The sequence below is a fragment of the Oceaniferula marina genome (assembly GCF_013391475.1).
In the GTDB taxonomy this organism is placed as follows: Bacteria; Verrucomicrobiota; Verrucomicrobiia; order Verrucomicrobiales; family Akkermansiaceae; genus Oceaniferula; species Oceaniferula marina.
Map to the genome: position 1 here is coordinate 576,716 of NZ_JACBAZ010000002.1, position 57,671 is coordinate 634,386.

Here is a 57,671-nt window from a genome sequence, read left to right on the forward strand (position 1 = left end):
GTGGACTCCCGCACGGGGGAGGTGTTGCAGACGGCATACCGGAGGACGGATCTCATTGAGAGCCTGCATGATGGGAGCTTTTTCCACGACAAGGCAAAGTTGGGGCTGTTTTTGCCATCGGCCTTGGTTTTGCTTGGCTTGTGGTTGACCGGAATCTATCTGTTTTTGTTGCCTTCGCTGAATCGGCGGCGGAGGCAAAACAAGCAAAAAGGGTGATGTGCCCATTTATGGTTTGGCTGCGGGAGCTTCGCTTTGCTCGGGCAGCATGATGGCCATTTCGCCTGAACTCCGAGTTTGTGGGGTGCTTGATTCGTTGGTGGCAAGGAGGATGGTTCCCGGCCGAATAATCTGCTGGACGCTAGTGCGGAAGGCGTGTGGGATTCGGATGCGACCACGCATGCGGGCTACGGCATCGGTCTGAGCGTCACCTCCGGTCAGTGAGAGCACGGACCATGGGTGGATTTTTACCCCTGGCAGGTAAGGTTCGGGCGCGGACTCTCCTTCGAGCATGAGGAAAACTCCCTCGGGAGGGGCCTCGTTGGTGTCAAAGAAGAGGCCTACCGGTGACTGGCCGATGATCACGCCGTTGCGGCTGACGTAGAGGGTTTTGTCGGTATAGCTGAGTAGGCAGTTGACTGGGCCGCTCGGGCTTTTGTGGGGTTCCCAGACTATCGTGCCTGTGGGTTCCGGTTTTTCACCGGTTTTTGGCTGGGTGGCAAGCAAGATGGATGCGGGTTTCTCCGATTTGGATGGCTCGGATTTTTTCTGGGTGATCACGACGGTCGACCCGTTGGTGGTGGTGCTGTAGAGTTTTTGTGAAAATGCATATGGCAGCCGGATGCAGCCGGCGGATGCGGGATAGCCTGGGAGTTGGCCCGCGTGCATGGCAATGCCTGTCCAAGTCAGCCGCTGCATGTACGGCATCTTGGCACCTTTGTAGATATTGGATTCGTGTTTTTTCTTCCGCTGAAGAATCGTGAACACACCCGTGGGCGTTTCTTTTCCTTCGCGGCCGGTGCTGACGGTTGAACGGGCGATTTGCACCCCGTTGCGATAGACGTAGGCCATTTGGTCATCGATACTGACCACGACCAGCAGCGGGCCTTTGGCCGAGCGTTCAGGGTGCCATTCAAATTCCCCCGGCTTCAGAGGTGTGGGCGCTGCTGACAGGGTTGGGATCAGGCAGGCGAGGACGAAGATGCTGCCAATGCGGGTAAGGAAGGAGCGATTCACGATCCAAGGATACCTGAAAGTGGTATCAAACAGCAAGAATGAAGGAGCTTACTGACTTAGATTGCCCGGCGTTTTCTGAAGAGCAGGCAGGCTGAGGTCAGCGCCAGAAGGTATGAGGTGCTCGGTTCCGGGATATTGACGACCTCAAAATACACGGCGTCCAAGGTAGCCAGAGCCGTTTTATTGGCGTTGTTGAAATCCTGGTAGGGGATGTCAGCTGAGAGGGTCAGGGTATAGGTGCCGGGTTCATCAAGAACCTCGCTAAGTATCCCGGTGTCCACTGTTTCGACGCCTTCCACGCTGCGAGCATCCCGGTTTGAAATGCCCAGAGTTTGAAACTCGTTAGAGAGGCTCCATTCCACTGCGGCTGTGTTTTGATTGCCATTGGCGATCTCGATGGTGTAATTGAGCCAAAGGTTGGCTTGTTTGACTTCTCCGATGCCGAGCTCAAAGGTGACGGTGAAGGTGGTCAGGGATCCGGCGCGAATTTTGTCTTCGGTTTCTGGGTTTTCGAAGATTTCCGAATCAACAATATTGGTGTCGGCTCCCCCAAACGGCCCATTGGAGCTGTCGGTTGCTGGCCAACCTGGTGGACGCGTGGGTGCGCTGCTTACGTTTCCTGCTTCATAGGAAAACTGTCCATCACCGAGATCGCTGAATTGCATGGCGGATGCAGCTCCTCGGGTCAGCCCTTCATGGTTTCCATTGTACTGTATCGTTTGCTGTGAAAAAATGGGATCGGTGGATGATGTGAAGGTTTCTTCTGTGCCGTCGACATTGGTCCAAACGCTGAAGTCATCCGATATGACGGTCGCTGCATGAATGGGCATGGTTCCGAGAACCATGGCTCCCAAGGTGATGGAAGCTAGGTCTATGGATTGGGGAAACATGATGATCTTTAAGAGTTGGCCTGTAAGATAGGGTGAAATGAAAAGAGCCGCAAGTTGTTACTTGTGGCTCTGGGAAAGGACGGTTTGTAGGATCGAAGGTTAATATCCCCGCTCTTCGATGTAATCGGCGACCCATTCGATGCCGTATTCGCCATTGATGAAGTCTGGGTGGTCGATGATCTCCTGCTGGAAGGGAATCGTGGTTTTGATGCCTTCGATGGTGAACTCGGAGAGTGCCCGTTTCATGCGTTTGATGGCAATGTCCCGGGTGGCAGCCGTAACGATCAGCTTGGCAATCATGGAGTCGTAGTATGGCGGGACCGTGTAGCCTGAGTAGACATGGGTGTCGACTCGCACGCCTTTGCCTCCCGGAGTATACCAGAGTTTGATGGTGCCCGGGCTTGGGCAGAAGTTGTTGTAGGGGTCTTCTGCGTTGATCCGGCATTCGATGGAGTGGCCGCGCGGGTTTTGTTTGAGAACGTGATCGGAGATCGATTCACCGGCTGCAATCCGGACTTGCTCTTTGATGAGTTCACAACCCATGACTTCCTCGGTCACCGGGTGTTCCACCTGGATCCGGGTGTTCATTTCCATGAAATAGAAGTTTTCTGCCTTTTCATCGACGAGGTATTCGATGGTTCCTGCATTTTCGTAGCCGATGGCAGAGATCAAGCTGACTGATGCCTCTGCCATTTGTTGGCGGAGTTCGTCGGAGATCAGAGGTGACGGGCATTCCTCGATGATTTTCTGGTTGCGGCGCTGCATCGAGCAGTCGCGCTCGCCGAGTTGGACGAAGTGACCGTGGGTGTCACCGAGGACCTGAATTTCGATATGGTGTGGGCGCAGGACCAGCTTTTCGAGGTAGCAGTCACCGTTGTTGAAGCATTGGATGGCTTCCTGGCTTGCTTGATTGTAGAGGTCGACGAAACTTTCTTCATCCATGCAGGGGCGCATTCCGCGGCCACCACCGCCGGCGGTGGCTTTGATCATAACGGGGAAGCCGATTTCACGTGCGAGTTCCAGCCCGTGTTCGGCGGACTCGACGATGCCTTCGGATCCTGGGGTGACTGGCACGCCATTTGCGAGGGCCGTTTCGCGGGCGGTATTTTTATCGCCCATTTTCCGAATCACTTCGGCGGATGGTCCGATGAATTTGATATTGCAGCTTTCGCAGATTTCGACAAAGCGGGCATTTTCCGAGAGGAAACCGTATCCAGGGTGAATGGCATCGGCTCCGGTTACTTCGGCAGCGGCAATGATGCGGTCCGGTTTGAGGTAGCTGTCTTTACTCGGCCCGGGGCCGATGCAGACCGCCTCGTCGGCGAGCTGGACATGCATGGAGTCGACATCTGCTTCAGAGTAGACGGCGACGGAGGCAACTCCGAGTTCGCGGCAGGCGCGGATGATGCGCAGGGCGATTTCCCCGCGGTTGGCAACCAAAACTTTGTTGAACATGTGACTGGATGGATTCAAATCTCAAAAGGCGCCACCCTTATGTCGGGTGCGGGTCTTTTGAAGGAAAAGAGGGGTGGTTTTATTGGATTTGGAAAAGAGGGTCACCGAATTGAACCGGGTCGCCGTCTTTGGCCACGATGGCCGTGATGGTTCCAGAGGTTTCCGCTTCGATCTCGTTCATGACCTTCATGGCTTCAATGATGCAGAGTGTTTGTCCGACACTGACGGTGTCGCCCACTTTGACATAAGGGGCGGCATCCGGAGAGGATGAGGAGTAGAAGGTTCCAACCATGGGCGCGGTGATGGCATTGCCGGCTGGTTCCGGGGCACTGTCGGCGGCCGGGCTTGCCGATGGAGTGGCGGCCGGGGCGGCGGGAGCCGGGGCTGCTGCAGGAATGGCAAGCACTTCACCACCTTTTTTGAGTTTGAGGTTAACCCCTTCCTCTTCGAGGTGGAAATAAGAGAGTTCATGCTCGTTCATGAGCTCGACGATTTTGCGAATTTCTTTTAGGTCCACGGTAATGGTCTGGGTTTGAATGAGTAAGGTGGCTTCGGGCGGTTTTTGAAGCCCTTGTTGAGCCCTGATGATGTTGTTATTTCGTTTGTCAGGTTTTGCCACAGTTTTGACGACAATTTCTTGGCGACAACTGTAGATGGGTTCCCAACATTCAGCTCACTGCATGAGCCATGCAGTGGTGCTGGTGATGCGAGGGAGCATAATGCCTGGCGATGGAGGAAGTCAAGAAGGATGGTGGTATGGCTGAGCTTGCTGTCACGATTTGTTTTGTCGTTCAGTGACATTCATCGTTTGTCAGTTTGCAGTTGGCTGTGTTTTTTGCCAGATTGGCCATCTGATGATCTCGCGTAAGAAAATCCACTATGAAATCACGCCGTCGATGTGGCAGTATCTTTACCACTTCGGGCGTTATTCCGAGATTCCCATGGTGTATGAGGATTTATTGCGGTTCACCGAGGCGATGCCCTACGAGGATCCGGACGGGAATGAAACCTTATGGCTGACCGTGATGTATCCTCCGGAAGTGATGATGGAGCTTCGTCCCCAGTTGACCCAGATCTATGCCGCTTTGAAGGTGGGTGGAGAAGTGGCGCACCACGAGCATTTGCTGGTCGATCGGATTGACTACGGTGAGTTTGGCAACTCCCGTCCGTTCCGCATCCGGATTACCAACCAGTATAATGACAACTCCGATTATTTTTATGTTAAAACTGCGGATGCTTCGCGGATTTTTGGCCTTGAGCTTGAGTATTGTCTGTCGCCGAACCGAATCAATTATCTGGTTCGAGGAAACACCCTGATTGAAGAGCATATCGTGGGGGTTCCGGGTGATGTGTTTCTTCAGGATTATTTACCGAAACCGGACCTCGACCGGGTGCGGGTGGCCAAAGAGTATGTGAAATTTATCGAGCGTTGTTTCATCCGCTTGTTGGGCGATATGCGCTCGGTCAACTATGTGGTTCAGGTGACTCCGGATTTTGAAAAAGTGCAGTACCGGGTGAGGCCGATTGATTTCGATCAGCAAAGCTACCAAGGGAATGGGAATGTGTATTTGGCTTATCGTTTTGGCAGCAACCATGCGGTGACCCAGATGAGTTTCCGTCAGGTGAACCGGACAACCATTGCCCAGTATGCCGAGGAAGAGCGCCAGCAGATGGTTCAACGGGCGGTGCTCTCGAAACGTCGCCTGCGTGCCGTGCTCAAGGTGATGGCTCAGGAAGATATTTCACCAGAGAAAAATGTGGCGAGGTTGCGGCAGGACCTGGGAGAAATCCACCAAACGTCGACCTTTGATCCATGCAAAACCATGGGGCAGCTGACCCAGGCGCATATCCAGTACATGCTGGAAAACCCAAATTTCTCTTACCAGAAACGGCAGCGGTTCAAACCCTGAAACCGCGAGCTGGTTGAGCTTCTAATACCATTCTCCCAGTTAAATTGGCAGAATGGTTTGAGTTTAGGATGATGAGTCAGTCAGCAAGCTGAATGGCAAAGGGACACTGAATCTTTTAGATTTTACCGTTGTTGCGCGTCGGTTGCATAGCCCGCTATGCGCCTTCCTTGCGCCTAGTTAAAATCGAAAACCTTCAGTGCCATTCAGCCAATTTAACTGATCAAATGGTATGAGCCAGGGCTGCAAAAAGGAGGCAAAGAAAAACCCTCCCGTGGGTGACACGGAAGGGTTGGGAAAAGTCGATTGAAGCTCGTGCGGGAGTTTGTGATTCCTGACGAGCTTGTTTGCCTGATTAGGCTTTGAGCTTGGGCTTGCCAGCACGGCGAACAGCACCAAAGCGCTTCTGGAACTTGTCAATACGCCCGGCGGTGTCAACAAACTGCTTCTGCCCTGTGAAGAACGGGTGGGTGTCCGAAGTGACACCTGCAGAGATGATGTAGTGATCCACACCGTCGATTTGTTCGATCTTGTCGGACTTGGTGGTGGAGCGGGTGATGAAGCGGTGACCTGTGGTCATATCTTGGAAGACGACAGGATGGTATTCTGGATGAATATCTGATTTCATGATCTTTATTGGTTACTGCCACCACGTTTCCGACGCGGCGGGACGGGGAAAATGCATGATCTTGGCGATGTGTCAAGCGACAACCTACAGATGTCGGAGAAATTGTACCATTTGAGTGGTTAAATTGGCTGAATGGCACTGAAGGTTTTCGATTTTAACTAGGCGCAAGGAAGGCGCATAGCGGGCTATGCAACCGACGCGCAACAACGGTAAAATCTAAAAGACTCAGTGCCCCCTTGGCATTCAGCTTGCTGACTGACTCATCATCCTAAACGCAAACCATTCTGCCAATTTAACTGGGAGAATAGTATTATCCTTGATTGCAGGGCTATTCGACATCGATTTCCCGGATGGTTAGTGCGATTCCCTCCTCTTTAAACGGCTGGTCGAAGTCGAGTCGCAGGTAGCGGGCCATCTGGGGCTCAGCAAGCGAGATGGTTTGCTGTGCAGAAAAGGTATCCCAATGGACATCGGCCACGGTGCGTGGCGCTGCGGTCAGTGAGTTAGACACCTTGACGGTAGCATGTTTTGGCGAGCTGGCATCGCGGGCGAAGGTGAGTAGCACGCTGGAGAGTTTGGTCTCCTGTCCGAGGTCGATGACGATGAAATGCGGGTATCCTGAGGCATCCTGACCGACATCGGTCAGCCAGCTTTGCCCCGGATCGTGGTCGATGGCGTAGTAGGCACGGCGCAGGGCTTCCTCTGGCTGTTGGTGGCCGGAGGCTGCGAGGACTTTCCATCCGGCTTTTGCGGGGCCGAATTGGAATTCACTGATCTCCCCCGGTTTGATGCTGCCGGTTGAGTAGGATCTGGCCTTGACGGTTCCTCCGTTTGGTAGATCGAGGGCTTGTTCGTAGAGTGAGGATTCCTTGCTCGGAGGGGATCCGTCCAGGGTGTAGCGGATCGATGGGCCGGGGACTTTACACGATAGCTGCACCTTGCCATCGCGAGCGCGGCGGGCGATCACCGGGCTTGGAGGCGTGGGCAGATCGGAAACGTTGAGCCAGTTGCGTTGATTACCTCCGGTAATGAAGAGGGACTTCTCAGGGGCGGCTAATACCAGCGCGTAGGTGGCGGAGATCAAGTCATCGGTTCCCATGTAGGGAGCGCCCATATGCGGCGTGGTAAAGCGCAGTCCGTAGCCTGGTTGCCAGGCGAGGGCGAACCACCAGCCATATGCATTCATCACCTCGTTGTAGGCTTCGGGGTTGCAGAGGTTCAGTCCGAGCAAGCCGAGCGACCCGCCGGGTTCGCCGTATGCGTGGGAGTTTCTGATCCATGGGTAACTTTGGCGCATGAAGCCGGTCATTGCTTGTTCCATGTCCTTGCGTTCTCCACGGAGATGGGCCGCCATGGCAAACAGGCCGGTGCGCGACCAGAACTCGCCTTTGTCTTTGTAGGAGGCATTGTACCCCAGTGATCCGTGCCCACCTTGCGAGGGATCGGACCACGAGTGTTCCATGTAGGGAAGCAGGGTTTCCCAGAGGCCGGAGCGGATGCCGCATTTTTCTGCCAGGGCATCGAATACCAGGGCGTGGCAGGCCGGGGCGACCAAAGCTTTTTGACCATAGGGCAAGCCGCCGATCCCGTGACCGAGGCAGGCCATTCCCCATTTACTGGTGTGGGTGCCGCTGAGCACCCAGTTGAGGATGGCTGAGCAGTATGGAAGCACGCGTGAGTCGCCAGTGGCGAGGTAGTATTCGCAGAACAGAATGCCGGCATAGGATGAGTGCCAAAAGCCGAGCCCCCCATAGTTTTCAGGTTCGGGGTATTTATTCAGAAACCAGTCGACCGCTTGTTTGACGCGTGGGGCGTGGGCAGGGTCTTTTGTCGCTAGCAGAGCGAGGGCCGCAAAGGAGGTTCGGATCGGACCTCGCCAGCTGCCGTCTTTTTGTTGGTTGGTGCAGAGATACTGGACCAGTTCCTGGTGTAGGTTCGCTTTGTCCTTGCTGTTGGTGATGGATGAAAAGTCCATCGATTGTGTGAGTCTGCAATTTAAGGTTACCGGGCGCCCTTTGCGTAGGACCACCAGATTGACCTGTCCACGCCCGACCGGTGGTTTGCTTGACCAGGCTGCGGCAACCGCCCGGCCGAGAACTGCCTCGTGGCTGTGGTAAAACCATGCCCATCCCGGGCGGAGGTCGTTCATGGGTAAGGGCTGGCGGTTGACCCCGACGATCATGTCACCGGCTTTCAACCCGGCTTTGGCTGCGGGGCTGTTTTCCCTGACATTCATGATGGTGAGAACCCGCTGGCGGTGCTCGGTCATGGCATCGAATCCGAGGGACCCGGCACCGAGTTGGTCTGGGCCGTTGCCGCCGTTGGAGCGGCCGAAGAGTTTGCCGGACGGGGCACTGAACAGTCGGCTCCATGAAATGCCGGAGACGACGAGTGGGGCGTTACCGGTGACTTTCAGGCTGATCTGAACTTTTTTGCCAATGAGCTGGGTCATTGTACTGGGGGACAGCACGACCCAGTTGCGGTGAGTTTGCAGTGCGTCAGGGCGGAGTGTTGATTTGGCGCTTCCCTTCAGGCTGGCGATCGCCCGTTTATTTCCAGGTTCATGGACGTTGAGTTCCCATGAGCTTCTGCCGTTTTTAGTGAGTCCCAGATGATCCAGGCTGAGGACACCGGTCCAGTGGCCTTTCTTTTTGGGTTCGGCTTTTTGTTCTTTTTCGGTGAGCTCTGGGATGGTGAGTTCACAGCTCAGAGTTGTTCCCGGGGTGATGGCGGTGTGGGCCAGTTTCTGTTGATACTGGTCCTGACCATGCCAAGTCAGGCAGGCCTCCTTATCCCCGTCGCTGACTTTCCATTTTTGTGGAACGGCCGGGGTGTCGGCCTTGGCATTTTTTGGTGGTGCCAGTGTGGGGTTGGGTAAGTCGAGCTCCAAGGCCTGAGCCGTTGGGGCCCACGCTGCGGCGATGGCCACAGATACGGACAAAGTCTTTTTGATCAATTCATGTGTGTGCACGGTGAAAGGAACGTAAGCAGACTGGGCTGACTTTCACGATCTTTTCTTTCATTGCGGTTGGCTGTGCGTGCCCCGGTATGTTTCGTATCAGTTCGGGGAGAATGGGATCAGTGGTAGAAAGCAAAAACCCCTGAACTTGTCAGGGGGTGCTATGAGGCCCTCGCGGTGGGCGAAAAAAGTGGGCAATGAAGTGTGAGCCCGCTAAAAATAGCGGATGATCTCGTCTTTGCTGGTGGTTTCTTTTTTGGCAAAGAGCAGGTAGGTGTTTTCGCGGTCCCGCCAACACGTCATGTTCCATCCGGTTTTCGGGCAATGTTTGCAGTCTCCTTTGCGGATCTCATCCATCCCAGGTAAGTGCGCATCGTTGATGTGGTCGTTATTGATGACGACCAAATGCACTTTATGGCCTGAGTTTTTAACGAAACAGACCAAAGAGGCCGGCATGCTGCCTGCGATCTGAATTTTTTTACAGCCCGCGACCTTCATACCCTTCAATCCGCTGGGGAGGCGTTGGGGGGCTGGTAATTGGTGATCGGTGAGCCAGTTGTTGACGTGATGGATTTGCGGGTTGGTCACATCGAGTGAGAGCTGTGTGCTCAGAAGCATCTGGGCTGCTTCGCGTTGGACATCATAGGATGAGAGCTTGCGTGCGTCCGTAGCCGTGTTGGCCTGGGAACCAGTCGATGGTTTGCCGAGGTCGATTTGCAGGGCGAGGAACACGCCGAAAGCCACGGCTGCAGCGAGAGGGGCGATCCGCCACCATTGGCGTCTTGTTCTTTGGTGGGGGGCTCCTTGATGGGTGAGGGGCTCCTGAGCCTCAGGCATGGGTTCGATATTCGCAACAGGGAGTTCCGGGGTTTCGGTCTGAGCGACGAGGCTGGAATGATCCTGTTTTTCCTGCATGTGCATGGCGGCCAGAATTTGGTCGCGTAGTCCGGCGGGAGGTTCGACATGGGAGAGGGCGTCACTGAGTGCGGCGTCCATCTCGGCCTCCATTGCAGGATCGTTTGGTTTTTCACCGTGCATGACCGCGAGAATGTGCATTCGGAGTTCATCAGGAATCTCGAGCTCGCAGAGAGCGGAGGCGAATGCGGAGTCGGTCGCACGTTCGTCGGCGAGCCATTCGCCGAGTTCGCGGTCTTCGACAGCCATCTGCAGAGCTTCAGCAAAATCGGCATCTGCAGCATCCGCTCCGTCCGGGCGAAAACTGTGCAAAATAAATTGTGCTTGTTGTTTATCCATGGCGTTCAAGGGTGTCTGGATTCATCTTAATGACTTTTTGGGGAGCGCTCGACGGTTCGGTTTGCATCTTTTCGCGCAGTTGTTGTTTGCCTCTGGCGATCCGTGACATCACGGTTCCGATGGGGACATCGAGAATTTCAGCAATCTGTTTGTAGGAATGCTGTTGGAGGTAAAAGAGCGTCAGGGGAGCTCGGAAATTTTCTTCCAACTGGCTGAGCAAATGAATGGCGCGTTTGCCATCGAGGGTTCTTCCCTTGTCTTCTTCGTGGCTCGGCAGTTGGTATTCGATCTCGTCGATATCACTGTCGGTGAAGCGGGAGTTGCGGCGGCTCTGGGCAAGGTGTTCCCGGTACAAGGTTGTAAACAGCCAGGTCTTTGCCTTGCTCCGGTCCTTGAGTTGGTGGCCTTTTTGGGCCCAGATACAGAACGTTTGCTGAACGAGGTCCGCCGCACCATCCGGATTCTTTGCCAGAGAGTAGGCAAAGCGGTAGAGCGCTTGGTAATGCGTATCAACTAATTGTTCAAATTCGGCCATGTTGTGGACATAGGATTCATCAACCCGGTGGTTTATTCCCAATAAATTATTCTCGCGTCATGCGTGGTGGTCACGACGGGTCTTTAATCAGGGCGCGAATCGATTGAACGGGCACGCAACTGCGGATCACCATTTGCATTGGCCCCTTGGTGTCTTCTTTCTTTTTTGGTGGGTAATAAATGGTTCGGGTGCTGGCAACCATGCCCACGACATTACCTGTGGAGTCGAGGACCGGGCCACCGCTGGAGCCTTTGGCAAATTCGGCAGTCACGGCCATGCGCAGGGGTTTGTTTTTTTTCCGGCTCGGCATCAGGTAGTAGCGGGAAACCTGCCCCGCGGTGTAGGTGTAAAAATTGGAATCGGGGTGGGCGATGATGTGGATATCATTCCCCACCTCGGCATCCGGGCCCACAGGCAAGGGTTTGAAGTCTTTGCCTTCCACTCTGAAGATGGCGACATCGCTGGCTTTGTCAGCTGCGACGATCTCGGTGATGGGGGCGAAGCGGCCGTCCCGGGTGCGAATGCCGAAGCCGGCAACCGACTTCCCTTCGAAAACGTGGTAGTTGGTAACCATCAGGCCGTCCTCGCTGAGGACCCAACCGGTGGCGGCTCCGGATCCATGCCATTTGGTGCACTTCGAACATTTATAAACAGAGGCAACGGCAACCACGCTGTCGGCGCAATGGGTGTAGAGATTGTGCGGCTTGGTATTGGCGGGTTTGGGCAGTTTGAAGCTGCAGCTCTTACGGTCCAGTTGTTTGGCCAGTTCTTCCCCACTGGTGGTTTTTTTTGCATCGACGAGTTCACCTACTTTTTTGGCAAGTTCTTGTCGGATTTGCATATCGTCCACTGCCGGGACTGCCAGGCAGATGCCTATGGAGGATGCCAGGGCGCAGGTGAGGGCGCCTGCCCGGCTCATGCGTGTAAAAAATCGAGGTGTATCATTCATGCTGTGCTATCCCATGCCGTCTCGTCGTTGGGATGTAAATCATATTGTGATGCTGTTAGTGGATTCCTTGATGGATACGTCGTTCTGATGATGTTCGAAGGGGGGGTTGCCAAGTTCCGATGGATGCAGTACACAGTTGGTGGAGTCCATCGTCTATCCTTCTATGCCCGCTAAAAAGAAAGCATCCAAACATCCGCTTACAGGAAAAGCACTGGTGAAGGAAGTGTGCCGCAGAATACGTGTGGCTCGCAGCTATTGGGATGCTCACAACAACCGAGCATGCCGTGGGGAGCGAGAAAAAGCCCTCGCCTTGTATGAATCCTTGAGCCAAGAGCAGCGGGAGCAAGTTCCTCAGACGCTGCGGGTCTGGTTGCGCTATCGCAGCGAAAAATATTTTGGTGAACACCGGACCAAGCCGGGAACCCAGCGGAGGCGGAAAAAGAAAAACGGGGGAGGTTCACCACCGGGGGGGCGGGCCGGCGAGTGAACGGCCTCGGGTGGCGTTTTTTGATTGTTATTGCCGACTGCTGCGTTTGGATAGCGGACATGAAACGGTGGAAGTTGGCAAGCGTAGTGATGTTCGGACTGATGAGCTTGGGCGTGTCCGAATGGACTCGGGCAAAAGAACAAGAAGTGCGAACATGGACGTCGACCAAAGGCTCGACGCTTGACGGCACCTTTGTCCGCTTGGTGAAGGATCAGGTCGAGATCCAACCCGAGATCGGCAAACGCTTGAAGGTGGATCTGAAACGCTTATCTCCCAAAGACAGGCAGCACGCATTGGAGGCTCATTTTCAAACGGTGCACAGTGTGTTGGCGTACCGTGGTGCCAGAGTGGGAGGGGGACACTGGCAGGATGCACGGGTAACCGGTGATCGGCCGATGGCGATGTTTTCACTCGTCTCCGGATTCTCACTGGAGAGCAAACAGGCGCGGGCCCCACGTGGAGAAGCCGGCTTTTCCGCCGCTGATTGGCATGAAGAACTGGAGAAACTGGTGGATGCCGAACGTGACAAACCGGCTCAATGTTATCTCATGTTCGATCCGGTAGGCTTGTATAAGGCGGATGCCAAAGCGATGGCAGAGATTAATCATCAGATCAACAAGCACGAAATGTGGGCGAGAAAAGAAGGGGTGGACTTGATCATGATCGATCCGATTCGCCCCAATAAAGAGGTCAAGTATTACGAGAAAGGGATAAAAAAATCACGGGTTGGCGGCTTTACCGTGGAGGTGCCGGAAACCATTGAACATGTTCGGACGGTTGAAGATTGTCAGAAGTTGATGGACGAGTGGATCAAGAAGCATGAACGGCGGTGGAAGATGGTGCCCCTTCAGGCAATTCACCAAAAAGCGAGTCAACGAGCAGAGCTGCTCCCTTGTTTTGCTGGGCGCAATCAAGAGCTTCCCGACCAACTCTTGGATGCTGTTTTGTTTGCGAAGGTATTCAAGTTGCCGCCGCCGCTACAAGAATACAAAGCCTTCCAATCAAAAGGGAAACAGACGACCTCTGCAGACCCATTGCTTCAGCTGAGCGATGACCAGTTGTCCGCATTGAGCCGTATCATTGACGATGAGGTCAACGGCCCATGATCAGGGGAGAGGTTCGTGAAGGTAGGATGGAGAGGTCAAGCGCTGGCGAATCGGGCTGCCCCCCGCAGGCTCCGGGAGCCTGCGGGACCAGATGATGCTTTTTAAACAAACTCCGCCGGAGGCTTGAAGCCATCGCGGTATTCACGTTTGAGTAAGCGCTTGTTCGGTGCGTCGTCTTTGAAACGGCACGCCTTGGAGTCCCAGACGAGTTCCCGGTTCGGGTAGCGGGTTGCCTTGGTGGCAAGCAGTCCGGCTTCGGTGACGCCGGTTCCGATTTCAAGACGTCCGAGGAGTTCATTTTTGGCGCCGAAGCAGTTGTCGACCCACTCGTTCCAGTGCTTGCGTGGTGCAACCTTTGGCATCGGGAAGTCTTTGACGCGTTTGCCATTCTGGAAGATTTGGAGGTCGCCATTGGCTCCGAGAACCAAGGTGCCGTTTTCGCAGACAAAGATGGTGCGGTTGGTTCCAAATCGTGACCCTAACGGGATGCCGGTTTCGGCATTCGACGGGTGGATGTCGTTGTCGTTGTAATGGATGATGAAGTGGTCACCCTTGGTGAAGGCCGTTTTGTTATAGGTGATCCTGGACTGGTTGTATGCCGAGTGGCCGATAGCCGTCGCTGGTTTGGGGGTGTCGGTTTGGACCGCAATCGGGCCTTCCAGGTCGAGTGCCAGATAGATGACATCGAGGAGGTGACAGCACCAGTCGGTCAATTGGCCTCCGCCAAACTCCCAGTAGGTCCGCCATTTTTTGTCGGCCAGGATGTTGTTGAATGGGACGTCGCCGGTGTAGCAGTGTTTCCAGAGATCCCATTTGATGTGAGACGGCACGGGCTGTCCGTCAGGGTATTTCTCCAGCCATGGTCCGTTGAAGTAGGTGTTTTTAGCAACTTTTCCAGTCCATGCCCATGCGGAAGTAACTTTGCCGAGAGCTCCTGAGCGGATGATGGCGATGGCTTGGTTACGCCCTGCTTTTTCAGACCGCTGGTTACCCATCTGGGTTGCCAGTCCGGGTTTGGCCGCGATGGCTTTTCTGAGCATGCGGACTTCGTCGAGCTGGTGAACGACGGGTTTTTGCAGGTAGAGGTGTTTATCCTGGGCGAGGGCGTGCAGTGCCATCACCGCGTGGGTGTGATCCGGAGTACAGACGAGGACGGCGTCGTAATCATCCATGTCTTTTTCGTAGGCTACCCGGCAATCGTTGTAGGTTTTAGCCTTGGGGAAGCCTTTGGCAACTTTGTCGAGGGTGCGTTGATTGACATCGCAGAGTCCGGCAATTTCCACCTTCGGGTGTTTGACCAAGGCATTGCGGTCCATGCCGCCGATGCCTCCGACACCGACCTGTAGGATGCGCAGTTTGCTGTTTTTGTTTGCCGAGGCTCCGAGTGAAGGAGTTAAACCACTGGCTGCTGCCAGTCCCATTGTGGCGAGAAATTTCCGCCTGTGTACATTGCGATCCATAGTAGTAAGGATACGTCACCCGGAGTGGTATTTTTCTTTCACTTTTACGCCAGAACTTATCATTTTTCGTCTTTAGGTGCTTTGTCTTCCTTTGCGTTGGTCCGACCTCTGCCAGTTGGTGCTGACGACCATTCTTTTTCTGACAGCATGCCGTCGTTGTTTTGATCGATGAGATCGAAGCGTCGCGGAGGGCCGGTAAATTCTTTGCGTGAAACTGAACCATCGTTGTTGCTGTCCATGCTGGCGATACGATGGCCGGGGCCTTGAGGGCTTGAGTTTCCTTGTCTGCGGCCGGGGCGTTTTCTTACAGGTTCGGCTTTGGGGTCATAATCCGGGTTTATTTGTGGAAGCTGTGCTTTGATGCGACTGAGGTATTGTTGCATACGTTGCTGTAACTCCCGGGCTTTGTCAGGGTGGCTTGTAGAGAGGTCGGATTGTTCGCCGATGTCTTTGCCCAAATGGTAAATGCTGATTTGTCCCGATTCGGTCGATTTGCCTGTTGCGTCCGCTTCGTAGTATTTGATGATTTTGAAATCGCCCAGGATCATGGCGGATTGAGGTGATTGGGACGGGCCTCGACCGTAGTGCGGGAAGTGAAAGATCAATTCCTGATGCTTTCGCTGAAAGCTGGAGCGATCTGCCTGGCCAAAGAGCAAGGGGGTCAGGCTGGTGCCTTCGATTCCTTCGGGCAGAGTGGAAGTCAGTCCTGCCAGTTGGCAAATGGTTGGGAACAAGTCGTAGCCGATCACATTGGCGTTGCAAAAGCTATTGGCTTTGATGTTGGGTCCTTGGATGATCATGGGTGAGCGGATGCCTCCTTCCAGCAGGGAGCCTTTGCCTCCGGCCAATGGAGTGGGGGTTCCCCGGTGCTGACCTTTGCCGCTGCCTCCATTGTCCGACATAAAAATGACATAGGTGTGCTGGCGGATGCCGAGTTTATTTAAGGCATCGAGGATCATGCCGACCCCGGTATCGAAATCTTTGGTCATCGCAGCGAACAAGGGGTCCGAGTGATATTGTCCTTTTTCTTTTTTTTCGAATTCGGCGATGCTTGAGGGTAGCGCCTTGCTTTCGGAATGCACGGCGTAGTGGGCCAGATGAAGATAGAAGGGGCGTTTGGCTGCCGCCTGTTTTTCCATAAATTGGGTCGCCCGCTCCGTGATGCCAAAAATGTCCTTTGGGTTGGGGGCCTCGTTGTTAGCGGGGCCCTGATTGCCGGTTGCTCCATCGTGAACGGTAAAGCCATGTTGCCCCGGCCCTCCTCCGTTCAGGTGCCATTTGCCAAAATGGGCGGACACATAACCTCTGGTTTGGAGAACTTCAGCGATGGTCTGCTCCTGTTCGCTGAACTCGCTGACATGGTTGGGTTGGATGAGCTTCTGCCATGGTTGAGCAGCCCTGTTGCCCCGTCCCGGCGTTGTCATATGCAGTTGTGCGGGTGATTTACCGGTGATCAAAGATGCCCGGCTGGGAGTGCACATGGGGGCTGGTGCATAGGCGTGTGAGAAACGCATGCCCTCGGCTGCCAGTTTTTCCAAGTGGGGTGTCTGGTAGTAGTCGCTTTTGGATGCCTGGATGGCCGGGTGAGCCATGAAGGATGTGCCATTCCAGGCCATGTCGTCTGCCAGGATAAAAACAAAGTTGGGTTTTTCCGTTTGCTGATCACTCGCTTGAGTGACCGGCAGCCAACTCATCGCCATGAGTAAGCAGCTTGTAAGTGTCAGGGTGTGAAATGGGTTCATTGTGAGGATCTCCTTCCGGTAGGTGGGCCTGTTGGGGCTTCGCTCGGGCTGATGAAACCATCCCCGTCGAGGTCAAAATGACCGAAGCGGTTGCGGGGACCGTCAAATTCATCCGGTGAGACCTTGCCGTCGCTATTCTTATCCAGGCGGCGAATAAAGTCGGCACCTGAGCGAGCCGGTGCTTGTTTCGGGCGGCTCGTTCTTTTTTCGAGTGCGGGGCCGCTTGTCTCCACTTCAGCTGCGCCGCCGCGGACACACAGGACGTGATTGTTGATGCGGATGACGTCACCCTGGGGGCCTCGACCTTTGGGGAATTCTGCGGGGTCGCCAGATTTGGGGTCGCTTCGCTGACTGCCTGCACCGTGGACATCCATGAGCTCGTATGCGCCTTGCCGGTTTTTCATCCAGCCAAGCGATTCGCCAAAGGCAATGTAGTCGGCGGTATTCGCTCTGCGTGGACTGATGTGACTTGAACCGGACCAGAGAAAGGGATAATTCGCTTTGCCTCCTTCGTCTTTGATCACACTGAGTTGGAATAGTGGATGAATCGCTGGTGATTTACTGGTTTTTGGGGATCGGGTGTAATCCACGATGCTTTGAAGTTCCTTGATGTTAGGAAGTCGCCAATCCGTTTTTCCTGCATAGGTTAGATTTTCAGACCATGCCAGTGCTTCTTGCCAATTCAGTTTACCGTCCTTGTTTCTTCCTGCTTTCAGTGCTCCGCTGTCGACGGCCATCCAGGTCAAGCCGCTTGCCTTGTCGGTGATCGTGCCGTCTTTATTATCGATGAATTTATTTTGGCCATAGGCTGGGTTGCCGCGCACCAGGAGAAAGCTGTAGCGGGCGACGCCTCGTCTTGATCGGTCGGCGGGGTATCCTTTGATGCGGCCATCGGCAAAGTTCACTCCGAACATAGTTCGTGCACCACGCATGGTGGTGCTGACATACAAGGTTTGGGTTCCGTATTGGGAGTCGATGATCCGTTCGCCCTTGGCGGGGGTTCCATATTGGAAATCGAATACCTCGGCATTGATAAAGGGTTTCAAGTGTTGGGTGTCACGGCCCATCGGGTCCGGGTCGGTTCCGGAAAATAAAATCAGTGAATACAGCTCCTTGATGGTGGGGATTCTCCAGTCGCTGTGGCCACCGGTGCGGCATTGCCTGGCGGCGTCGGCCGCTTCTTTGAGGCTTAACTTTTTTCCGGGGGATTGGATCCACATCAAACCGGTGACAAGATCGGAAACCGTTCCGTCCCCGTTGTCGCGATAGCTTGGCTGATTGCCCCGGTAACTGGCATCCTGGCCGAAATAATCATCGCCTGACTGAGGGGCACGGATTTCTTTTTGATCATCATAAAACCGGATTTGTCCGGTATCCACGATGGGGTAACTGAGTTTTTCTGCAGTTGCCGCCCCTGAAAGCAAGGCTGTGAGACAGGCCATGATGGTTCGTGTTCTCATTCTTACCATACAGGAACTAACGAGATCTCGATCAAAAAGTTGCGCTTAAAATGATTCAGAGGCTGGGTTGTATTCTACGGTGGAAATGACAGCAGGCGGTAAAAACTGCGTCCGCCGGGCGGCACGGCAGCGTCCGTCCATGTGGAGGTGGTGGATTCTGCGGTGAATGTGTGGATGTCTTGCCAGGAATCGTTTGGGGTCAGGGTGCTGGAGCGCTGCAGGGTGTAGCTGACTTCCGGGATGAGGCGGGTGAAATTCAGCTTGGCTTCACTTGGTGAAGAGGTTGAGTGGCTGACCTCGACGGTGCTTTGGGGGTCGCCTCGTAGCTGCCAGGCAAGTGAGAAATTGGAGCTGCCGGAACTGCTGGAGACCCGCAGGCTGTAGTTTGTGTTCGGCGCTAGCTGTGTGTTCCAGAGGTGTTCAACGTTGTCTAGGGAGCTGTCGCTGGTCTGGATGACGGTGTCAGACTCATCGAGTAATTCGAGCCGGAGGTTGTCGAGGGTCTGGTGGCTATAGCTTTGGAATAGCGGACTGTAGCTGACATCGCATTGCCAGATGAGGGCGGCCGAAAGGGAAAACTGTCTGGCATACCCAGGCGTGGTGAAGCGGTAGGTTCGCGACCGGGTGGTGCGCACGCTGCTGCGGGACCAGCCCCGGGATGAGACGCTCCCCGGAGAGGACTCCTGCATTTCAAGGATCCGGTAGCTATGGAAGATATTGAGCTCTCCGGCTCCAAAGGTGGAATCAAGCGGTTGGCTGCTTGTCTGGCTCCACCCGGGAAATGGGTGTTTGCACGCTCCGGCCAGCAGGCAGGCTTTGATGGTATCCTGGTGGCTGGCATCGGTATTGCCGGACGAGGATCCGAGGGCGTGTAAGATGGTCGCTGCGGATGCCACAGATCCGGTGGCCCAGCTTGTAGCCGTTTCAGGGGAGACGATATCCGGCTTTTGTCTTCCAGCTCCCGGATAATTGGCGGCTGTCAATCCATGCGAGTGGCCGCCATCGCTGCGTCCAACGGCTATCGCATGATACGCGCTGCCAAAGATCGGGGGGATGGCGGCGTTGCTGCCATTGTTCAGTCCGACGACATGCACACCACCGGATGATTGGGAGTAGAAATCGAAGCGGGCGATGATTTCGTTGAACAGCGCTTCCTGCTCAGGGTCGGCCGTTCCGATGTAGGCGTGACAGGTGACCGCGGCGGTGCTGCTTCCCACCGTGCCGTTGAGATTGAGGAACTGGTTGATGAAGTCATCCGTGCTGCGGATACCGACGGGATGGGTGCTGCCGGCATTGCTCAACAGGCTGGTGCCGCGACCAAAAAAATTGCGGGCCACGGTGGTGGCGTGACTGGAAACTCCGTTGTCTGTATCGCTGATATTGGTGATGTTGATGTCGCTGAGAGCCGCGTTGTTGAGGTCCGGCATGTAACGGGTGCTGCCCGAGGCGTAAGCTTCCACCATTTCAAGTTGGACACTGCTGCCATCGGGCACCTTGGAGCCCGCGTAGATACCGAGTAGGTCCCAGCCGATCTCGCTCCGCCAATCGGCGCGGGTCGTCATCAGCTGCAAAAGACTGCAACCAGTGATCAGAGTAAAAATGCGGAGCCAAGCAGGCATGCCGGAGTATAATCGAAATCCTGTCAGGCGTCGAATAATTCGCGAATCGATAAAAATGGCTGTAAAAACATGGCAAATTATGCTCAAACCCCCGCGCGGTGCAGTCCTAAGTGGCTGGAAACCGGTAACTTTCAACTGACCAATCCCAAAAATCATGAACGTTTCTCTCAACTGGCTTAAAGATCACCTGGACCTTGCGGATTTTTCTCTCCAGCAAATTGACGATTTGTTGACCTTTGCCGGGGTTGAGGTCGAGGGAATCGAACAAAAGGGAGTGCCGTCCGACCGTATTGTGGTGGCCCAAGTCAAATCAGCCGAACAGCACCCGAATGCCGACCGATTGAAAGTCTGTATGGTGGATGCCGGTGAAGGCGAATTGCGTCAGATCGTTTGTGGTGCCCAGAATTACAAGGTCGGTGACAAGGTGCCATGTGCCTTGCCTGGATCGGATCTTGGTGGTGGCTTTGTGATTAAAGAGGGTAAGTTGCGCGGAGTGGAATCCAAGGGCATGCTTTGCGCCGCGGGTGAAATCGGCCTGACGGACGTAGAGGACGGCTTGATGATTTTGCCCGAGGATGCCGAGATCGGCGTTCCGCTGCAGCAGATGTTTGATACCGACACCATCATCGAGGTGGAAGTCACCCCGAATCGCCCGGACTTGTTGTCCCACACCGGGATGGCACGCGAACTGGCTGCCCTCGCTGGGATTGAGCGGACCTTGCCGGATAGGGGCGAGTTGGCCGAAACGGTAAGCTGTGAGGAAGTGGTTCGCATTTCGGCTCCTGATGCCTGTCCGTATTACACCGCCGTCAAGATTTCCGGAGTCAGCGTGAAAGAGTCCCCGGCGTGGTTGAAGACCAAGCTGGAAGCGATTGGTTTGCGCCCGATCAATAATGTGGTGGATGTCACCAACTACGTGTTGCATGAGCTTGGGCACCCATTGCACGCATTTGATGGTTCCAAGGTGAGTGTGCCACTCGATATCCGGATGGCTGGGGAGGGGGAGACATTCAAGGCGCTCGATGAGGAGACCTACACCTTGAAAAATGAGGATGTGGTGATTTCCGACGGATCCGGAACGGTGCTTGCCTTGGGCGGCATCATGGGCGGCTACGACAGCGGCGTGACCGAATCCACGACGGACGTGATTCTGGAATCCGCTTATTTCACACCGTCAGGGATTCGTAGAACGTCGCGTCGTCTGGCCCTTAGCTCAGATTCTTCTTATCGCTTTGAGCGGGGAAGCGATCCTCAGGCAGCTCTGAAGGCTTCAGCGTTCGCCGCGAAACTGATTACCGAGATTGCCGGTGGAACCATTGAACATGAAACCTGTGTCGCCGGTGAGGCTCCGGTGTTGACCTCCAAGGTGGAGCTCGATGCCGCTAAGCTCGATCAGCTCATGGGGGGCTCCATCTCTCTTGAGGGGGCCGAAGACATCCTCGTTCGTCTTGGACTGAGCAAGGCGGATTGTGGTGCTTGGCAAATCCCCAGCTTCCGTCTGGATTTGAGCCGTCACATTGATTTGGTTGAGGAAATTGCCAGGGTGCATGGACTTGACCGGGTGCCTTCACGTTTTACCGGGACTTACGTGCATGCCAGCGAAGTGGATGCCGCATATGATTACCAGATGGAGTTACGCCGTAAGTTGGCTGCGCTCGGGTTCCATGAAACTCAGACGATCAAGCTGATTGCCGACCATTCCACGGATTCGACGGTAGCCCAGATGGATAGCGCCTTGCCGCTGCGTCCGCTTCAGGATGGAGATGTGATTCGGGTGGCTTTGCCATTGAGCGAGGATCACGCCGTGATGCGCCCATCGCTGACACCAGGTTTGGTGGCAACGGCCGCGCGGAACATCCGCCAAGGAGTGAAATCGTTGCTCTATTTTGAAATTGGCCGCCAGTTCCGGAACGCGGGAGGCGGGAAAGCAAAGGATTTGGAGGCTGACTCGCTTGCTTTGTTGCTCGGAGGTGATGCCCGCCCTGCTTCCTGGTCACATCAACCGGATACCTTGGACGCATTCGATCTGAAGGCCGTTGTCTGCGCTTTGTTGCCGGGTCACGAAATCCAACTTAACCCGCGTAAGCGCGAAGGTTTTATTCTTGCTGCCGATATCCTTTGCGAGGGCAAGCCGATTGGCGCTTTTGCCCAGTTGACGCCTGCGAAGTGCCGTGATCTGGGGAGTGGCAAGCCGATCTACCTTGCCGAGCTCGATGTTAAAAAATGTCAGCAACTGAGCTGCGGAACCGCACAGGTGGATGATTTGCCCCAGTTCCCTGGTTCGAGTCGCGATGCCGCGATGGAGGCTCCGGTGACGCTGGCCAATGCCGAGATTGAAAAAGCGATCAAGAAGCATAATGAAATGCTGCTCGCATCGTATGCCTGTTTCGATGTTTTCACCGATCCGAGTGGTGAGAAGCTCGCAGCAGATAAAAAATCCATTGCCTACAGCTTCCATTATCGCTCACCTGAGCGCACGATGAAGTCCAAAGAGGTGGATACCGCACACCAGAAATTGCTCGACCATTTGGCAAAAGCCCTGCCCGTTAGCTTCCGATAGGTGAGTTCGGATTGCGAATAAAGTATATTTTTTATAAAAAATGGCCAATAGTGCCAGAATATACGCGTTGAATTGTGTCGTAAATGCGTTGTTTTTCGTGCTTTGAGGCCAAAATGGGCCGCGAAAGGCTATTTTTTACAGAAAAAGTCTTGCCATTATAAAAAAGGTGTCTAATCTGAATTTCAACGAGAGGGACATCCCCAAAGGTTCCAATCGTTTGCGAGGGTTTCCTCATCATCCCTTCCCAACCCATGATGAGTGAGGTCTCGCAAATCCCCTTTTGACAGACACCCACCCACTCCCCAACTATTCCCCCAAACACCCCCCCCTAAAAACGCTCCGCTCTTCTATCCCCTCCGAAGAAGCGGAGCTTTTTTTGTCTCTTTCTTCAGGAAATCAGGAAGCGGGATGGCTTATACCATTCTCCCGGCAGCCCCACCACTCAAATGGTATTATACCATTCTCCCAGTTAAATTGGCAGAATGGTTTGCGTTTAGGATGATGAGTCAGTCAGCAAGCTGAATGACAAGGGGGGCACTGAATCTTTTAGATTTTACCGTTGTTGCGCGTCGGTTGCATAGCCCGCTATGCGCCTTCCTTGCGCCTAGTTAAAATCGAAAACCTTCAGTGCCATTCAGCCAATTTAACCACTCAAATGGTATTACTTCTGCTCTGAGCATGTTGGGCAGGTGCCGAAGAACTCAAGTTCGTGGTAGAGGTTTTTGTAGCCGGTGGTGAACTGGATTTCTTTTTCGAGTTCGTGAACAGGACAGGGGGCGTTGATGGGTTCGATCGAACCGCACTCGGTGCAAATCAGGTAGTCGCGGTGCTGATTGGGTAGAAGCAGGGCGAAATAAGCGGCTCGTTCATGGAGTCCGAGTCGACGGAGGATGCCCTTGTCGGCCAGCCGTTGGAGGAGGCGGAATACGGTGGCCTTATCACATTGGTTGGCGAGGCGGGGTGACTCGGTGAGTTCGGCGAGGGTCATCGGCCGATCACTTTCGAGCAAGGTGCGGAGAAGTTCTTCGAGGGCCTTGGTTCTGCGCAGCCCTTCGGAACGGCAGTGGTCGATGAGTTGATTGAGATTGTTGGGCATATCGGGGCAGAAAAAAATGTGGAGGATCAGAGCAGGCCGGGTTGGTCGGTTTCCGGAATGGCTCCTAGCTTTTGGTAAGCGGCGGGTAGGGCGACGCGACCGCGGGGTGTGCGCTTCAAGAACCCTTGCATGATGAGGAAGGGTTCGTGAACCTCTTCGAGTGTGGATGCGTCCTCTCCGAGGGCGACAGCCAGATTGGATAGCCCGACCGGGCCACCACGGAATTTGTAAATCACGGACTCGAGAATGCGTTTGTCCATCTCATCGAGCCCATCGTTATCGATCTCGATCATGGTCAGGGCGGCGTGGGCGGTTTGGGCCGTGATGACGCCATCGGCTTTGACCTGGGCGTAGTCGCGGGTCCAGCGAAGCAGGTTGTTGGCGATACGGGGAGTGCCGCGCGAGCGGTCGGCAATTTCATCGGCCCCGTCGTCCTGGATGTCCACTTTGAGGAGTTGGGCGGAGCGTTTGATGATGGTGGCCAGCTCTTTTTGGCTGTAGTAGTCGAGTCGGTTGACCAAGCCGAAGCGTGAGCGGAGTGGTGAGGTTAGCATACCCGCCCGGGTGGTGGCGCCTACGAGGGTGAATTTGGGTAAATTGAGCTGAATGGTTCGGGCGGCGGGTCCGGAATCGATGATGATATCGAGCCGGTAGTCCTCCATAGCGGGGTAGAGGTATTCCTCGATCGCCGGGTGGAGGCGGTGGATTTCATCGATGAAGAGAATATCACCTTTTTGGATATTGGTCAGGATGCCTGCCAGGTCGCCGGCTTTTTCGATTTGCGGGCCGGAGGTGGTGTGTAGATTGGTTCCGGTCGCGTTGGAAATAATGTTGGCCAGGGTGGTTTTTCCGAGCCCGGGAGGGCCGGAAAGTAGGATGTGTTCGAGCACATCGTCCCGCATGGCGGCGGCCTTGACCATGAGCATCAAGCGATCGGTGACCTTTTCCTGACCGTGGAATTCCTCAAAACCTGGCGGGCGCAAGGAGAGTTCAAAGCTTTTGTCCGGTTCGTTGTTTGTTTGCTGGTAAAAGGATTCGGACATGCGTGTTGGCAGGAGCGTGGTTGTAAAAAGGTGGGAGTGTCTGGTGTGGTAATGCGCGGCTAGCGGATCAAATCCTCCTCGTAATAGACCTTGAACCCGGCCCTTGCCAGAACAGAGGCTCCAAATTGGGTGTCTTCCAGGTGCATGGCCATCAGTGAGGCTCCCTTGGGATGAGGCATCAAGGAGTAGGCGAAATCAAGGTTTGTTTCTGCCGATCGCAGAACGTCGAGCACCTGGGCCAGATCCCGGCCGGCTTCCTTGAGCTCGATCACGACCAGCTCGGAGGTGGTGTGCGGGATGCCTTTTTCGCGGAAAATCGTGATTGTGGCATCGGAATCGGACACCACGATCCGCGCCATAGCTGCATCACGGGAGTCCTGGACACTCAGCCCGATGACTTCGATGTTGGCCGATCTCAACAAGCGAACCAAGCTGCTCAGCGCTCCGGCGCGATTTTTGAGCATGACTGAGAACTGGATGGGATGTGTTCCTTCGGGTTTGATCTCGATGTTGGGCATATGACTCGGGGGATTGAATCATGGATTCCGGTTGATGGTAACCCGAAAATCGAAAATTTAGGCCGGGGTGGAACGGTAATCCGGGGTCGGGGCAGGGCGAATACATTAGAGCTAACAGCCTGCGGCGCTGACATGATTTACAGGGTTGAAGAGGATATACAGGATTTTTTTAGAAGGTAGCGATAGGGTTTGGGCAACCTTGATCTTTGAGAATTAAAAGTCCTGGCCTTCCTGTCAGCGCCGCAGGCATCACTGAGAGCATCTCCCTCATGTAGGAGCCCTGGGGGTCGGGGGGCATTGGTGAGCAGATAAAATTAGGGTTGCGGGGAGAAGGGATTAGGTTAGTTTGACGGCACCCTACGATGATGAAAAATGCTATTGTTTATGCCGCTTGGCGCAGCGTGCTTGTGGCGCTGTGTGCGTTGATCTTTACCTGTGTGCCTGTTACCGCGGAGTTTCGAACCTTGGTGAACAAGGAAGGAAAAAAGATACGGACCGAATTGATTTCGAAACAGGATGGCAAGGTGACCTTTCGTTTGCGCTCCGGAGCGAGAAAGACCTATACGGTGGATATTTCCAGCTTGAGTAAGGCGGACCAGGAGTTTTTGCAAGATTGGCAGCCTGATGGAGGAGGTGAAGTCGGGGGAGATGATGCAGGAGATGACGACTCCGGAGCGGATGATGTGGATGATGGTGTGAGCGATGGCCCCAAATCGCTGTATCCGAAAACCAAGCAGGAGATTCGTTCGACGGTTCGTGAAATTCTTAAGACCAAAGATCGTAGTGGCGAGTTCAGGGAGGAGCAAAAGGCGACCAATATGCTGAATGTTTACCGCTATTTGTGTGGTGTTCCTCACAAGGTGAAGATGGACTCCAAGTTAAATGGTCATTGTGAAGAGGCCGCGATGGCCTGTTTGAAAAAAGGAGGCTTGTCTCACGATCTCGGGCATTACACGAACAAGTGTAATTTATCGTCGATGGGTGATGTTGAAGCCTCGGTGGCGCAATACATCAATGATGCGGGGGCGAATAACCGCGAACGGCGCGGTCATCGTCGGTGGTGTTTGAATCCGCCAATGGACAAGACGGGGTTTGGCAGCGGAGGTAGCCAGTATTCCGCAATGTGGGCCATGGATGGAGCGGGGGACGGATCCCGGGTGAAGACCTGGTCGTATCCCGGAGCAGGCTATTTTCCGAAAGAGTATATGCATGGAACCGCCTGGTCATTTTACATGAAGGGCAAGGTTCCTCCGAAAGACAAAATTGAGATCAGCATTTTCAAATTGCGGAAGAGTCCGGAGAAAAAAATATCATCCAACGCCGAGGTTGAGGGTAGGGATATTGGGGTGAAGTATGTGTTTGCCTATGGCAATACCATCAACTTTGAACCCAAGGACTTTGAGGCTGGAGACCGTGGTGTCTATTGGGTGAGGATCACGGGTGGAGGCTTGCGTGAGGGATACGTGGTGGAGTTCTTTTAAGGGCACACCTCAAACCATTCTCCCGGTTATTTTATCGGAATGGACAAAGAGTTAAGAGCTAGATCTGGAAGCTGGTCAGCGTAGCTGATGGGAATGAAAAGCGGCATTTCTTTGGCTGGATTTCGGCGTTTTTCCTCAGTCATGGTGCCCGCACCAGTCCTTCGTCATTCCTTGATAAAAAACAAAATCAGCTCGAAAATACTACCAGTTACTTTTCCTCATTGGTATTAAGTCGGAATCTCTCGTATCGGTACCAGTCTGAAGAAATCAGATGGCCAAGCCGTATGGTCTATCCGTTGGTCAATGAGTGTGGAAAGTTGGAGCATCTGTATACTGAGGTTGTGCGTGATGTGATGTAGAAATTGCGTTGGGATTGGGAGAGGAAAATGAGAAGAGGAGAATGAATCTGCGTGAGCGATCATGCGAATGCATATTGCGATCTTCTTCACTTGATCTCGATGATTCTCTGTGTTTGAATGCAGTATGAATGCAAGCGATTTGGCGTATGCTGCAGCACGTGGGGGGACCCCTCCGACCGGTGTGTCGGAGGAGGTAAAAGCATTATGGTTGGCTCGTTCCGGGAGATGGAATGCAGCACACGACTTATGCCAGGATGTAGATACCCCGGAAGCTGCCTGGGTGCATGCGCATTTGCACCGGGTGAAGGGTGATCTGGATAATGCCGGATACTGGTATGACCGGGCAGGAAAAACCCAGCCGGACGGTCAAGCCGGGCTGGGTGAAGAGTGGATGGAGATCACTGAGGCTTTGTTGGATCGCCAGTCCTGAGCATTACGGTTTCAGGACTTTGGCAAATGCTTTCCAGACCTCGATGGTTTCCTCGATGAGCTTTTCGTGTTCGCGGTCGCTGATTTTGCCATCTTTTTTGGCAGTGTCTTCTTTTTTCTCCAGGCTGTCGAGGTGGCGGCGTAAGGTGGCTGCCTGGCCTTTGCTGGCTGTTTTGCTATCGACGGCGAAGCGGTAGAGTTCCTCCATATGAACCTGGCGTTCATTGACCTTGGGGGTGAGGATGTCGGGGTTGACCTTGCTTTCACGGGCTTCGGCGATGCGTTTGCCGAGGGCGCGTTGTTTGGCTGCGATGGTGGCGGCGTCTTCGGCATTCAGGGTGCCGTCTTCACCTTGTAGCTCCTTGGCTTGTTCTCCGATGGCGAGCAGTTCATCGACGGCATCTCGGCCAAGTTGTTCACTGATCCGGTCTTCAACCAGGTTATGACGAATCATCGAGTAGACTTTAACGTGCCCTTGGCGCAATTCGTGGTTTTTCTGGTCGTAATATCCCGCTCCTCCGATGGTGAGGCGTTTGTGGGCTGCAATTTTATCACGGATGACGCCGAGTTCGGCCAGATCGAATCCACGGTCATGTGCTCTGGCACCTGGCTTGCCCTTGCCGCCATGGCCTTTTCCTCCTTTGTTCCCTTTACCATTACGTTGTGCTTCGGCATCGCTGATGCCGAGTGTGAAACAGGAAAGGGCGATACCGGTGGCGAGGGCGAGTGTATTGCCGTTACGAATGTTGTATGTGTTGTTTTTCATAGTTAGGTTTACTGGGTTGTGGGGATGTAAACCATCGTTTACGGCGGAAGTTGCGAAAAAAAAAGCCAGAGTGCGGGGCACAAAAAAACCGAGGTCGGTAAGACCCCGGTTACTTGAACGTGCGTTGAGCGTCTGGACGCTCGTCAGATCGGCAAGCCTTAGCCTCCGATTTCTGTTCGGCCTGACAGGACAGCGCCTTCCTCCATGCTGAGCATTTTGGTTTTGATATCGCCGTCGAGTTTGGAATTGGTTTTCAGCTCGCATCGCTCGGAAGTGATGGTGCCTTTGACTTTACCGAAAAGTTTGACTTCCCCCGCTTGGACGTCGCCGTCGACTTGGGCATTTTCACCAATGGTTACTTTGCCTTTGTCAGAAATGATTTCGCCTTCGATTTTCCCATCAATGACCATGTCATTGGTAAACTTGATAGAACCTTTGATTTCGATTCCATTCGCAAGAACATTGGTTGCATTCGCCATAACGGAGGGGACTTTGCACGACTGGCTAAGGATGGCAATCAAACAATTCAAAAATTTGCCGTGCGTGGGAACGGAGTGGCCGCGTAAATCTATTCCTCCAGTGGGATGGCGCGTGGAGGGCGTGGCGAGTAGCGGCGAGGGTAGCCGGACCGGCCGCTGCCTCGGGCTTGATTTGGGGTCTGGCGTGCCGTGTAGTTCCGGGTGGGTTGGCTCGCCTTGGTTTTGAGCAGCTCGCTGATGGTGTGGGCAGGGATGATGAAGGTTTTGATCCGGCTTCCGCGGGCGATGATGATGCCGACGGTTTGGCCGTCGAGGTTGACCACGGGACCGCCGCATTCGTTGGTGTAGTCGTCCCGTGGGTCTCCGGGCGTTTCATTGTATTGGATTTTCATGTCCGATTGGATGACACTGGGGAACCCGTGCCGGATCCGGTTGGGGGCGGCGCCCATTTGTTGCATTTCATTCAGGCGTTGGCGGGGGAAGCGACTGGGGTCGAGTTCGCTTGGGCGCGAGCCGAGGACGACCTTGGTGCTGGCTTTTTGTTTTCCCCGGAGGTAGTCGACTTGAATCCTGGTTCCCGGTTCGAGGCGCTGCAGGGTGTTGCGGATTTCGGTGGCTCCTTTGAATCGCTCTTTATCGATGGAGGTAATGATATCTCCCTGACGGAGGCCGGCTCGGGAGGCCGGGGATTGTGGCTCCACGCGGTCGAGTCTGGTGCCGAGCGAGGAACTTTTTTCGCTCATCAGGACGCCGAGAAAGGCTTTGTCTGTTTCGCGCAGACTTCGTTCTTTGACACTGACCACGCCGAGGGCGAGCAGGCCGTTGCTGGCATCCGCTGCGGCCAGAAACTCACCGATGTCAGGGGTGGCGGCATGGTTGAGAGAAAGCGGGGTGAGTTTCAGGTCGGTTTTGAGGACCGCGAGGTCATATTCCGGATAAATGCCGATGAGTTCCGTCCAGTGATATTTTTCATTGGGGGCGATGACTTTGAGGCGCTTGTGGTAGTAAGCGATTTCGCTCCACTTGGTGAGAATGATGTTTTGTTTGCTTTTCGGGTCACGGACCACGGTGCCGTATGAAATGCGCTGGTTTTTGTAGCTGAGGACAACGGTACTTTGGGAGGCCTTGCTGATGACCGGACGTGCCGCGTGGTAGAGTCGCTTGGCCTGGCCAGAGAGCGTGCGTTTTTGTTCCGCTGTCAGGCTGTCCAAGGGGTCGGGCATCTGGAGCCCTCGTTGGGCCAGAACAGGCAAGCTGAGAGTCAGGCTGAGCGAGGATAGGAAAATGAGCGTCGGGAACTTCATGGTTTTTGGGAAGTCGGGAAGTCGGGAAGTTGGGAAGTTGGGAAGTCTGGAAGTCTGGAAGTCTGGAAGTCTGGAAGTCTGGAAGTTGGGAAGTTGGGAAGTCGGGAAGTCGGGAAGTCGGGAAGTCGGGAAGTCGGGAAGTCGGGAAGTTGGGGGTTATTGGAGGTCGCCTTTGCGGCCGATGGTGACATTGCGGGTCAGGCTGTCTTCGCCACGAGTGACTCGAATTTTGACGGTGTCACCTGGTTTGAATTGGAAAATGATGGCGCTGAGCCGCCGTTGGTTGCGGATTTCGTTGCCATTGATGCTGCGGATGATGTCTCCTCCTCTCAGGCCGGCTTTGAATGCGGGGCCTCCTTTGATGACGTTGGTGATGACGACGCCGCCGTTGCGGGAGTGCGCGGTAAAGATCCCGATAACCGGGTTGTCAGGGTCGTCTAAGCTGCTGGAGCCCAGGCGGCCCCAGGTTTCGCCGCTTTTGAGTTTGTCCCAGTCTTTACGGAAGCCATCGATACCGGAGTGGTTGTTGATTTTGTGGGAATAGCCGATCGATGAATGGATCGCAATCACCCGGCCTTGAAGGTCGAACAGCGGGCCGCCACTGTCACCGCCAATCAGAGTGCAGTCGGTATTGATAAAGCCCTGACGGTCAGTGGAAATGACACGCCCAAAGCGGACGGGTGGTGTGCGAACCGGGTCATACCCGCCGGCATGGCCGAGCGCGATCACCGGATCACCGGTTTTGAGTTTGCCTGAGTGGCCGATCGGAGCGTAGGGCCACGGTCCTTTGTCTGTAATCTGAATCATGGCCGCATCCCGGGTGTAGTTGGCACCGAGAACTTTTCCTTTCGCCTGCGAGCCGTCGGGGAAGATGACCGTCATTTCCTCCGCTCCGCGGACCACATGGCCGGCGGTGAGGATCAGACCGTCTTTGCTGACAATGACGCCGCTGCCCGAGGCTCCGTTTTTGGCAGAGAAGACGGACACCGTGGCAGGCATGACCTTTTTACTGACCTGCTTGATGTTGGCTTGAAGCGATTTCAGGTCGGACAGGCTGAGAATGGGGTCGGGAGCTCCCCAGCCTGAAGCAGTCAAGCTGGCGATTGCGGTAAGGGTGATGGCAGAGAGACGGAAGCTCATGGAGAGTGGAGATGATCTTTTTTTGCGGAGGAAGAATCGCACATAATCGCAATTCCGCTACTCTTTTTTCAATGCCTGGGCTGGTCGAACTGGTTTTTTTGAGGTAGGATCGTCGTTCACCCCGCCTTTGTATTGTTACGATGGAGGTGGACCAAATACCAATCGGAAGAGACAATCACTCATCGAATTTATCAATCACCATGGCAGGCCGGAAAACAAGTGCACGATCAAAAGCCGGATCGAGGGCGGGAGCCCGCAAATCGGCGAAAAAATCGGCACGGAGGCCGGCGCGGCGTGGTGCTGCGGCGAAAAAAAAGCAGGCGCCTCGAAAGAAGCGTAGTTTTACCTACACCCTGCTTTTCTGGCCATTTCGTTTGATGGCCTATTTTACGCGGAACATGCATCCCATCGTGCGTTGGCCGTTGCGTGCTGTCGGGTCGGTGGTCTTGATGGGGGTGTTTGTGGCTGCGGTGGTGGCGGCGATTTACATGCTCCGATCGGTTCCGTATGATTTGGATAAGGTTTCCCAGATGCCTGCCCGGACTTTGGTCTATGCCCGGGATGGTAAAACTGAGCTCGGACGTTTGCATGGAGATAACCGCTATATTGTTCAATATGATCAGGTTTCTCCACATTTTTGTGAAGCCTTGATTGCCCGTGAGGATTCCAGGTTTTACCGACATTTCGGAGTGGATGTAATCGGTCTGGTGCGGGCTACGGTGGAGAACGTCAAGCGTCGGCGACTGGCACAGGGGGGATCCACCCTGAGCATTCAACTGGCGGAAAACACGTATTTTCAACCTGAGACGAGCAGGAACAAACCGACTTGGAAACTCCTCGACCAGAAATTCATGGAGATGGCTCTGGCTGTGCGGATTGAGCTGGGGTACTCGAAGGAGGAAATTCTCGAGCACTACATGAACCGGATTTTCTGGGGTCATACAATCCGTGGGGTGGAAGCCGCCTCAAGAGCCTATTTTGAAAAGCCGGCGAGTCGCCTCAGTTTGTCGGAGGCTGCGATGTTGGCGGGTATTATCCGGGGGCCAAACGCCTTCTCTCCTTTTCGCAATATTGAAAAGGCAACCCAGGAGCGGGATGTGACCCTGGGGAGGATGGTGTATAATGACTACATCACTCAGGAGGAGGCGGACCGGGCGAAGGCCGAACCTCTGCGAGTGCGACCTAAAAATAGGAGGATCGTGCTCGATACTTATGTGATGGATGCCGTGAGGCGTGAGTTGGATCGTATTCTCGAGCAAGAAAACATCGAGTCCGGAGGACTGACGGTGATTACGACTGTGGACCACACGATCCAACGGGCCGCCGAGCTTTCTCTGGACCGGAAATTAACCGCCGTTGAAAACCGGGCGGGGTACCGGCACCAGACGCGTAAGCAGTGGCTACAGAAACCGGCAGGTCGCAGGGGGACCCCGAAGTATGTGCAAGGAGCCTGCGTCGTGATCGAAAATAAAACTGGGGCCGTCATTGCCGTGGTGGGAGGGCGTAGTGCGGATGAGTCAAAATATAACCGCGCCATTCAGGCGGAACGACAGATTGGTTCGATTTTCAAACCTTTCGTGTATTTAACCGCTGTGAATAACGGGATGATGCCCCAGACCTGGATCAAGGACAGCCGGATTGTGCCAGGTGAGATCCGGGGAGCTCCGAGGTCGTGGTCTCCGGGGAACTCCGACGGCACATTCGGGTCGTATATCACAATGGAAGATGCTCTGGTGAGGTCGCGAAATACGGCATCGGTCCGGGTGGGGAATTATGCTGGAATTGAACGGGTGCAGCAGACCGCCGAGGATGTTGGGTTTATCGATGGTTTTCCGGCGACCCCTTCATCGTATCTAGGTTCTTGGGAAGCTACGCCATGGCAGGTGGCCAGCGCGTACACGGTGTTCCCGAACAATGGTGAATGGTATCGCCCTTATATTATTCAAGAGATCAGAAATTCGGATGGTGAGCGTGTCTGGCCATCCGGGAGTGATTCCGGTAAGCTGGTGGTGAGTGCAGCTCAGCGAGGTGCCTCCTGGAGTGTTGCGAAGGTGCTTCAACAGGTTGTTGAGCGAGGCACCGCCAGGGTGATTCGGAACCAGGGCTTTGCTGCACCCTGTGCCGGTAAGACGGGAACCACGGATAGTTACAAGGATGCGTGGTTTGCCGGCTACACAAGTTCACTGACCTGTGCGGTATGGGTCGGGATGGATCGTCCTCAAACGATTATTAACCGTGGTTATGGTTCCACGCTGGCGGCTCCGATCTGGACGGATGTGATGAAGACGGCCTCGCGGCTGGGTTACCCTGCGGAACAATTTGGATTGGTCCCTTTGACCTCGGCTGAGCTTTGTCGTTGGTCATCCGGGAGATCCACTGCGGGTTGTCGCAGTCAGGGGACATCGTATATGGCTTTGGTTCCCGAGGATATTGCGCCAGCACCAAATCATTACTGTGTCGTGCATCCGTTGAGAGCCCTTGCTCCGAACCGGGGGGGGAGACGGGCGGCACCCAGGGCTGTGCCCGTGGCACCCAGGGCGGTCCCGATTGACGATTGACAAGCCTCGACCCGTGCAGCTGCTCGGAGTCGTGAAAAACCAAGCGATAGATGATCATGAGCTGGAAACCTGCCAACAAACCATCACGCGTTCCGAGCTGGGTTCCCGGGCCGGTGCGCTGGGTAGTGAAGTGGGGGCTGGTCGCCGCTTTTCTGGCATTCTTGGTCGGCTTGTATTACCTCTATCTGGCCTCCAAATTTGACATCGAACGGGTGGCCCGGATGCCGGAGCGTTCAGTCATCCTCGATCGGACCGGACTGGAATTTGCTTATATCCATGGTGAACGCCGCCGATTGATTACCCGGGAGGAAATTCCGGAGGTGATGGTTCAGGCGCTCAGAGCTCGTGAGGATGTACGTTTCCCCGTGCACAGTGGGATAGATGCCAAGGGCTTGGTCCGGGCGACCTTGCGCAATATCAAAGACCGTTCCTTTACCCAGGGAGCATCCACCCTGACGATGCAGCTGGCCCGTAATAGCTATGACATGCGGGCAAAATCATTGCACCGCAAGTTGCTGGAAATGGCGCTGACCTTGAGAATCGAGCATCATTACAGCAAGGATGAGATACTGACGCATTACCTCAACCGGATTTATTTTGGTTCCGGATGCCACGGGGTGGAAGAGGCGGCGCAGACGTATTTTGGCCGACCTACCTCGGAGCTCAACACGTCCGAATGCGCCATGTTGGTTGGTATCATCCGGGGTCCTCATGTGTTTTCGCCCTTCAGGAATTGGGACGGGGCCCTGGCCCAGCGCGATGAGGTGTTCGAGCGGATGCTTGTTTGTGGTTTTTTGACGGAGCAGGAGATCGAAGCGGCCAAAGCAGAAAAAATCCGCTTGGTTCCTGAGAAGGATCGGGGCCGGGGGAGCTCGTATGTGAAGGAAAGCATCCGTCGTCATTTGCAAGTTCTGTTGGAGAAACATGACATTCGGGATGGAGGGCTGCGTATTCATACAAGTCTGGATGCCAAAACCCAGTGGAAGTATGATGCTCTGCTCAGTCGACCGATTTCTGGATTGGAGAAGGATGAGGTAGGCGATTTGCAGGCGGCTGTGGTGAAAATGGATGCGGAGACCGGAGGGGTGATGGCGATGTGTGGTGGCCGTTCATACTACCATTCTGCCTACAATCGGGCTTATCGCGCGAAGCGGGATCTGGGACCGGCCTATGAGCCGTTTCTTTCGGCCATTGCCCATGAACGAGGTAAGGTGGTGATTCCCGGGCAGGCAGTTCAAACCGGACGTCAGCTCGGAGTGCCGGAAGCGATCCGCCTGACCAAGCGTCTGGGGATCAGCGGACCGTTTCAAGAAAGCGAGGACCTCTACCGTGGGGCTGTAGCTGCCAGTCCGGTTGAGATGGCGATGGCTTCGTCCATTCTTGCAAACCATGGGAAAAAGCCTAGATTGCATTTTATCGAGCGAATCACCGATGAGCAAGGCCGCGAGTTATACCGATATGAACCGGGGGCGAGCCAGGCGATCCGCCCGGATTCCGCACGGGATGCCATGGCCGAGGTGAAGCAGGCATATGGAAAGACAGAGTGGGTTGACGTCACTGGGTCGTGTCGCGATGCTTGGGGCGTGCGTGTGGATGCTCGCTCAGTATCGGTGATCTGGCTCGGATACGATCAACCGAAAAAAATGGGAACCCGTGAGCAGGTGAAAAAGGCGCTGTCTTCGCTGTGGGTTCGTTAGGTTTGATTTTTAGTAAAAACCTCAAATTTATGGTTTTTATGAGCTTCGGTATTGACCTTGTATGTTAATGGTCATTACAAATAGAACCCTGCAGCAGATTGGTGGTCAACTTGATCGCAACTTGATCGACATCTGCTGCGGTAAAAAAACATGAAACACATCTAAAAAAACACATATGGACACACAATAACGGGACTTGTCGTGCTGGCAGTCGGAGTCGATTCGAAAACGGCTGCCAGCATTGCATCCAAATCGGGGGGGGAAGCCTCAGTGGTTTGGCGTTGATCCTTCGATGACGTAAGTAAGCGTGAATCCCTTTGTTCAGCGGCGGTGGCACGGGGCCTTCGCCGCTTTTTTAATAGTATGGCCTCAGCATCAGATAACAAACCGGGCCGGTAATGGCGACATAGAGCCAAAGGGGGAAGACCCAGCGGGCCATTTTTCGATGGCGTTCAAAGTGGTGGCTTACACCCAGTGACAGGGTGATCAGGATGAACGGCAGGCTGACCGCCGCCAGCAGGATGTGGCTGGCCAGAATGATCAGATAAAGGGTTTTAACGGCCCCTTCTCCCCCGTGGCGGACCTCACCGTGGGTGCTGTGATAGGTTACATAACTGACGAGAAAGAGGGTGGAAAATAGAACAGCAGCACCGATGAAACGTTTGTGCCCGGCGATGTTTTTCTTTTTGATAGCAAGGACGGCGAGCACTAGACAGATCGCAACCAGCGAGTTCAGAATGGCGTGTAGTGCCGGGAGAAACGAGAAATCGACATCGACCTTGAACTTGTATCGCCCCATGGCGGAAATGACCACAAAGATGAGAATGCTCACAGTCCACGAAGCTCGGGTCAGGATTTTGAGCTGTCTGGGATTGGGCTCTTGTGAGAGGTAATCTTGCATGACGCTATCTAGGGTCGGTGGGCAAAGCTTGATGACAGGTTGGAAACTTCCCCTACTTTTTATCGAGCTCTTTGCGGATCATATCGTGTAGGACTTTTTCGGTTTCCTGGTAAACGGCATCACCCTGTTGGCGGGCGCTGTAGAGGTCGCGGCGGCCGACCATTCCCATGTTGCGGTCGTAGACGGCGATGGACATGTTGTGGGCGAGTTCTCCCTTGGTGGCGGCTTCATCCGGGTCTTCGCGTCGTTGGATCGGGTCGTATTTCATTTCATCGACCATGTAGGATTTCAGTGCCGCGGGGTCACCGGTGAGGAACCACCAGTTCGAGGTATCCGCGCCCAGGCTTTCTGCGTAGGTTTTCATTTTCTCCGGGCTGTCTTCCTCGGGGTTGACGGTGATGCAGACAAGTTGGAACCCGGGCTCGCCTTTGAAGGTCTCGTAGACTTGCTTCAGCCCCTGGGAGTTGCGTTTGGCGCACATCGGGCAGGTGGCATAGAACTGGGCAAAGGCCCAAACCTTGCCTTTGAGATCGGAAAGTTTGACTTCCTTGCCATCTTGATTGGTGAGCGTGAGGTCCTTGCTGAGAACAATGCCGGGTTCACTCGGGGGGAGTTGCAGTGAGGGTTTCACCTGCTGATTTCGCAGGTAAAAAGTGGTGGCCAGAATGAGGGCGGAGGCCGCAGCTACACTGAGGTAGATCAGGGTGATTTTTCCTTTGTCTGTCATGGGGTGGAAAGTGAATTTTAAGAAAATGAGGGTGGGGTCAGAGGATGCGGTAGGGAGGATTGACCCCAATCCTCCGCGGTTTTGTTCATTCCTGTGTTGTCAGTCTTAATCGATGGCTGATTAATCGACGTGTCCAGTGCGGGTTTCGCTGAGAACGTAGTCGGTATGCTTGAGCAGTTTGGCTTTTTGATTTTCTACCGCATTGACATAAAACCGGGCTTCTTCGTTATCTTTGAGCGACGGGTCTGCGGCGACTTTTTGTTTGGCCATTTCCTGGGCCTGATAAATTTCCTTGAAGTCGTAGCGTTGGCGGAGGTGCATTTTACGATCGATCAAGGCGATCTCGGATGGAAATTTCCATTTTCCACCTGCTTCGCCTTCTTTCCGCTCAATGACGAGGCCGAGCCGTAGTTGGTCTTTGATATACCCTCGCTGTTTGCCGGTGTCACCGGTGGTTAGAAACCAGCAGCGGTCGTCATCGATACCGAGCGATTTCATGGCTGCCATTAACTCTTCTGCTTCGACCCCTTGATCGGCCCCTTCAATTGACAAAAACACAAAGCGGACTTGATCGTTGTCGCTGTAGTGCTGCCAGAGCTCTTTCATCATCGCCAAGGCATGTTGGTTTTCATCGAGCTGGCTGACGCAGATCGGGGCGGCGAACCAGACCTTGCCTTCGAGCTCGGACAGGCTGACGAGTTGGTTATGTTGATTTTTGGCGGCCAGGTTTTTGGAAATTTTGGCAACGATGGGAGGTCGTTTGGGGTCTTGGCTTTGTTCGTGTTTGCGGTAGGCGTAGAGCACGAATCCGGCACCAATGATCATGATGGCGACCAGAATGAAGGCGGTGCGCCGGAGTTCGGCCGGATTACGTTCTGCGGGTTCTAGATCCATGGTTCAGATTCCGTTGAGCTGGTTTCATTGGGTGGGGAAGCGCGGGAAATTAGCGCACGTTCCAGCCGATAGCAAGTAATCCGAGTGACAGCGGCAGGTAGAGCAGGGTGTAGAAAAAGAGTTTTCGTGCCGATGGTTTATCCGCGTCGGATTTAAACACCCAGCAGAGCCAGAGCATGACCAAACCTGCGGCGGCTCCGCCAAAACTCCAGATGACGTTGGCATAGCCGAGAGCTTGGGCCAGAGGAGCCAGCCCGATGAGTAGCAGGGTAAAACCGGTGGCGATGATGGCGGTTTTTTTGCCGGAAGCGTCACCATTGCTCCACATGGCGTAGCCAGCGTCTTCATATTCTTCCCGGCAGAGCCAGCTGATGGCCACAAAGTGAGGCATTTGCCAGAGGAAGAGGAAGGCAAAGAGGTACCAGCTCTGGCCATCCATCCAGGATCCGGGGTGGATCGGGTGGCTCGGAGCGATGGCTGCCCAACCGATCATCGGCGGAATTGCCCCTGGGATGGCCCCGATCAGGGTGTTGATCGAGCTGCGGCGTTTCAAGGGGGTGTAGATAAAGACATAAACCCCGAGGGCGATGGCGGCCAGATACGCTGCGGCGGCATTCACCTTGATTGCCAGATGGATAATACCGAAGGCGGACAAGCCCCAACCAATACCGAAGGCGTTAACCGGAATCATGCGGCGGGACGGCAGTGGGCGGTCGGCGGTCCGCTCCATCCGTGCGTCTTCCTCGATCTCCATCAGTTGGTTGAATGCAGCGGATCCAAAGGCGGTACAGCCGGTGCCAATCAGGGTGTGGGCCAGCAGCCAGCCATCGTGGAGCCAGACGCCGTAGAACCAGCGTGAACCTAGCAGATAACCAAACAGCGTGGTGATCAGGACAAAGGTGTTTAAGTTCAGCTTGGTGAGAACAGCGAGGTCACTGCGCAGGGTGGGCGCTTTGTTGGATGTGCGTTTGCGGGCCATGGATGGAGAGGTAAAAAATGTGGAGGAGTCGCGGGGATGCGAGGTTATGGAGTGGGGGTGGCCATGGCTTCGATGGCTTCTTCGCTGCCATAGACCATGACGATGTCGCCAGGTTCGAGCACTTCGTCTTTGTTTGGGGTGCCAACGAAGCTGCCATCCGGTTTGGTGACCCCGAGAATGGCAATCCCCCGGTCGCTGGGGCGCGATTGGTGAAGTGCTTTGTCGGCAAAGGGGTGACCGGCATGGATTTTAAAATCGGATACCGAATACCCTTGCTGGACGTTGAGTAGCAGTTCGTAGTCGAGTGCCCGGACCACACCGGCACGTTCCAGCCAGTAGCGCATGAGGACATCGAGCGGTTTTTTGATGAAGGGGGTGTTGATTAGGAAATAAATGGCGGCAGCACTGACAAAGAGCAGGATAAAAACGACGAGTAGGTTTTGGGTGTCTTCGGTGCTTCCTCGGAACAGGGTGATGATCAAAGTGGCGAGTGCGGAGGTGATCCCGATATTGCCAGCGATGATCAGGTTGAGCACAATCTTGCGTCGGACGGCGTGACGGACCACCATTTCTGCTTCGCTGGTGGTAAAGCCCACCCCAAAAAAGGCGGAGGCTGCCTGAAACTGGGAAGCGGTCAGGGACATGCCGGTCATCATCAGCGCATTGGTGCCGATCCGGACGATTAGCAGCGAGATAAAGATGATGGCGAGCAGTGCAAACAGCGAACCCATGACTGAGATTAAAGCGTGGAGTGGTAGGTGACGAAAACCTCAAAATAAGACATCGTGAGGAAAAGTGGAGTGGTGCCGTAGGCGGGAGATCCGTTCTAGATCCGTTCTGTTTCTCAGTGCGGTATGTGTTTTTTTCTCATCCTGGTGATCAGTAAAATCACCAAGACGGATGCCACGACGGCGATGAGTAAGCGGTACCGACCGAGGATACTTTCGGTCCGGAAGGCTTCGCCTGAGGTGTCGCCGTGGAGTTCGCGGATGCGTGCAACAACGGATTCGATGCTGCCATCGCCGCTCGATCCCGATCCGCGGGCCACGACCTTGCCGGTGCTTAATTCAACCAAGGTCAATTGGGGGATGCCTCCTTCGGCATAGCGTTCCACTTGCTGGCGTGCCTGCCAGGTGACGGCCGGCCAGGGCATCTTGTAGTGTTGCATGTAGTCGAGCATCGCTTGCTCGGAGCGATCATCGCCGACGAGCAGGATCTCGACCTTACGGTCGCCCCGTTGCTGCATGCGCTCGTATTCCTTGACCAGTGCCGGGGTGCTGGCGCGGCAGGGGCCGCACCAGGATGCGGAGAAATACAGTGCGAGGTAGCGGGTTTCTGAGTGTAATGCTGTGGGGGTGACTTTACCGTCCTGAAGCCGGATGATCGGCAGGGATTCCAGCCCGGCTTGAAGGATTGGGGCGGTAAGCATCAGGGCGCTTAGAAGAAGTCGGATCATGATGTGGGCATTTGGAGTGTTGGACTAGACGAGCGGAAATGAGTGACCCTACTTCGCATTTCCGACTGAGAGGTCAGGGTTGTATAGTTTCATTTGGATCATGAAGAAAAATCCATGAGAGTCAAGGTTGCTGATAGATGGGGCAAAAGCATCTCTCCACCTGAGTTTCTTGTTGAGCCGTGAGCCTTCGTTATGCAAATGATACCCTTGGTCATCCAACTGGCTGGAAGACCAGGGGTGAGGAGGTCAGACTAAGCACTTGTTTGCCTGGATGCTTCCGTGCATGGTTTCTTCATGAACGAGCAACAACGAATTCGGCTTGCCTTTGAGCGGTTTGATGCGGCGAATGCTGAGGATCCAAATTTGATCGAGGTGGATGGCCAAGCTGCTCCGAAGGAGTTGGTTTTCTCCCGGCGTCTGACCGACTGGGTGATGGCTCTGCAGCCGGATGCTTCGGAAGCCTTGCAGTTGGCATCGCGATGCCAGCATCTGTGCCGGTGGCAGGTTCCCCGAAGCTCCCAGCCGATGGGGCGTGCCGGGTACTTGAAATGGCGTGCCGGGCTGAAGCAATTTCACGCAGAAAAATCTGGAGAAATTCTTGAAGCTCTTGGTTTTGACCAGCAAACGATTGCCCGGGTTCAGGAACTAAACTTAAAAAAGAACCTGAAGAAGGATGCTGAGTGTCAAACAATTGAGGACGCCCTCTGTCTTGTGTTTTTACAGTATCAGTTTGATGATTTGATTGCTGATACGGAGTCGGAGAAGATGATCCGTATCGTAAAAAAAACGTGGGCGAAGATGAGTGAGCAGGGGCAGCAGGCCGCGATGAAACTCGATTACTCCCCGCTTGCGATGCAGATGCTGGAACAAAGTGTGCTGCCGTCTTAGAGACAAAGGGTTCTGTGTTTCCGTGCTTGCCGGGCGATTTTCAATCGGCCCTACGAAGTTCTAACAATTAACCAGTCGGTTTCCTCTCGATGAAGTCGGCGTGACTCGCCGGGGTCGAGGGCGGGGTCGAGGTGGATCGGGCCGATGCTGGTGCGGTGGAGTGCGGTCACCCGGTTGCCGACGGCATGGAACATGCGCTTGATCTGGTGGTAGCGTCCTTCGTAGATGGTGAGTTCACATCGTGTCGGGCTGATGATCTGCAGGTCTGCCGGGCCGGTGGTTAGGTCTTCATAGGCAAAGTAGATTCCTTGTTCGAAACGTATTTTGGTTTCCTCGGTGATGGGTTCGGCCGTGTCAACCAGATAGGTTTTTCCGATACCTTGGTGGTGTTCGTCGGATGGGTTTGTTAGGTCTCGTGACCAACGACCGTCGTTGGTGAGGATGAGGAGTCCGGTGCTGGCGCGGTCGAGCCTTCCGGCAATATGTAATTGTTCCGGGTGGTCGCGGGGGTGAAGCAATTCCATGACGGTTGGGTGGACGGGATCGCTGGTGGCACTGAGAAATCCTGCTGGTTTGTGTAGCATCAGGTAGACCGCTTCCGTGCCAGCTTGCAGAGTTTTTCCGTCCAGCGTCACCTGTGAGAATGAGGTGATCTGGTGATCCGGATCGCGGGTGATGTGACCGTCGACGCTCACCCGGCAGGCAGACAGCAGTGGGCGGATGCCACGGCGGCCGTGTGGGGTGTTCTGGCTGAGAAAGCGGTCGAGGCGCATGCCGGCAGACTCTTCGCCGTGGGGCCATCCGTCAAGTGGGGACTTGGACGTTGACAGCAGGCCGTCCGATGAAGAAGATGCGGCTGATGAAACATCTATGGATATTCGGAATATGGGCAGCGGTGGCTGCATGTGCACCCAGTGGTGGAGGTAATCATGACGGGGGGACAAGCGAGACAGGAGGTAGTTGGAACAAGGTGGAGGCCTCTGCCAAATCCAGCGCCATGGGTGGGGAACTGGTTGCCAAGCAGGACGGGCGTGAGATTGTTGCTGTGATCAAGTGGCGGGCGTATGATGCGGCCAAGGATGCATCGGTAAGTAAATGGTATGGTGACATGGGGACGCCACCACCGGCATTTGTGGTGGATCGCTTGGTTTTGGCCATTGATGGCAAAGGGGTGTCGATCCCGGCATCAAAGTATCGTTATCTAGGGTCGAAGTGGATGAATCAATACAGTGCCAATCCCATGAGTTTTAATAAGCAGGGTGATAAAATGCGCTTACTGGTGGATGTTGGCGACGGAGGTGAAGGCTGGACGGCTGTGTATGTTTTTGATCCGGCTGCGGGTAAGCTTTTGTCTCACTCAGTGGACGATGGCCCGGCTGTGCACGATCAGATCCTTCCGTAAACATGGCATAGAAGCATAGGATCATGGCTGGTGATGCTGACAGGGTGACCGATTTCCAACGGAGAGTGTATGCGGCTTTGGAGAGGATTCCGCTGGGTAAGGTGACGACCTACCGGGAGTTGGCCCGGGAGTTGGGATGTGGCTCGGCTCAAGCGATTGGCCAGGCGTTGAAACGCAACCCTTACGCACCGGATGTTCCTTGCCACCGGGTGATTCGAACGGATCTGAGTATCGGTGGCTACTCCGGCCAGACCGAGGGGGCCAAAATCGAGAAAAAAATCCGTCTGCTTGGTGAGGAGGGGGTTCCCTTTGACGATTCCGGTCGACTGGTCGATCCGAGCTGCTTGTTTTTTTACGCTTGAGTCTCTGGACGGCCCTTTGACTCGAGTGTGAACCAGCTTCGGGGGCGTTGAGTTTGCTCTTAGCGTTTGTTCATCTTGCGGAAAGCCGCAGGTGTCATGCCGGCTTCGCGTTTGAAGAAAACAATAAAGGCCCGCCGGTCTTTGAATCCAATCAGTGGGGCCAGTTGGGTCATTGGCAGGTCAGTGGTGAGCAGCAGCTCACGAGCCCAGTCGGTGCGGACCTGACGGATTTCCTGCGCCGGGGAATGGCCGGTCAGGGCGATGAAGTATTTTTCAAAGGTGCTGCGAGAAATGTTGAGCTCATCAACGAGCATATCGACGGTGATCCCGTCTTTGGCCCGGTCACGGATGATGCTACGTGCGCGCAGGATTTCCATTTCCCCTTTGGACTGGCCGAGAGTGGACCCGCGGACACGGACGCCTCGCGGTGGAATTTTTTCATGTTTGGGCTCGGCGGCTTCGCCAGCCATGAGTCTTTCCAGTTTGGCGATACCACGGGCACCGATTTCCATGTCTCTCAGCATGACGCTTGATAGCGGAGGGTCACAGAGCTTGGCATCGACGCAATCGAAGCAGCCTAACACGCCGACGGTGCCTGGGATATCGATTCCTTTGCGGGTCAGGTAATCGACGATCAGGCGCCCGCGGAGATCGTGGCGGGTGTAGATGCCGAGGGTGGAATCATTCTTCAGGGTTTCTTCGATGGCTTTGTCGAGGTCCGGGCAAATTTCTCCCAGTTGACCGATGTCCTTGGTCGTCAGAGCGTCCGGCATCGTGGTGACGCTGAACTTGATATGGCGTTCTTCGCACATGGGGCCGAGATACTGGTCCATGCGTAGAGCCGGATCGATCCCCATGGTTTCAACAAAGAGGAGGTTTTTATAATTGAGGGTATCGAAGTGCTCGACGGCCGCTTTTGACGACAGGCGATAGTCCGTGCCCACCGACGGGTGGTGTCCATCGTCGGAGCCGATCAGGTTGACGACCGGGATATCGAGGTCCTTGAGCCAGAGCTCTTTCTTTTCGTCGTAACAGACAATCATCCCGTCCGGTTTCCAATCTTCGGAGAAGATATCTTCGTGGCGGGCCTCGAAGAGGGTAAAGTTACGGAAGGCACAGCGTTCCTGAACTCCCGGGTGTGAGAGCAGACCGTGGATCAGGCGGAACGGGCGCTCGTAGTCCTTTTCCAGAAGGATCGCGACATTTTTACGTGTTGTTTTGTTTTCTTCCGTATTCATGGCGCTGTTGTGGGCGGTTTGACTGTGGATGCAGTCTCCGGGAGATCATTCCCGGGGATGCTGGATTAGCGCGAAGCGCTGTTGGAAATGGCGTTGCCTGCCTTTTGAATATCTTGTCCGGCTCCGGCAATGGTGTTGCAGGATGAGAGGGCAAGGGCGGAAAGCCCGAGCAGGGCAAGGAGGATCGAGGTCGATTTTTTCATGGTACAAACAGTAAATATGGAGATGGAGCCGTAGGGTAATGCTGACGGATTCAGAAAGAGATGGCAGCATGGGGCGGGGCTTTTGTTTGTCTGGACCATGTGATCCAGGGACCCCTCAGCACATACTGACTCGTTTCGGTAATCAAATTAGGAATTGAAATCATAGCCTGCAAGCACAATTTTCGTATCGGGGTGAGCTGCAGACGAAGTGTGGGTGAATAGGGACGGTGTTTGGAGGGGGGGGCGCAAAATACGCTGAAACCATCGTTCATGCCTCCTCAGAGGTGTGTTTTTTTAGTCATGCTGTGAAAAATGTGCTGCTTTGTTTGATCAAGGATCGTCATATTTTTGTGCATGTGCTGCATCTCGCAGACCCTCAAGCCCGGGTGTGATGAGCCTGAGCCAGATGATGTTGCCGCCCTGAGAACGGTCAAAACTTTCGGATTGGCAATACTAGTGAATGAAAGTAGACTGTCAATATGTCTAAGTATTACAGGCTCATTGTGTTTTGTCTGATTGGCGTATTACTTAGTTGTGGCCTGACGAGTTCTTGTTCTTCGCAGTTGAAGGCGAAGGATAGGCATTTGGTGCATCGCTTTGAATACGGTAAAACGGCGTATATTGGACCGGATGGTTTGGCTCAGGCGCCACCGCATGCCCCGAAACAGGTGAAGTGGATGGTGGAGGCTGCCAACTCACTGGTGGGTAAACCCTACGTCTATGGTGGTGGGCACCGTCAGTTTCAGGATCATGGCTACGACTGTTCCGGGGCGGTGTCCTATGTTTTGCGTGCCGGTGGTAAACTGGAGAGACCCTTGGTCTCGCAGGGGTTTTTTGAGTATGGAAAAAAGGGGTATGGCGACTGGGTGACCATTTATGTTCGGGACGGTCATGTATTTATGACGATTGCCGGCTTGCGGTTTGACACCGGAGGCACTTGGAATTCGACCGGGCCGCGTTGGAAACCGGAGCGTCGCGGCTTAAAGGGGTATTACGTAAGGCACCCGAGGGGTTTGTAGCTGCACTCCGGCATCTGTCGGGACCGGGTTGGCTGTGTTTTATCTGGCTGTCGCCTTGACTCGTGGCATTGATTCGGCTACCTCCGCGCCCGCGGTTCGCACTTGGGTGGGCCGGGCTAAGCAATAGAACTTACGCGAGTTATGCCGAAGGTATTTATCAAAACATACGGATGTCAGATGAACGAACGTGATTCCGAGCAGGTTGCCCGGATGTTTGTTGAAGGAGGCTACACGGTCACCGATGAGGAGCGGGACGCAGATGCGATTCTGGTGAATACTTGTAGTGTCCGGGATCAGGCGGAGCAAAAGGCGCTCGGTAAGATGGGGATGATGGGGAAACACCGACAACGAAAGCCGCATGTGGTGTATGGATACATGGGTTGCATGGCCCAGAGCCGTGGCCCCGAATTATTTAAAAACATCCCTCACCTGGATGTGGTGGTGGGAACCCAGAAGTATCACAAGGTGTTCGAATATGTGGACGGCATCTTGAGCCGCCGGATGGAGCAACGTATGGATGACCCCTCGCTTTCACTTTCCGGTGAAAGTGTCTGTGATATTGATGAAGAGGCGGACAGCCAGAACACGATCCGTGACCATGTCAGTCAGGAGGATCAGAGCACGGCCTTTGTTTCGATTATGCAGGGCTGCAATATGCGTTGTTCCTTTTGTATTGTGCCAGACACCCGGGGCCGGGAGCGTGGCCGCCCGATTGCCGATATTGTTACCGAGTGTGAAGAATTGGTGGCCAAGGGGGTGAAGGAAATCACCTTGCTGGGCCAGATTGTGAATTTATATGGTCGGACCGAGTTTCCGAAGGTTGATGGTAAGTCTCCTTTTGTGCAGCTGCTTGAAGCAGTGCATGCAGTTGAGGGCTTGGAGAGGATTCGTTTTACCTCGCCGCACCCGATTGGCTATCGCAAGGATCTGGTGGAGGCCTTTACCTATTTACCGAAGCTTTGCAGCCATATTCATTTCCCAATGCAGAGCGGCAGCGACGATATTTTACGTCAGATGCGCCGTCCGTATAAAAATGCGAAGTTTATTGAGATCTGTGAGAACATGAAGGCGGCAAGGCCGGATCTTGCGATCACCACCGATATCATTGTCGGCTTCCCCGGGGAGACCGAAGAGGATTTCCAAAAGACCGTGGAAACGGTCAAACAGCTCGATTTCGACAATGCTTTTGTGTTCCGTTACTCGAAGCGGCGCAACACACCGGCTGCTGAAATGGAGGACCAAATCTCCGAGCAGGTGAAGGAAGAACGCAACCAGGAGTTGTTGAGAGTTTGTAATGAATTGGCGCTGCGTAAGAACAAAGCCCTGGTTGGGACACGCCAGCAGGTCCTTTGTCTGGGACCGTCGAAAACGAACAAAGAACGGTTGATGGGGCGGACCACTCAGAACAAGATTGTGATTTTCGAAGGCGACGCGAAACGTATGACCGGCGAGATTTTTGATGTGTTGATTGAGGAGACCACCGGGTTTTCGCTTTACGGCACAGCGGTCATGGATTGAAATCCGTGGTCATGAAAAGAGCATGCTTGTTGGCGCTTGGATTCTTCTGCACTTGGGCGTTTGCTGACGCTGCTCAACCCATGCTGAAGACCCGGACGTGGACGGGGACGAACGGGAAGGCTATCGATGCCTATTTCCAGGCTCAACGACCCGGCATGATTGAGCTGGGCCAGGTCTCCGGGGGCTATTATTGCTTGCCACTGCAGGCCCTGTCGCAAACGGATCAGCTATGGTTGCGCAATACGATGCAGTCGTATCTGGTATCGCAAAAGCAATGCCGTCAAGCGGTGTTCAAAAGGCGGTACCATGCCATGGGCTATGAAGACATACCGAAGGTTTTGCTGAAACCGGGGCAAATACTCGATCTCGCGGGTCGCTCTGAGGTGTTGGTTTACGCTCGCTCGGTTGTGGAGCCGGGGAGAATGAACCGGAGGAATTTGGTGAGCTTCCGTCCAGAGAAATTGCAGGCGCGATACAGTGCCTGTGTGGTGGATGCCTATGCATCGGTGATCGGTTGGTGGCATGTGGCCAATGTCGTGTCGTTGCCGGATTCCTTTGAGTATTACGAACAGAAAATGGAGTGGGTCTATAACCAACTGTATAAGACATTGCGGGTGGGGGATAACAGTGGGACGGGCGTCAGCCTGACGCCGGATTCCTTGCAGTTGTTTTTTCAGAAGGCTCTGAAGACCGACGCCGCATTCACCTATGATTTTTATTACGACTACCGACCCGAGCGTTTAGCTCGGCATGTAAAGGGGGCAAATGCTGCGGTTTTGCATCTGACGCTCTATCATGGCAAGGAAAAGCAAGGTGGCTATGCTGTTGTCGTCAAGTCCCTGGAGCGGGATGGGCGTATTGAGTTCAATGCCTGGGGGCGGTCGATTCAGGGTAAACTCGTGCCTACGATGGATCAATCCCATCAGCTGGAAGGCTTGGAGCAACGTTTGGTGAATTATGAATTGAAGGTGGATGACATGGGTTCTTTGCCTGAGTCTATTCGTGGACAAGGCGTGCGTTTGGTTTTGGATGCCGGGGAGTTTGATGGGCTTGCCGTCCTGGTGCCATACCTGAAAGCCGGGAGCTAGTTGATTACTGTTGGATTTTTCTTTACCAGATAGGTCGCTTTGAGTTCATTGGGATCTATGAAACGAACCTGTATGATTGCTTGTGCCGGCCTCTGGATCGGCCTTGTGTTTTCGTCGGTTGCTGGTCAGGGGCCACTGTATGATTCTCGGGTGTGGCATGGGAAAAATGGGAAACACTTTCGGGGGAAGTTTTTGCAGCGTGATGGGGAAGTGCTTCAGGTGGCCAGCACGGCGGGGAAGGTGTACAACATTCCGATCACGTCGCTCTCGGAGTCTGACCAAAAGTGGTTCAATGGGATGTGGCAGAAGCAACAAGTCGCGGAAAGTCAGATTGAGGGGGCTGTCAAAGCCGGAGATGTGGAGGTGGTCAATGCCAGTGCCTTTGCTGGTCTCCCGCCATTGGGTTTCAAGAAGGTGAGTGGGAAAATGACGGACCGGAAGAATATCCCGGTCATTGACCAGAGTGAGTATTACGATAAGGATTGGTCAAGCTATGGGAGTGCCCTGGTTCCTTTTATCATGTGGTGGCACGCCAGTGGTGTCATGGAGGTTCCGAGCCGGAGGGATGACAACGAGCGTAGGATTAAGAATCTCTACAAGGACCTCAATAAAACAGAATGGGGGGATAACCGTTGGAGCAGGCAAAATGCACAGGATTTACAGACATATTTGAAAGAAGAGTTGAAGGCGAAAGTCGCTTTCCGTCTGATCCAGACACCGGTCAAATCCCCTGAGCATATCGCCAAATATACTCAGCATGGAAGTGCGGTGATTATGCCGTTAACCGCATCGGAAAACGGCCGGGGCGGTTATAGCTGGAATGTGCCCGTTAAGCATTGTGATGCGCAGGGGAATATCGAATTTTCAAAGTATGGTCTTAAGCTGGAAGGCAAAATGACCTTGCTCCCGCCGGACCCGAAGGCAAAGGGGAATGGGAAGCCCGTGTCACAATACCGTATAGAGATTAAGAACCCTGCTGAGCACCCGGATTGGTTCAAAGATCGGGAGTATGTCTACACGGTGTCGACGCTTTCTTCCCTCGTGGTCCTTGTTCCCTACCTGCCTGATGTGGAGCCGGAAGACGCGCCGGATGGGAGTAAGGAAAAATAAGCCTTTCCAGACGGAGATTTCTTCCTACTATCCGCCGCGCAATGCACGTGTACGAACAGATCCCCCTGAATGTGGTTGGCTATGTGTTGGCTGCCTGGTTGATCAGTCTCCATGTTTGGATGCTGCGTAAGCCTGAGGAAAGTAAGGAGTTTTTTCGTAAGTTACCTCGGAACCGTGAACTGGGGCCGTGGCTGATGGGGATCGGGATGGCGTGGTTCTGGCTCCTGATTGCGCCGAGCAACCTCGGCATTCTGAGTAAGCTCGAAATGGACCTTGGTGAGTTCAACCGGGCGAAGAACATTCTGCGTATTTTGGTTCCGATCGCTGCGGCTGGCATGATCATGCACGTGAAGGAGTTTTTGACTGTGCGGGCGATTGGCCTTCTGGCTCTGATGGCGGCGGCCCCCTTGTTGTATTCGGCCTACCTCGAACCTCCGGTGAGCCGATTGTTGGTGCCGATTTTCGCTTATGCGATGATATTCAAGGGATTGTTCTGGGTGGGAATGCCATACACCATGCGTGATGCCATCACCTGGGCGACGAAAAGTGACCAACGGTACCGTGTGCTGACATTTGGTGGTTTGGGATACGGCGTGCTGGTACTGATTTGTGCCGTGCTTTGGTGGTAAGGTTCTGGATGTTTGAGCATCGCTTATCCGGAGTGTAAGCTCGGGCATAGTGGTGATTTTCTGAAAGATGGGGTGAATACAGCTGGTATTCACGGAGCAACTCAACAAGAGTGCTTTCAGGTCCGCAGATTGGACCTCAAGAAACCCAAACACACTGACATCCATGGAACATTCAATCTCCGCGTATGCTCGCCCACTTTCGTGCATGGCTTCCATTGCCGTGCTTTCCCTGATTCCTGCTGTTGCCAATGCGGCCGGCGACAAAAGTACCAAGGCACTGACGGACGCCGAACGTCTCGAAGTCAGCAAAAAAGTGTATGAGCTGATTGCCAAAACCGAGGCCGAATCGAAACCCGAACTCAAGGCCTACACCGCAGTGGTTCCCAAGGCCAAAAAAGCCGAGCTCGAAATGCTGCCGGTGCAAGGCGGGGAGTTTACTCTGGGTTCTCCGTCATCGGAAAAAGGGCGCAAGTCGGCCGAGGGACCTCAGGTGAAGGTGAAGATCGAGCCGTTCTGGATGTCCAAGGTCGAAATTCCATGGAAGCTTTACACGCCGTTTTATCAGAATGGCAAAGCCCGGAACTCTGATGGTTCTCTGATTTCTCCCAAGAAGAAGGATGATCTGGCGACCATCGTGTGCCAGCCGACGCCCCAGTATCACGACATGTTCCTCAACAACAGCTTTGTCAACGATCCAGATCATCCGGCGATGGACATGACTCAGCACGCTGCGAGTAAATTCTGTCAATGGCTCAGTGCCCAGACCGGTCATTACTATCGACTGCCGACCGAGGCAGAGTGGGAGTATGCCTGCCGTGCTGGCACCACAACGACTTGGTCCTTCGGGGATGATGAGTCCCAGCTTGGTGACTACGCCTGGTTTGAAGGAAACTCGAACTTCACCTATCAGGCGGTGGGTCAGAAAAAGCCAAACCCCTGGGGGTTCCATGATATGCACGGCAATGTTTCCGAGTGGGTGCTCGACCAGTATAGCTCGAAGTTTTACAAGTCGATCAAAGCGGACGAAGTAGGTCCCTGGAACAAACCCAAGACCCGCTACCCGCGTGTTGTCCGTGGTGGTAGCTGGGACAGCCCGGCTGCTGGAACCCGCAGTGCGGCCCGTGACAAGTCCAGTAAGAAGTGGAAAACTCTCGACCCCCAGGTGCCGAAAAGCGTCTGGTATCACACCGGAGCCCAGCATGTTGGCTTCCGTATTGTTCGTCCTGTCAAAACTCCGAGCGCCGAGGAGATGCATCAGGCTTGGAACTCGGATTGGTGGTCCACAGAGCGCAACACCGAGGATTTGTAATCGGTGGACATAGCGTTCCGGCAAGGGCCGGACACGTAGCCTTTTTCAACAACCCTGTGAGTGGCCGCTGCTGCTCACAGGGTTTTGTTTTATCGGATGTTGGATTTTTTTCGACCGAGGGACCCTAGATGATTGCCAAGTCCATATCCCTCTTTAGAATGCCGCCGCCCTATGTCCGATTCCTTTGTTCATCTTCACGTCCATACTGAGTATTCCACCCTTGATTCCTCGGTCCGCATCAAGGATTTGTGTGCCAAGGCGGCGGAAATGGGGATGAGTTCGGTGGCGATGACCGACCACGGAAACCTGTATGGTGCGGTTGAATTTTACCAAGGGGCGCATGGCGCTGGCATCAAGCCGATCCTCGGATGTGAGATTTATTTGGCTCCCGGCTCGTTGCACCACAAAAAGGAAGTGCCGGGTCGGAACAACTCAAGCCACTTGACGCTGCTGGCCAAAAATACGACCGGCTGGGAGAATCTGGTTAAATTGATTTCCGTTGGCCACTTGGAAGGTCCGTATTTGGGTGAACCCCGGGTGGACCGTGAGCAGTTGGCGAAACATGCCGAGGGACTGATTTGCCTGAGCGGTTGTGTCAACGGCGCGGTCAACGAGTGGCTGTTGGCTGGTAAGGACGATGAAGCACGGGCGGAGGCCCTGGCACTGAGAGATATGTTTGGGCAGGAGGATTTTTACCTCGAACTCAATGACCACTCGCTTGAGCAGAACCAGATGTTGAACGCCAAGCTGAAACGTCTCTCGGAAGAACTCGGTATCAAAATGGTCGCCACCAATGATGTGCACTTCCTCAACAAGGAGGATGCCGAAGCTCACGATGTCTTGATCTGCATTGGCGAAGGCCGGCTGCTGCTCGATGAAAACCGGAAGCGTTATCCGGAGGACCATTACTTCAAATCTCCGGAGCAAATGCGTGCGTTGTTCGCGGACTTCCCCGGAGCCTGTGATGCCACGCTTGAAATCGCAGAAAAATGCCACGTTGAACTCGTACTCGATCCGACAAGTTCGGAAAAATACCCTCAGTTCGACTCGCCGGACGGCAGCCCGCGTGAAGAGTATTTTCGTAAGGTGTGTTTCGACGGAATGGCGATGCGCTACCCCGATGAAACCCTGAAAGCTCTGGCCGATCACCAAAAGGTCAGTGTGGAGGAAATGCAGAAGGTCCTCGACGACCGACTCGATTATGAAATCGGCACGATTAACCAACTTGGCTTTGCTTCTTATTTCTTGATTACTGCCGATTTCATCCAGTGGGGACGTGATCACGACATCCCGGTGGGGCCGGGTCGTGGTTCGGCTGCCGGATCGCTGGTGGCCTATACCATGGGGATCACGGATATCTGCCCGATGCGTTTCGGACTCTTGTTCGAACGATTCCTCAACCCGGAGCGGGTGAGCCCGCCCGATGTGGATATCGATTTCTGCCAGAGTCGACGGCCCGAGGTGATTGAATATGTGCGCCAGAAATACGGTGAGCGCAGCGTGTCCCACATTATTACTTACGGAACACTCGGAGCCAAGAGCGTGATCCGTGACGTGGCCCGTGTCATGGGGATTGGCTTTGGCGAAGCCAGTGAGCTGGCAAAAATGATTGAAACCAAGCCGGGCGTCAAACTGCAGTCCGAGTTCGATGAAAAGGAGGAACTCCGGCAGACGATTGAAAACAGCAGCACTTGGCAGGAACTCTGGGATTATGCCCTGAAACTGGAAGGCTTGAACCGCAATACCGGGGTGCATGCCGCCGGTGTGGTGATTGGGGACCGGCCTCTCGACCAGCACTGTGCGTTGACACGGGGTAATGAGGGGGAAGTGGTTACCCAGGCCGATATGAACTCGATCACCGAGTTGGGTTTGCTGAAAATGGACTTCCTCGGGTTGAAGAACATGACGGTGATCCAGGATGCGGTGAACCACATTCGGAAGCATACACCGGATTTTGATATCAACACGGTGGCACTCGATGATAAACCGACACTTGAGTTGCTCAACCGTGGCGAGACCATGGGTGTGTTCCAGTTGGAATCCGGTGGCATGGTTGAAACTTGCCGGAAATACGGGATTGAAAAAATCGAAGATATTATCGATTTGTTAGCTCTCTATCGCCCGGGTGCGATGCAGTACATCGATCAGATGATCGAGGTGAAGGAAGGAAAACCTGCCGAGTATGAGCATCCGTTGTTGGAGCAAATCTGTGGTGACACCTACGGTGTGATGATCTATCAGGAGCAGGTGCAGAATGCGGCAAAAATGCTGGCGGGATACACGCTCGGCGGCGCTGATATTTTGCGTCGTGCGATGGGTAAGAAAAAACCTTCCGAGATGGATAAGCAGCGGAAGATTTTTGTTGCCGGAGCCAAGGAGACCAATGACATCGAGGCCCCGCTGGCGAATAAGATTTTCGATAAAATTGCCGGCTTTGCCGGATACGGATTCAATAAGTCACACTCAGCCTGCTATGGTCACATTTCTTACTGGACCGCGTATTTGAAAGCCAACTTCCCGGTGGAATTCATGTGCGGCGTGCTTTCGAATGAACTGAAGGATACCGATAAGATGGGTGTCTTTATCAACGAATGCCATCGGATGGATGTCGAGGTCTTGCCACCGGATTTGAATCGATCCCAAGTCCGTTTTGCGCCTGAAGCATTGCCGTCTGGTAAGATGGCGATTCGTTACGGATTGGCTGCGATTAAAAACGTCGGGGAGGCGGCCATGACGTCCGCCGTGGCAGACCGGGAGGAAAAGGGGGAGTTTGAGACCCTCGATGACTTTTCCAATCGACTCGACTCGAAGAGTGTGAACAAACGCATTCTCGAGAACCTTGTCAAAGCCGGAGCCCTCGACTGGACGGGTGAAACCCGGGCTGGCATGTTCGGTCGGATCGAGTTGGTGGTGGCCTCGGCCAGTTCTGCCCAGCGGGATCGTGCTCAGGGTCAGGTCTCATTGTTCGACACCATGGACTTTGCTTCGGCTGCCCCCGTCAGTGATTCCGGCAGCCAGTCATCCGAGATTCCGGAGTGGAGCAAGGATGAGCGCTTGAAAACCGAGAAAGAGCTGTTGGGATATTACACCAGTGGTCACCCGCTGGACAAATTCCGTGGAGTCATTGATTCCGATCGATTCAAACGACTGGGTCTTTTGGATGATCTGGATATCAGTGACAAGCGCAACCGCTATTCCTTTGCCGGCATGATTCGCCACGTCGAACATAAGGTGACGCGCAATGGCAAACCCTTTGGAGTGCTCTACATCGAGGACTTTACCGGAGTGAGTGAAGCGGTGTGCTGGGGGGAAAGTTATTCCCCGGCGAAAGAAGCGGATTTACTCAATCCGGGAACAGCTATCCAATTCAAGGCCAACGTTTCGGTGGATGAACGCACCGAAACCCGGAGGCTGACCGCCTCCCAAATCAAGGGACTCAAGGTGAAGGCTCCCAGTAAAAGTGGCCCCTTACAGATCGGACTGTGGACCGCGCGGCATGGGGAAAAGGACCTCATTGCAATTAGGACGATTCTCGCCCAGCATCCGGGGAAGTCACCGGTGGAGCTGCATATGCAAAGTGGCACCGGCAAACGTGCGACCATCCTCTGCGGTGACCACCTCCAAGTAAAAAAGTGCGAGTCCCTTAACCAGGCACTCGCACCATGGATGGATTGATATGTGATGCAGGTTCGCTTTACGCCTTCCGCCGACGGAACATCAGGAGGATGCCAAGTGCGCTTAGCATAGCCGTCCCAGGTTCAGGTAGAGGGTTGGGCCCGGGGTCATCCGGTAGCAAGCCTCGTTCTGGTGAAAGGTGAAGCTCAATACCGTTGTCAGTCATATATTGCACGATCTGGGCGTTATCAACTGCATCCACAGCAAACTGAAATTCGAATGCCATCGGGGTGGTTCGAGCTAGGCTCAAGGCTTCGGTGCTGATCCCGTTTTCCAGCAGGTAGTTCGAAGAGTCTTTGTATCCGACAATGTTGAATAGATCGTCAGCGTCGCCTGCGAGATCGGCTTCAAAGACACCATCACCGGACGAGTCTACGATGACCAGTTTTTCACTGCCTGTGGCTCCTCCAAAGTCGAGTTTTAAGTCGCCGGGCTTGTGGTGGGTTTCATGGTGGGTTCGGTAGGAGTCAACGTCGGTTGCTGTGAGTCCAACAGTTGGATCGGTATTGGCAACCGGGTAGTTGTCTTTGTTGACGTTGCTTTGCCAAATCATGTTCTTGGCATACAGGGGGGCTTCAACGTAGAGAAAGAAGAATTCTTCTCCTGGTTTTCCTCCCTCTAGCTCGGCGATGCCATAACGGATGGTTGTTGTATGGCTTTGACTGTCGAAGTCGCCATAGATGCTCTCGTCCGCTTTGTGGCCATTGTACCAAGTGACCGTTTCCGTATTGGTGTAGCCGCTTTCGCCGCTATAGATTCCGTCGAGATCGACGCTCAAGGCAATTCCGTAGGATGTTGCCATACTGGTAAGCATGACCGAAGCCGCTACGGCGTACTTCATGGGGGTGTTGGGGGGCATTGGGGGTGTCCTTTCTAGTTGGGGGTTAAACCAGAGGACCTCAGCTGTATCTTTTTATGTCTGTTGTTCCGTTTTAAGTAAGTATTATTTGATCGCTGATACAGGGGGGGGTCATCCAGCATTCGAATGTATCATCATGTATTTCATGGGTATCGTAAAGATATTTTGCTTGAAGGGTGATTTTTTTTAAATGGAATACATGAATATCAGAAAAAATTAATTATTTTCTCTGATGCGAAAAAATTACGATGAATCCTTGTTTTAAGGTGGTTAGAAGGTGTGGAGAGCTCGGCTCAATGCGCTTGTTGAGGTGGAGCTCAACGAAGAGTGTTCACGGAGTTGATTTTCGAGTTATACGTTTAATTAATCTTAAATGAATGGCATTCAGAGCTTTCTGGTTTGTGTCCTACCCGCTGGTAAATCGTTGATCGGCATTGTATTCGACATGCGTCAGGAAAGACGAGGCGACATCGCTACGTAGTGGACGGGGCTGGTAAGGTATACTCTGGATTCACAATGTGTGGATGTATGGAATTTGGGTGTGACGCATCTGCAATTGTTGGAATAAGAAAGTGTTAATGAAATTGGAACGAATGAAGAGAACATGGATTTTTAGTGGCTTGTTGCTGGCCTCTCCGCTAGCGGCAGAGGATCGGCCGAATTTTGTCTGGGTGATTTCGGAGGATAATTCGAAGCACCATATGAAGCTTTTTGATGAGACGGGGGTTGAAACACCACATATCGAAGCGATGGCCAAAGATGGTGTTATTTTTGATGCCGTTTGTTCCAATGCTCCGGTGTGTTCGGTGGCCCGAAGCACGCTGCTGACCGGGTGTTATGCACCGCGGATTGGTGCGCAATATCATCGCAAGCAGATGCCGGTTCCGATGCCCGATGGCTTGAAGCCATTTCCCGCTTATCTGAAGCAGGCCGGTTATTTCACATCCAACAAGGGAAAAACCGATTATAATGTGTCGATTCCCTTTCGTTCGGTCTGGAGTGGTAAGAGCGATTGGAAAAAGCGGGCCAAGGGGCAGCCGTTTTTCTATCAGCTTTCGTCATTGGCACAATCGCATGAAAGTCGCGGACACTTCAATAAAGAGGCAATGCTGAAAACACCACTGGCGGACCTTGTAAGCAAGGTCCAGATTCCCCCCTTGCATCCGGACACTCCATTGATGCGTTATAGCTATGCGTCGTATCAGGACAAAATTCAAATCATTGACGGACAGGTGGGTGATTTGATTCAAAAGCTCAAGGATGACGGAGTCTATGATAACACGATCATCTTTTACTTTGGTGACCATGGCGGGATTCTTCCCCGGAGTAAGGGCTATGCTTACGAGACTGGTTTGAACGCGCCGCTGGTGATTCGTTTCCCTGATAAATGGAAACATTTAATTCCCTTTGCCAAGGGATCGCGAACCAGCGTGCCAGTTAATTTTTACGACTTTGGCCCTTCTTTGCTGATGGCAGCAGGGATCGAACCGGATAAGCGCTTCGATGGTCAGCCGTTTCTTGGTAAGGGGGTGACTAAGGCATCATTGGAGGGGCGGCCCGCTTTTGGATATGCCGATCGCTTTGATGAAAAATACGATCTCGTCCGGACTTTGCGTCGGGGCAAGATGAAATATATGCGGAATTACCAGCCGTTCAATCAGGATGCCTTGCATAGTTTTTACCGGTATAAAGCATTGGCCTACCAAGATCTCAGGGAGATGTATTATGCGGGGACCTTGAATAAGCAACAGGCTCTCTTTTTTAACAAGAAGGCACCTGAGGCACTCTATGATTTGGAAAAAGACCCGTATGAATTAAACAACCTCGCAGCCGACCCCGCACACCGGGACACACTCCTGAAGATGCGTAAGGAGTTGGCCGGGCACGTCAAATCCAGTCATGACCTTAGTTTGTTTCCCGAGAGTGTGTTGATTGAGCATGCCTTTGCCAACCCGGTGGAGTATGGCAATCAACACGCAGCATTGATCGCGACCCTTGTGGATATTGCCGATTTACAATTGCAGGAGTTTGCCTCGGTGAAGTCGGCTTTGTTAGCGGCTTTGAAGAATGAGCATCCCCTGAACCAATACTGGGCACTGATCACCGCGACATCTTTCGCTGCCCAGGGAGTAGAGGATGCCAAACTGACTGCCGCGGTTGAGGCTTTGCTCAAGAACAAGTCCGTGACACGTCTGAATCGAACCAGAGCGGGTGAGTATTTCGCACACATCCATCAGATGGATCGGGCGGTTGAACTGATCACCGAAGCTGCCTATGCTAGCAAAAATAAAGTGGAGCTG

General features: G+C 54.1%; 50 protein-coding genes (2 of these 50 running past the window's edge). 20 read left to right on the forward strand and 30 right to left on the reverse strand.

The window, feature by feature from the left end:
* Positions 1-216 carry the 3' portion of a PepSY-associated TM helix domain-containing protein gene (locus tag HW115_RS06770; RefSeq protein ID WP_178931827.1) on the forward strand. It extends 306 nt beyond the left edge of the window, so 216 of the gene's 522 nt are visible here — the last part of the coding sequence; its start codon lies beyond the left edge, outside the window; its stop codon occupies positions 214-216.
* A 9-nt stretch (positions 217-225) separates the two neighbouring features.
* Here the strand turns inward: HW115_RS06770 and HW115_RS06775 are convergent, their stop codons facing one another.
* The 4 genes from HW115_RS06775 to accB form a co-directional block, all read right to left on the reverse strand.
* Entirely contained in the window at positions 226-1,233 is a 1,008-nt protein-coding gene (locus HW115_RS06775) for a L,D-transpeptidase family protein (protein ID WP_178931828.1), read from the reverse strand.
* 56 nt (positions 1,234-1,289) lie between these two features.
* Positions 1,290-2,123, reverse strand: a complete 834-nt coding sequence (locus tag HW115_RS06780; RefSeq protein ID WP_178931829.1) for a PEP-CTERM sorting domain-containing protein — start codon at positions 2,121-2,123, stop codon at positions 1,290-1,292.
* Between the two features lie 99 nt (positions 2,124-2,222).
* A complete protein-coding gene (gene accC, locus HW115_RS06785) occupies positions 2,223-3,578 on the reverse strand; it encodes an acetyl-CoA carboxylase biotin carboxylase subunit (protein WP_178931830.1) in 1,356 nt (451 codons plus the stop codon).
* Between the two features lie 79 nt (positions 3,579-3,657).
* Positions 3,658-4,197: an acetyl-CoA carboxylase biotin carboxyl carrier protein gene (gene accB / locus HW115_RS06790; RefSeq protein WP_319609280.1), complete on the reverse strand. Its 540-nt coding sequence runs from the start codon at positions 4,195-4,197 to the stop codon at positions 3,658-3,660.
* A gap of 235 nt (positions 4,198-4,432) precedes the next feature.
* On the opposite strand from accB, the gene HW115_RS06795 reads away from it, so the two are divergent.
* The gene (locus tag HW115_RS06795) at positions 4,433-5,488 is read left to right on the forward strand and encodes a hypothetical protein (RefSeq protein WP_178931831.1); all 1,056 of its coding nucleotides are present in this window, start codon (positions 4,433-4,435) and stop codon (positions 5,486-5,488) included.
* 352 nt (positions 5,489-5,840) lie between these two features.
* Here HW115_RS06795 and HW115_RS06800 read toward each other — a convergent pair whose 3' ends face one another.
* The 5 genes from HW115_RS06800 to HW115_RS06820 all read right to left on the reverse strand — a co-directional run bounded on the left by HW115_RS06800 (position 5,841) and on the right by HW115_RS06820 (position 11,810).
* Positions 5,841-6,113, reverse strand: a complete 273-nt coding sequence (locus HW115_RS06800) for a type B 50S ribosomal protein L31 (protein ID WP_178931832.1) — start codon at positions 6,111-6,113, stop codon at positions 5,841-5,843.
* A 328-nt stretch (positions 6,114-6,441) separates the two neighbouring features.
* Positions 6,442-9,084, reverse strand: coding sequence for a DUF6288 domain-containing protein (locus HW115_RS06805; protein ID WP_178931833.1), 2,643 nt, complete (start codon positions 9,082-9,084; stop codon positions 6,442-6,444).
* A 201-nt stretch (positions 9,085-9,285) separates the two neighbouring features.
* Positions 9,286-10,326 carry a hypothetical protein gene (locus HW115_RS06810; protein WP_178931834.1) on the reverse strand — a complete coding sequence of 347 codons (1,041 nt, stop codon included), beginning with the start codon at positions 10,324-10,326 and terminating at the stop codon, positions 9,286-9,288.
* Positions 10,319-10,861, reverse strand: coding sequence for an RNA polymerase sigma factor (locus HW115_RS06815; RefSeq protein ID WP_178931835.1), 543 nt, complete (start codon positions 10,859-10,861; stop codon positions 10,319-10,321). The genes HW115_RS06810 and HW115_RS06815 overlap by 8 nt, the downstream gene beginning before the upstream one ends.
* A gap of 70 nt (positions 10,862-10,931) precedes the next feature.
* The gene (locus HW115_RS06820; protein WP_178931836.1) at positions 10,932-11,810 is read right to left on the reverse strand and encodes a trypsin-like peptidase domain-containing protein; all 879 of its coding nucleotides are present in this window, start codon (positions 11,808-11,810) and stop codon (positions 10,932-10,934) included.
* Positions 11,811-11,973: 163 nt separating this feature from the next.
* On the opposite strand from HW115_RS06820, the gene HW115_RS06825 reads away from it, so the two are divergent.
* Positions 11,974-12,297: a Precorrin-3B methylase gene (locus tag HW115_RS06825; RefSeq protein WP_178931837.1), complete on the forward strand. Its 324-nt coding sequence runs from the start codon at positions 11,974-11,976 to the stop codon at positions 12,295-12,297.
* Between the two features lie 59 nt (positions 12,298-12,356).
* Positions 12,357-13,403 (forward strand): hypothetical protein, encoded by a 1,047-nt coding sequence (locus HW115_RS06830; protein WP_178931838.1) that lies wholly within the window; start codon positions 12,357-12,359, stop codon positions 13,401-13,403.
* A 101-nt stretch (positions 13,404-13,504) separates the two neighbouring features.
* Here HW115_RS06830 and HW115_RS06835 read toward each other — a convergent pair whose 3' ends face one another.
* The 4 genes from HW115_RS06835 to HW115_RS06850 all read right to left on the reverse strand — a co-directional run bounded on the left by HW115_RS06835 (position 13,505) and on the right by HW115_RS06850 (position 19,684).
* On the reverse strand, positions 13,505-14,863 hold the full coding sequence (locus HW115_RS06835; RefSeq protein ID WP_178931839.1) for a Gfo/Idh/MocA family protein: 1,359 nt from the start codon (positions 14,861-14,863) through the stop codon (positions 13,505-13,507).
* 59 nt (positions 14,864-14,922) lie between these two features.
* On the reverse strand, positions 14,923-16,605 hold the full coding sequence (locus tag HW115_RS06840) for a sulfatase (RefSeq protein ID WP_178931840.1): 1,683 nt from the start codon (positions 16,603-16,605) through the stop codon (positions 14,923-14,925).
* On the reverse strand, positions 16,602-18,047 hold the full coding sequence (locus HW115_RS06845; protein ID WP_227021331.1) for an Lcl domain-containing protein: 1,446 nt from the start codon (positions 18,045-18,047) through the stop codon (positions 16,602-16,604). Before HW115_RS06845 ends, HW115_RS06840 begins: the two co-directional genes overlap by 4 nt.
* A 92-nt stretch (positions 18,048-18,139) precedes the next feature.
* Positions 18,140-19,684, reverse strand: a complete 1,545-nt coding sequence (locus tag HW115_RS06850; RefSeq protein ID WP_178931842.1) for a hypothetical protein — start codon at positions 19,682-19,684, stop codon at positions 18,140-18,142.
* 154 nt (positions 19,685-19,838) lie between these two features.
* Here HW115_RS06850 and pheT point away from each other — a divergent pair, with 154 nt between their 5' ends.
* Positions 19,839-22,244, forward strand: a complete 2,406-nt coding sequence (gene pheT / locus HW115_RS06855) for a phenylalanine--tRNA ligase subunit beta (RefSeq protein ID WP_178931843.1) — start codon at positions 19,839-19,841, stop codon at positions 22,242-22,244.
* A gap of 661 nt (positions 22,245-22,905) precedes the next feature.
* On the opposite strand, the gene HW115_RS06860 is transcribed toward pheT, so the two are convergent.
* Genes HW115_RS06860 through HW115_RS06870 form a run of 3 tightly spaced genes read right to left on the reverse strand, consistent with a single transcriptional unit; the run spans position 22,906 to position 24,901 of the window.
* Entirely contained in the window at positions 22,906-23,340 is a 435-nt protein-coding gene (locus tag HW115_RS06860) for a Fur family transcriptional regulator (protein ID WP_178931844.1), read from the reverse strand.
* A gap of 26 nt (positions 23,341-23,366) precedes the next feature.
* Positions 23,367-24,383 (reverse strand): Holliday junction branch migration DNA helicase RuvB, encoded by a 1,017-nt coding sequence (gene ruvB, locus HW115_RS06865; protein WP_178931845.1) that lies wholly within the window; start codon positions 24,381-24,383, stop codon positions 23,367-23,369.
* A 59-nt stretch (positions 24,384-24,442) separates the two neighbouring features.
* A complete protein-coding gene (locus HW115_RS06870) occupies positions 24,443-24,901 on the reverse strand; it encodes an ACT domain-containing protein (protein WP_178931846.1) in 459 nt (152 codons plus the stop codon).
* A 362-nt stretch (positions 24,902-25,263) separates the two neighbouring features.
* Here HW115_RS06870 and HW115_RS06875 point away from each other — a divergent pair, with 362 nt between their 5' ends.
* Complete coding sequence (locus HW115_RS06875) at positions 25,264-26,382, forward strand: CAP domain-containing protein (protein ID WP_178931847.1); 1,119 nt, start codon at positions 25,264-25,266, stop codon at positions 26,380-26,382.
* Between the two features lie 483 nt (positions 26,383-26,865).
* Complete coding sequence (locus tag HW115_RS06880) at positions 26,866-27,171, forward strand: hypothetical protein (RefSeq protein ID WP_178931848.1); 306 nt, start codon at positions 26,866-26,868, stop codon at positions 27,169-27,171.
* Between the two features lie 3 nt (positions 27,172-27,174).
* On the opposite strand, the gene HW115_RS06885 is transcribed toward HW115_RS06880, so the two are convergent.
* The 4 genes from HW115_RS06885 to HW115_RS06900 all read right to left on the reverse strand — a co-directional run bounded on the left by HW115_RS06885 (position 27,175) and on the right by HW115_RS06900 (position 30,859).
* Entirely contained in the window at positions 27,175-27,936 is a 762-nt protein-coding gene (locus tag HW115_RS06885) for a hypothetical protein (protein ID WP_178931849.1), read from the reverse strand.
* A 158-nt stretch (positions 27,937-28,094) separates the two neighbouring features.
* Positions 28,095-28,415, reverse strand: a complete 321-nt coding sequence (locus HW115_RS06890) for a bactofilin family protein (RefSeq protein ID WP_178931850.1) — start codon at positions 28,413-28,415, stop codon at positions 28,095-28,097.
* Between the two features lie 89 nt (positions 28,416-28,504).
* Positions 28,505-29,719, reverse strand: coding sequence for a S1C family serine protease (locus HW115_RS06895; RefSeq protein WP_178931851.1), 1,215 nt, complete (start codon positions 29,717-29,719; stop codon positions 28,505-28,507).
* Positions 29,720-29,875: 156 nt separating this feature from the next.
* Positions 29,876-30,859, reverse strand: coding sequence for a S1C family serine protease (locus HW115_RS06900; protein ID WP_178931852.1), 984 nt, complete (start codon positions 30,857-30,859; stop codon positions 29,876-29,878).
* A 200-nt stretch (positions 30,860-31,059) separates the two neighbouring features.
* On the opposite strand from HW115_RS06900, the gene HW115_RS06905 reads away from it, so the two are divergent.
* Both HW115_RS06905 and HW115_RS06910 read left to right on the forward strand, forming a co-directional pair.
* Entirely contained in the window at positions 31,060-33,417 is a 2,358-nt protein-coding gene (locus HW115_RS06905; RefSeq protein WP_178931853.1) for a transglycosylase domain-containing protein, read from the forward strand.
* Between the two features lie 56 nt (positions 33,418-33,473).
* Positions 33,474-35,114 carry a transglycosylase domain-containing protein gene (locus tag HW115_RS06910; RefSeq protein WP_178931854.1) on the forward strand — a complete coding sequence of 547 codons (1,641 nt, stop codon included), beginning with the start codon at positions 33,474-33,476 and terminating at the stop codon, positions 35,112-35,114.
* A gap of 355 nt (positions 35,115-35,469) precedes the next feature.
* Here the strand turns inward: HW115_RS06910 and HW115_RS06915 are convergent, their stop codons facing one another.
* The 6 genes from HW115_RS06915 to HW115_RS06940 form a co-directional block, all read right to left on the reverse strand.
* A complete protein-coding gene (locus HW115_RS06915) occupies positions 35,470-36,015 on the reverse strand; it encodes a DUF420 domain-containing protein (protein ID WP_178931855.1) in 546 nt (181 codons plus the stop codon).
* A 52-nt stretch (positions 36,016-36,067) separates the two neighbouring features.
* Positions 36,068-36,742, reverse strand: a complete 675-nt coding sequence (locus HW115_RS06920) for an SCO family protein (protein ID WP_178931856.1) — start codon at positions 36,740-36,742, stop codon at positions 36,068-36,070.
* 120 nt (positions 36,743-36,862) lie between these two features.
* Positions 36,863-37,636, reverse strand: a complete 774-nt coding sequence (locus HW115_RS06925) for a thioredoxin domain-containing protein (RefSeq protein WP_178931857.1) — start codon at positions 37,634-37,636, stop codon at positions 36,863-36,865.
* A gap of 49 nt (positions 37,637-37,685) precedes the next feature.
* Positions 37,686-38,615: a heme o synthase gene (gene cyoE / locus HW115_RS06930; protein WP_178931858.1), complete on the reverse strand. Its 930-nt coding sequence runs from the start codon at positions 38,613-38,615 to the stop codon at positions 37,686-37,688.
* Between the two features lie 44 nt (positions 38,616-38,659).
* Positions 38,660-39,346, reverse strand: coding sequence for a TrkA C-terminal domain-containing protein (locus HW115_RS06935; protein ID WP_178931859.1), 687 nt, complete (start codon positions 39,344-39,346; stop codon positions 38,660-38,662).
* A gap of 113 nt (positions 39,347-39,459) precedes the next feature.
* On the reverse strand, positions 39,460-40,071 hold the full coding sequence (locus tag HW115_RS06940) for a thioredoxin-like domain-containing protein (protein ID WP_178931860.1): 612 nt from the start codon (positions 40,069-40,071) through the stop codon (positions 39,460-39,462).
* Positions 40,072-40,365: 294 nt separating this feature from the next.
* On the opposite strand from HW115_RS06940, the gene HW115_RS06945 reads away from it, so the two are divergent.
* Positions 40,366-40,959 carry a DUF4202 domain-containing protein gene (locus HW115_RS06945; RefSeq protein ID WP_178931861.1) on the forward strand — a complete coding sequence of 198 codons (594 nt, stop codon included), beginning with the start codon at positions 40,366-40,368 and terminating at the stop codon, positions 40,957-40,959.
* Positions 40,960-41,009: 50 nt separating this feature from the next.
* On the opposite strand, the gene HW115_RS06950 is transcribed toward HW115_RS06945, so the two are convergent.
* A complete protein-coding gene (locus HW115_RS06950) occupies positions 41,010-41,732 on the reverse strand; it encodes a pseudouridine synthase (protein WP_178931862.1) in 723 nt (240 codons plus the stop codon).
* Positions 41,733-41,818: 86 nt separating this feature from the next.
* Here HW115_RS06950 and HW115_RS06955 point away from each other — a divergent pair, with 86 nt between their 5' ends.
* The gene (locus HW115_RS06955; RefSeq protein ID WP_178931863.1) at positions 41,819-42,361 is read left to right on the forward strand and encodes a hypothetical protein; all 543 of its coding nucleotides are present in this window, start codon (positions 41,819-41,821) and stop codon (positions 42,359-42,361) included.
* A 23-nt stretch (positions 42,362-42,384) separates the two neighbouring features.
* Positions 42,385-42,723, forward strand: coding sequence for an MGMT family protein (locus HW115_RS06960; protein ID WP_178931864.1), 339 nt, complete (start codon positions 42,385-42,387; stop codon positions 42,721-42,723).
* Positions 42,724-42,782: 59 nt separating this feature from the next.
* On the opposite strand, the gene HW115_RS06965 is transcribed toward HW115_RS06960, so the two are convergent.
* Complete coding sequence (locus tag HW115_RS06965) at positions 42,783-43,961, reverse strand: helix-turn-helix domain-containing protein (RefSeq protein WP_178931865.1); 1,179 nt, start codon at positions 43,959-43,961, stop codon at positions 42,783-42,785.
* A gap of 65 nt (positions 43,962-44,026) precedes the next feature.
* Positions 44,027-44,164 (reverse strand): entericidin A/B family lipoprotein, encoded by a 138-nt coding sequence (locus HW115_RS06970; protein ID WP_178931866.1) that lies wholly within the window; start codon positions 44,162-44,164, stop codon positions 44,027-44,029.
* A 479-nt stretch (positions 44,165-44,643) separates the two neighbouring features.
* On the opposite strand from HW115_RS06970, the gene HW115_RS06975 reads away from it, so the two are divergent.
* The 7 genes from HW115_RS06975 (at position 44,644) to dnaE (ending at position 54,512) form a co-directional block, all read left to right on the forward strand.
* Positions 44,644-45,183: a C40 family peptidase gene (locus HW115_RS06975; protein ID WP_178931867.1), complete on the forward strand. Its 540-nt coding sequence runs from the start codon at positions 44,644-44,646 to the stop codon at positions 45,181-45,183.
* A 141-nt stretch (positions 45,184-45,324) separates the two neighbouring features.
* Positions 45,325-46,701 (forward strand): tRNA (N6-isopentenyl adenosine(37)-C2)-methylthiotransferase MiaB, encoded by a 1,377-nt coding sequence (miaB, locus tag HW115_RS06980; protein WP_178931868.1) that lies wholly within the window; start codon positions 45,325-45,327, stop codon positions 46,699-46,701.
* A gap of 11 nt (positions 46,702-46,712) precedes the next feature.
* On the forward strand, positions 46,713-47,789 hold the full coding sequence (locus tag HW115_RS06985) for a hypothetical protein (RefSeq protein WP_178931869.1): 1,077 nt from the start codon (positions 46,713-46,715) through the stop codon (positions 47,787-47,789).
* Positions 47,790-47,846: 57 nt separating this feature from the next.
* Positions 47,847-48,899 carry a hypothetical protein gene (locus tag HW115_RS06990; RefSeq protein ID WP_178931870.1) on the forward strand — a complete coding sequence of 351 codons (1,053 nt, stop codon included), beginning with the start codon at positions 47,847-47,849 and terminating at the stop codon, positions 48,897-48,899.
* Positions 48,900-48,940: 41 nt separating this feature from the next.
* Entirely contained in the window at positions 48,941-49,528 is a 588-nt protein-coding gene (locus tag HW115_RS06995; RefSeq protein ID WP_178931871.1) for a hypothetical protein, read from the forward strand.
* Between the two features lie 163 nt (positions 49,529-49,691).
* Positions 49,692-50,837, forward strand: coding sequence for a formylglycine-generating enzyme family protein (locus HW115_RS07000; RefSeq protein ID WP_178931872.1), 1,146 nt, complete (start codon positions 49,692-49,694; stop codon positions 50,835-50,837).
* A 171-nt stretch (positions 50,838-51,008) separates the two neighbouring features.
* On the forward strand, positions 51,009-54,512 hold the full coding sequence (gene dnaE, locus HW115_RS07005; protein ID WP_178931873.1) for a DNA polymerase III subunit alpha: 3,504 nt from the start codon (positions 51,009-51,011) through the stop codon (positions 54,510-54,512).
* Between the two features lie 19 nt (positions 54,513-54,531).
* On the opposite strand, the gene HW115_RS07010 is transcribed toward dnaE, so the two are convergent.
* The gene (locus HW115_RS07010) at positions 54,532-55,353 is read right to left on the reverse strand and encodes a PEP-CTERM sorting domain-containing protein (RefSeq protein WP_178931874.1); all 822 of its coding nucleotides are present in this window, start codon (positions 55,351-55,353) and stop codon (positions 54,532-54,534) included.
* A gap of 596 nt (positions 55,354-55,949) precedes the next feature.
* Here HW115_RS07010 and HW115_RS07015 point away from each other — a divergent pair.
* Positions 55,950-57,671, forward strand: partial view of a sulfatase family protein gene (locus HW115_RS07015; RefSeq protein WP_178931875.1) — the 5' portion only. 138 nt of this gene lie beyond the right edge of the window; 1,722 of the gene's 1,860 nt are visible here — the first part of the coding sequence; its start codon is at positions 55,950-55,952; the stop codon falls past the right edge of the window.

What these genes read in the sequence shown, in the direction of transcription:
- HW115_RS06780 (WP_178931829.1), bottom strand. Translation starts at nt 2,123, where the DNA reads ATGTTTCCCCAATCCATAGACCTAGCTTCCATCACCTTGGGAGCCATG.
- accC (WP_178931830.1), bottom strand. Translation starts at nt 3,578, where the DNA reads ATGTTCAACAAAGTTTTGGTTGCCAACCGCGGGGAAATCGCCCTGCGC.
- HW115_RS06795 (WP_178931831.1), top strand. Translation starts at nt 4,433, where the DNA reads ATGATCTCGCGTAAGAAAATCCACTATGAAATCACGCCGTCGATGTGG.
- HW115_RS06800 (WP_178931832.1), bottom strand. Translation starts at nt 6,113, where the DNA reads ATGAAATCAGATATTCATCCAGAATACCATCCTGTCGTCTTCCAAGAT.
- HW115_RS06810 (WP_178931834.1), bottom strand. Translation starts at nt 10,326, where the DNA reads ATGGATAAACAACAAGCACAATTTATTTTGCACAGTTTTCGCCCGGAC.
- HW115_RS06815 (WP_178931835.1), bottom strand. Translation starts at nt 10,861, where the DNA reads ATGGCCGAATTTGAACAATTAGTTGATACGCATTACCAAGCGCTCTAC.
- HW115_RS06820 (WP_178931836.1), bottom strand. Translation starts at nt 11,810, where the DNA reads ATGAATGATACACCTCGATTTTTTACACGCATGAGCCGGGCAGGCGCC.
- HW115_RS06825 (WP_178931837.1), top strand. Translation starts at nt 11,974, where the DNA reads ATGCCCGCTAAAAAGAAAGCATCCAAACATCCGCTTACAGGAAAAGCA.
- HW115_RS06830 (WP_178931838.1), top strand. Translation starts at nt 12,357, where the DNA reads ATGAAACGGTGGAAGTTGGCAAGCGTAGTGATGTTCGGACTGATGAGC.
- HW115_RS06835 (WP_178931839.1), bottom strand. Translation starts at nt 14,863, where the DNA reads ATGGATCGCAATGTACACAGGCGGAAATTTCTCGCCACAATGGGACTG.
- HW115_RS06840 (WP_178931840.1), bottom strand. Translation starts at nt 16,605, where the DNA reads ATGAACCCATTTCACACCCTGACACTTACAAGCTGCTTACTCATGGCG.
- HW115_RS06845 (WP_227021331.1), bottom strand. Translation starts at nt 18,047, where the DNA reads ATGGCCTGTCTCACAGCCTTGCTTTCAGGGGCGGCAACTGCAGAAAAA.
- HW115_RS06850 (WP_178931842.1), bottom strand. Translation starts at nt 19,684, where the DNA reads ATGCCTGCTTGGCTCCGCATTTTTACTCTGATCACTGGTTGCAGTCTT.
- pheT (WP_178931843.1), top strand. Translation starts at nt 19,839, where the DNA reads ATGAACGTTTCTCTCAACTGGCTTAAAGATCACCTGGACCTTGCGGAT.
- HW115_RS06860 (WP_178931844.1), bottom strand. Translation starts at nt 23,340, where the DNA reads ATGCCCAACAATCTCAATCAACTCATCGACCACTGCCGTTCCGAAGGG.
- ruvB (WP_178931845.1), bottom strand. Translation starts at nt 24,383, where the DNA reads ATGTCCGAATCCTTTTACCAGCAAACAAACAACGAACCGGACAAAAGC.
- HW115_RS06870 (WP_178931846.1), bottom strand. Translation starts at nt 24,901, where the DNA reads ATGCCCAACATCGAGATCAAACCCGAAGGAACACATCCCATCCAGTTC.
- HW115_RS06875 (WP_178931847.1), top strand. Translation starts at nt 25,264, where the DNA reads ATGATGAAAAATGCTATTGTTTATGCCGCTTGGCGCAGCGTGCTTGTG.
- HW115_RS06880 (WP_178931848.1), top strand. Translation starts at nt 26,866, where the DNA reads ATGAATGCAAGCGATTTGGCGTATGCTGCAGCACGTGGGGGGACCCCT.
- HW115_RS06885 (WP_178931849.1), bottom strand. Translation starts at nt 27,936, where the DNA reads ATGAAAAACAACACATACAACATTCGTAACGGCAATACACTCGCCCTC.
- HW115_RS06890 (WP_178931850.1), bottom strand. Translation starts at nt 28,415, where the DNA reads ATGGCGAATGCAACCAATGTTCTTGCGAATGGAATCGAAATCAAAGGT.
- HW115_RS06895 (WP_178931851.1), bottom strand. Translation starts at nt 29,719, where the DNA reads ATGAAGTTCCCGACGCTCATTTTCCTATCCTCGCTCAGCCTGACTCTC.
- HW115_RS06900 (WP_178931852.1), bottom strand. Translation starts at nt 30,859, where the DNA reads ATGAGCTTCCGTCTCTCTGCCATCACCCTTACCGCAATCGCCAGCTTG.
- HW115_RS06905 (WP_178931853.1), top strand. Translation starts at nt 31,060, where the DNA reads ATGGCAGGCCGGAAAACAAGTGCACGATCAAAAGCCGGATCGAGGGCG.
- HW115_RS06910 (WP_178931854.1), top strand. Translation starts at nt 33,474, where the DNA reads ATGAGCTGGAAACCTGCCAACAAACCATCACGCGTTCCGAGCTGGGTT.
- HW115_RS06915 (WP_178931855.1), bottom strand. Translation starts at nt 36,015, where the DNA reads ATGCAAGATTACCTCTCACAAGAGCCCAATCCCAGACAGCTCAAAATC.
- HW115_RS06920 (WP_178931856.1), bottom strand. Translation starts at nt 36,742, where the DNA reads ATGACAGACAAAGGAAAAATCACCCTGATCTACCTCAGTGTAGCTGCG.
- HW115_RS06925 (WP_178931857.1), bottom strand. Translation starts at nt 37,636, where the DNA reads ATGGATCTAGAACCCGCAGAACGTAATCCGGCCGAACTCCGGCGCACC.
- cyoE (WP_178931858.1), bottom strand. Translation starts at nt 38,615, where the DNA reads ATGGCCCGCAAACGCACATCCAACAAAGCGCCCACCCTGCGCAGTGAC.
- HW115_RS06935 (WP_178931859.1), bottom strand. Translation starts at nt 39,346, where the DNA reads ATGGGTTCGCTGTTTGCACTGCTCGCCATCATCTTTATCTCGCTGCTA.
- HW115_RS06940 (WP_178931860.1), bottom strand. Translation starts at nt 40,071, where the DNA reads ATGATCCGACTTCTTCTAAGCGCCCTGATGCTTACCGCCCCAATCCTT.
- HW115_RS06945 (WP_178931861.1), top strand. Translation starts at nt 40,366, where the DNA reads ATGAACGAGCAACAACGAATTCGGCTTGCCTTTGAGCGGTTTGATGCG.
- HW115_RS06950 (WP_178931862.1), bottom strand. Translation starts at nt 41,732, where the DNA reads ATGCGCCTCGACCGCTTTCTCAGCCAGAACACCCCACACGGCCGCCGT.
- HW115_RS06955 (WP_178931863.1), top strand. Translation starts at nt 41,819, where the DNA reads ATGAAACATCTATGGATATTCGGAATATGGGCAGCGGTGGCTGCATGT.
- HW115_RS06960 (WP_178931864.1), top strand. Translation starts at nt 42,385, where the DNA reads ATGGCTGGTGATGCTGACAGGGTGACCGATTTCCAACGGAGAGTGTAT.
- HW115_RS06965 (WP_178931865.1), bottom strand. Translation starts at nt 43,961, where the DNA reads ATGAATACGGAAGAAAACAAAACAACACGTAAAAATGTCGCGATCCTT.
- HW115_RS06970 (WP_178931866.1), bottom strand. Translation starts at nt 44,164, where the DNA reads ATGAAAAAATCGACCTCGATCCTCCTTGCCCTGCTCGGGCTTTCCGCC.
- HW115_RS06975 (WP_178931867.1), top strand. Translation starts at nt 44,644, where the DNA reads ATGTCTAAGTATTACAGGCTCATTGTGTTTTGTCTGATTGGCGTATTA.
- miaB (WP_178931868.1), top strand. Translation starts at nt 45,325, where the DNA reads ATGCCGAAGGTATTTATCAAAACATACGGATGTCAGATGAACGAACGT.
- HW115_RS06985 (WP_178931869.1), top strand. Translation starts at nt 46,713, where the DNA reads ATGAAAAGAGCATGCTTGTTGGCGCTTGGATTCTTCTGCACTTGGGCG.
- HW115_RS06990 (WP_178931870.1), top strand. Translation starts at nt 47,847, where the DNA reads ATGAAACGAACCTGTATGATTGCTTGTGCCGGCCTCTGGATCGGCCTT.
- HW115_RS06995 (WP_178931871.1), top strand. Translation starts at nt 48,941, where the DNA reads ATGCACGTGTACGAACAGATCCCCCTGAATGTGGTTGGCTATGTGTTG.
- HW115_RS07000 (WP_178931872.1), top strand. Translation starts at nt 49,692, where the DNA reads ATGGAACATTCAATCTCCGCGTATGCTCGCCCACTTTCGTGCATGGCT.
- dnaE (WP_178931873.1), top strand. Translation starts at nt 51,009, where the DNA reads ATGTCCGATTCCTTTGTTCATCTTCACGTCCATACTGAGTATTCCACC.
- HW115_RS07010 (WP_178931874.1), bottom strand. Translation starts at nt 55,353, where the DNA reads ATGAAGTACGCCGTAGCGGCTTCGGTCATGCTTACCAGTATGGCAACA.